Annotated in this window: 54 protein-coding genes, 4 tRNA genes and 1 other RNA gene (2 of these 59 running past the window's edge); 38 read left to right on the forward strand and 21 right to left on the reverse strand. The window is 72.2% G+C overall.

Features of this window, described 5'->3' with window-relative positions:
• A protein-coding gene (locus ACIF8S_RS16785; protein WP_399999853.1) for a DNA polymerase III subunit gamma and tau crosses the window boundary here: on the reverse strand, positions 1-832 show its 5' end (the start). It extends 1,400 nt beyond the left edge of the window; 832 of the gene's 2,232 nt are visible here — the first part of the coding sequence; its start codon is at positions 830-832; its stop codon lies beyond the left edge, outside the window.
• Between the two features lie 48 nt (positions 833-880).
• Positions 881-979: signal recognition particle sRNA small type (gene ffs / locus ACIF8S_RS16790), an RNA gene on the reverse strand.
• Between the two features lie 72 nt (positions 980-1,051).
• On the opposite strand from ffs, the gene ACIF8S_RS16795 reads away from it, so the two are divergent.
• The 3 genes from ACIF8S_RS16795 (at position 1,052) to ACIF8S_RS16805 (ending at position 2,291) form a co-directional block, all read left to right on the forward strand.
• Positions 1,052-1,139: transfer RNA gene (locus ACIF8S_RS16795), tRNA-Ser, on the forward strand.
• 148 nt (positions 1,140-1,287) lie between these two features.
• A complete protein-coding gene (locus ACIF8S_RS16800; protein ID WP_399999854.1) occupies positions 1,288-1,509 on the forward strand; it encodes a hypothetical protein in 222 nt (73 codons plus the stop codon).
• A 182-nt stretch (positions 1,510-1,691) separates the two neighbouring features.
• Positions 1,692-2,291: an ALF repeat-containing protein gene (locus tag ACIF8S_RS16805; RefSeq protein ID WP_399999855.1), complete on the forward strand. Its 600-nt coding sequence runs from the start codon at positions 1,692-1,694 to the stop codon at positions 2,289-2,291.
• Between the two features lie 78 nt (positions 2,292-2,369).
• Here ACIF8S_RS16805 and ACIF8S_RS16810 read toward each other — a convergent pair whose 3' ends face one another.
• From ACIF8S_RS16810 to ACIF8S_RS16830, 5 genes are all read right to left on the reverse strand, one after another.
• Entirely contained in the window at positions 2,370-4,118 is a 1,749-nt protein-coding gene (locus ACIF8S_RS16810) for a copper resistance CopC/CopD family protein (protein WP_400000058.1), read from the reverse strand.
• 149 nt (positions 4,119-4,267) lie between these two features.
• Entirely contained in the window at positions 4,268-5,038 is a 771-nt protein-coding gene (locus ACIF8S_RS16815; RefSeq protein ID WP_399999856.1) for an SDR family NAD(P)-dependent oxidoreductase, read from the reverse strand.
• Positions 5,035-5,514, reverse strand: a complete 480-nt coding sequence (locus ACIF8S_RS16820) for a cupin domain-containing protein (RefSeq protein ID WP_349795820.1) — start codon at positions 5,512-5,514, stop codon at positions 5,035-5,037. Before ACIF8S_RS16820 ends, ACIF8S_RS16815 begins: the two co-directional genes overlap by 4 nt.
• Positions 5,511-6,119: a GNAT family N-acetyltransferase gene (locus ACIF8S_RS16825; RefSeq protein WP_399999857.1), complete on the reverse strand. Its 609-nt coding sequence runs from the start codon at positions 6,117-6,119 to the stop codon at positions 5,511-5,513. The genes ACIF8S_RS16820 and ACIF8S_RS16825 overlap by 4 nt, the downstream gene beginning before the upstream one ends.
• Complete coding sequence (locus ACIF8S_RS16830; protein ID WP_399999858.1) at positions 6,112-8,205, reverse strand: penicillin acylase family protein; 2,094 nt, start codon at positions 8,203-8,205, stop codon at positions 6,112-6,114. Before ACIF8S_RS16830 ends, ACIF8S_RS16825 begins: the two co-directional genes overlap by 8 nt.
• A gap of 81 nt (positions 8,206-8,286) precedes the next feature.
• Between ACIF8S_RS16830 and ACIF8S_RS16835 the strand changes: the two genes are divergently transcribed.
• The 4 genes from ACIF8S_RS16835 (at position 8,287) to ACIF8S_RS16850 (ending at position 10,908) form a co-directional block, all read left to right on the forward strand.
• On the forward strand, positions 8,287-9,009 hold the full coding sequence (locus ACIF8S_RS16835) for a siderophore-interacting protein (RefSeq protein WP_400000059.1): 723 nt from the start codon (positions 8,287-8,289) through the stop codon (positions 9,007-9,009).
• A gap of 44 nt (positions 9,010-9,053) precedes the next feature.
• Positions 9,054-9,656 carry an HhH-GPD-type base excision DNA repair protein gene (locus tag ACIF8S_RS16840; protein WP_399999859.1) on the forward strand — a complete coding sequence of 201 codons (603 nt, stop codon included), beginning with the start codon at positions 9,054-9,056 and terminating at the stop codon, positions 9,654-9,656.
• Positions 9,657-9,858: 202 nt separating this feature from the next.
• Positions 9,859-10,155, forward strand: a complete 297-nt coding sequence (locus tag ACIF8S_RS16845; protein WP_004943146.1) for a type II toxin-antitoxin system VapB family antitoxin — start codon at positions 9,859-9,861, stop codon at positions 10,153-10,155.
• A gap of 132 nt (positions 10,156-10,287) precedes the next feature.
• Complete coding sequence (locus tag ACIF8S_RS16850) at positions 10,288-10,908, forward strand: LytR C-terminal domain-containing protein (RefSeq protein ID WP_400000060.1); 621 nt, start codon at positions 10,288-10,290, stop codon at positions 10,906-10,908.
• 87 nt (positions 10,909-10,995) lie between these two features.
• Here the strand turns inward: ACIF8S_RS16850 and upp are convergent, their stop codons facing one another.
• Positions 10,996-11,631 (reverse strand): uracil phosphoribosyltransferase, encoded by a 636-nt coding sequence (gene upp, locus ACIF8S_RS16855; RefSeq protein WP_024886154.1) that lies wholly within the window; start codon positions 11,629-11,631, stop codon positions 10,996-10,998.
• A gap of 1,219 nt (positions 11,632-12,850) precedes the next feature.
• On the opposite strand from upp, the gene ACIF8S_RS16860 reads away from it, so the two are divergent.
• The 7 genes from ACIF8S_RS16860 (at position 12,851) to ACIF8S_RS16890 (ending at position 16,753) form a co-directional block, all read left to right on the forward strand.
• Positions 12,851-13,390 (forward strand): hypothetical protein, encoded by a 540-nt coding sequence (locus ACIF8S_RS16860; RefSeq protein ID WP_349795943.1) that lies wholly within the window; start codon positions 12,851-12,853, stop codon positions 13,388-13,390.
• Positions 13,391-13,455: 65 nt separating this feature from the next.
• Positions 13,456-13,887, forward strand: coding sequence for a tRNA adenosine(34) deaminase TadA (gene tadA, locus ACIF8S_RS16865; protein WP_037723131.1), 432 nt, complete (start codon positions 13,456-13,458; stop codon positions 13,885-13,887).
• Between the two features lie 45 nt (positions 13,888-13,932).
• Positions 13,933-14,017: transfer RNA gene (locus ACIF8S_RS16870), tRNA-Ser, on the forward strand.
• Between the two features lie 92 nt (positions 14,018-14,109).
• On the forward strand, positions 14,110-14,286 hold the full coding sequence (locus ACIF8S_RS16875; protein WP_190004497.1) for a hypothetical protein: 177 nt from the start codon (positions 14,110-14,112) through the stop codon (positions 14,284-14,286).
• Complete coding sequence (locus ACIF8S_RS16880) at positions 14,286-14,579, forward strand: Dabb family protein (protein WP_399999860.1); 294 nt, start codon at positions 14,286-14,288, stop codon at positions 14,577-14,579. Before ACIF8S_RS16875 ends, ACIF8S_RS16880 begins: the two co-directional genes overlap by 1 nt.
• Before the next feature lie 188 nt (positions 14,580-14,767).
• Positions 14,768-15,604: an RNA polymerase sigma factor SigF gene (locus tag ACIF8S_RS16885; protein ID WP_400000061.1), complete on the forward strand. Its 837-nt coding sequence runs from the start codon at positions 14,768-14,770 to the stop codon at positions 15,602-15,604.
• A 246-nt stretch (positions 15,605-15,850) separates the two neighbouring features.
• The gene (locus tag ACIF8S_RS16890; RefSeq protein ID WP_024886160.1) at positions 15,851-16,753 is read left to right on the forward strand and encodes an RNA polymerase sigma factor SigF; all 903 of its coding nucleotides are present in this window, start codon (positions 15,851-15,853) and stop codon (positions 16,751-16,753) included.
• A gap of 1,134 nt (positions 16,754-17,887) precedes the next feature.
• Here the strand turns inward: ACIF8S_RS16890 and ACIF8S_RS16895 are convergent.
• Positions 17,888-18,085 carry a hypothetical protein gene (locus tag ACIF8S_RS16895; protein ID WP_399999861.1) on the reverse strand — a complete coding sequence of 66 codons (198 nt, stop codon included), beginning with the start codon at positions 18,083-18,085 and terminating at the stop codon, positions 17,888-17,890.
• Positions 18,086-18,312: 227 nt separating this feature from the next.
• Here ACIF8S_RS16895 and ACIF8S_RS16900 point away from each other — a divergent pair, with 227 nt between their 5' ends.
• The 3 genes from ACIF8S_RS16900 (at position 18,313) to ACIF8S_RS16910 (ending at position 22,288) form a co-directional block, all read left to right on the forward strand.
• On the forward strand, positions 18,313-18,804 hold the full coding sequence (locus ACIF8S_RS16900; protein WP_399999862.1) for a MarR family winged helix-turn-helix transcriptional regulator: 492 nt from the start codon (positions 18,313-18,315) through the stop codon (positions 18,802-18,804).
• 13 nt (positions 18,805-18,817) lie between these two features.
• Complete coding sequence (locus ACIF8S_RS16905; protein ID WP_399999863.1) at positions 18,818-21,358, forward strand: MFS transporter; 2,541 nt, start codon at positions 18,818-18,820, stop codon at positions 21,356-21,358.
• Positions 21,359-21,466: 108 nt separating this feature from the next.
• Entirely contained in the window at positions 21,467-22,288 is an 822-nt protein-coding gene (locus tag ACIF8S_RS16910) for a YceI family protein (RefSeq protein ID WP_399999864.1), read from the forward strand.
• Between the two features lie 223 nt (positions 22,289-22,511).
• On the opposite strand, the gene ACIF8S_RS16915 is transcribed toward ACIF8S_RS16910, so the two are convergent.
• A complete protein-coding gene (locus ACIF8S_RS16915; RefSeq protein WP_400000062.1) occupies positions 22,512-23,276 on the reverse strand; it encodes an ANTAR domain-containing protein in 765 nt (254 codons plus the stop codon).
• 163 nt (positions 23,277-23,439) lie between these two features.
• Here ACIF8S_RS16915 and ACIF8S_RS16920 point away from each other — a divergent pair, with 163 nt between their 5' ends.
• Together ACIF8S_RS16920 and ACIF8S_RS16925 are read left to right on the forward strand one after the other, a co-directional pair.
• The gene (locus tag ACIF8S_RS16920; RefSeq protein WP_051490027.1) at positions 23,440-23,745 is read left to right on the forward strand and encodes an STAS domain-containing protein; all 306 of its coding nucleotides are present in this window, start codon (positions 23,440-23,442) and stop codon (positions 23,743-23,745) included.
• A 9-nt stretch (positions 23,746-23,754) separates the two neighbouring features.
• Entirely contained in the window at positions 23,755-24,225 is a 471-nt protein-coding gene (locus tag ACIF8S_RS16925; protein WP_399999865.1) for a PPOX class F420-dependent oxidoreductase, read from the forward strand.
• A gap of 13 nt (positions 24,226-24,238) precedes the next feature.
• Here ACIF8S_RS16925 and ACIF8S_RS16930 read toward each other — a convergent pair whose 3' ends face one another.
• The 6 genes from ACIF8S_RS16930 to ACIF8S_RS16955 form a co-directional block, all read right to left on the reverse strand.
• Positions 24,239-25,012, reverse strand: coding sequence for a TetR/AcrR family transcriptional regulator (locus ACIF8S_RS16930; RefSeq protein ID WP_399999866.1), 774 nt, complete (start codon positions 25,010-25,012; stop codon positions 24,239-24,241).
• A gap of 36 nt (positions 25,013-25,048) precedes the next feature.
• Positions 25,049-26,611, reverse strand: a complete 1,563-nt coding sequence (locus ACIF8S_RS16935) for an MFS transporter (RefSeq protein WP_399999867.1) — start codon at positions 26,609-26,611, stop codon at positions 25,049-25,051.
• A 172-nt stretch (positions 26,612-26,783) separates the two neighbouring features.
• The gene (locus ACIF8S_RS16940) at positions 26,784-27,524 is read right to left on the reverse strand and encodes a response regulator transcription factor (protein ID WP_399999868.1); all 741 of its coding nucleotides are present in this window, start codon (positions 27,522-27,524) and stop codon (positions 26,784-26,786) included.
• Between the two features lie 98 nt (positions 27,525-27,622).
• Positions 27,623-28,570, reverse strand: a complete 948-nt coding sequence (locus tag ACIF8S_RS16945) for an amidohydrolase family protein (RefSeq protein ID WP_399999869.1) — start codon at positions 28,568-28,570, stop codon at positions 27,623-27,625.
• 256 nt (positions 28,571-28,826) lie between these two features.
• Positions 28,827-29,699, reverse strand: coding sequence for a DUF2797 domain-containing protein (locus ACIF8S_RS16950; protein WP_399999870.1), 873 nt, complete (start codon positions 29,697-29,699; stop codon positions 28,827-28,829).
• Positions 29,700-29,829: 130 nt separating this feature from the next.
• Positions 29,830-30,261 (reverse strand): HGxxPAAW family protein, encoded by a 432-nt coding sequence (locus tag ACIF8S_RS16955; protein ID WP_399999871.1) that lies wholly within the window; start codon positions 30,259-30,261, stop codon positions 29,830-29,832.
• 107 nt (positions 30,262-30,368) lie between these two features.
• Here ACIF8S_RS16955 and ACIF8S_RS16960 point away from each other — a divergent pair, with 107 nt between their 5' ends.
• The 6 genes from ACIF8S_RS16960 (at position 30,369) to ACIF8S_RS16985 (ending at position 36,490) form a co-directional block, all read left to right on the forward strand.
• Positions 30,369-30,845 carry a MarR family transcriptional regulator gene (locus tag ACIF8S_RS16960; protein WP_399999872.1) on the forward strand — a complete coding sequence of 159 codons (477 nt, stop codon included), beginning with the start codon at positions 30,369-30,371 and terminating at the stop codon, positions 30,843-30,845.
• A 104-nt stretch (positions 30,846-30,949) separates the two neighbouring features.
• A complete protein-coding gene (locus ACIF8S_RS16965; RefSeq protein WP_399999873.1) occupies positions 30,950-31,381 on the forward strand; it encodes a hypothetical protein in 432 nt (143 codons plus the stop codon).
• Positions 31,382-31,446: 65 nt separating this feature from the next.
• A complete protein-coding gene (locus ACIF8S_RS16970; RefSeq protein ID WP_400000063.1) occupies positions 31,447-31,908 on the forward strand; it encodes a potassium channel family protein in 462 nt (153 codons plus the stop codon).
• Between the two features lie 261 nt (positions 31,909-32,169).
• Positions 32,170-33,558: an FAD-binding oxidoreductase gene (locus ACIF8S_RS16975; protein WP_400000064.1), complete on the forward strand. Its 1,389-nt coding sequence runs from the start codon at positions 32,170-32,172 to the stop codon at positions 33,556-33,558.
• A gap of 108 nt (positions 33,559-33,666) precedes the next feature.
• Positions 33,667-34,803 (forward strand): PP2C family protein-serine/threonine phosphatase, encoded by a 1,137-nt coding sequence (locus ACIF8S_RS16980; protein ID WP_399999874.1) that lies wholly within the window; start codon positions 33,667-33,669, stop codon positions 34,801-34,803.
• 655 nt (positions 34,804-35,458) lie between these two features.
• The gene (locus ACIF8S_RS16985; protein WP_399999875.1) at positions 35,459-36,490 is read left to right on the forward strand and encodes an LPO_1073/Vpar_1526 family protein; all 1,032 of its coding nucleotides are present in this window, start codon (positions 35,459-35,461) and stop codon (positions 36,488-36,490) included.
• A gap of 39 nt (positions 36,491-36,529) precedes the next feature.
• Here ACIF8S_RS16985 and ACIF8S_RS16990 read toward each other — a convergent pair whose 3' ends face one another.
• Together ACIF8S_RS16990 and ACIF8S_RS16995 are read right to left on the reverse strand one after the other, a co-directional pair.
• Entirely contained in the window at positions 36,530-37,090 is a 561-nt protein-coding gene (locus tag ACIF8S_RS16990) for a GNAT family N-acetyltransferase (protein WP_399999876.1), read from the reverse strand.
• Positions 37,087-37,860, reverse strand: a complete 774-nt coding sequence (locus ACIF8S_RS16995; protein WP_399999877.1) for a GntR family transcriptional regulator — start codon at positions 37,858-37,860, stop codon at positions 37,087-37,089. Before ACIF8S_RS16995 ends, ACIF8S_RS16990 begins: the two co-directional genes overlap by 4 nt.
• A 573-nt stretch (positions 37,861-38,433) precedes the next feature.
• On the opposite strand from ACIF8S_RS16995, the gene ACIF8S_RS17000 reads away from it, so the two are divergent.
• The 11 genes from ACIF8S_RS17000 (at position 38,434) to ACIF8S_RS17050 (ending at position 47,649) form a co-directional block, all read left to right on the forward strand.
• A complete protein-coding gene (locus ACIF8S_RS17000; RefSeq protein WP_399999878.1) occupies positions 38,434-38,703 on the forward strand; it encodes a DUF6284 family protein in 270 nt (89 codons plus the stop codon).
• Positions 38,700-39,605, forward strand: coding sequence for a DUF2637 domain-containing protein (locus ACIF8S_RS17005; RefSeq protein WP_399999879.1), 906 nt, complete (start codon positions 38,700-38,702; stop codon positions 39,603-39,605). The genes ACIF8S_RS17000 and ACIF8S_RS17005 overlap by 4 nt, the downstream gene beginning before the upstream one ends.
• On the forward strand, positions 39,605-39,976 hold the full coding sequence (locus tag ACIF8S_RS17010; protein ID WP_399999880.1) for an RRQRL motif-containing zinc-binding protein: 372 nt from the start codon (positions 39,605-39,607) through the stop codon (positions 39,974-39,976). The genes ACIF8S_RS17005 and ACIF8S_RS17010 overlap by 1 nt, the downstream gene beginning before the upstream one ends.
• The gene (locus ACIF8S_RS17015) at positions 39,946-40,311 is read left to right on the forward strand and encodes a DUF6251 family protein (RefSeq protein ID WP_399999881.1); all 366 of its coding nucleotides are present in this window, start codon (positions 39,946-39,948) and stop codon (positions 40,309-40,311) included. The genes ACIF8S_RS17010 and ACIF8S_RS17015 overlap by 31 nt, the downstream gene beginning before the upstream one ends.
• A gap of 264 nt (positions 40,312-40,575) precedes the next feature.
• A complete protein-coding gene (locus ACIF8S_RS17020) occupies positions 40,576-42,363 on the forward strand; it encodes a MarR family transcriptional regulator (RefSeq protein ID WP_399999882.1) in 1,788 nt (595 codons plus the stop codon).
• Between the two features lie 96 nt (positions 42,364-42,459).
• A complete protein-coding gene (locus tag ACIF8S_RS17025) occupies positions 42,460-43,560 on the forward strand; it encodes a DNA cytosine methyltransferase (protein ID WP_399999883.1) in 1,101 nt (366 codons plus the stop codon).
• On the forward strand, positions 43,557-44,465 hold the full coding sequence (locus ACIF8S_RS17030; RefSeq protein WP_399999884.1) for a bifunctional DNA primase/polymerase: 909 nt from the start codon (positions 43,557-43,559) through the stop codon (positions 44,463-44,465). Before ACIF8S_RS17025 ends, ACIF8S_RS17030 begins: the two co-directional genes overlap by 4 nt.
• Positions 44,466-44,551: 86 nt before the next feature.
• Entirely contained in the window at positions 44,552-44,881 is a 330-nt protein-coding gene (locus ACIF8S_RS17035; protein WP_399999885.1) for a hypothetical protein, read from the forward strand.
• Positions 44,878-46,020, forward strand: a complete 1,143-nt coding sequence (locus ACIF8S_RS17040) for a DUF3631 domain-containing protein (protein WP_399999886.1) — start codon at positions 44,878-44,880, stop codon at positions 46,018-46,020. The genes ACIF8S_RS17035 and ACIF8S_RS17040 overlap by 4 nt, the downstream gene beginning before the upstream one ends.
• A 178-nt stretch (positions 46,021-46,198) precedes the next feature.
• Complete coding sequence (locus tag ACIF8S_RS17045; RefSeq protein ID WP_399999887.1) at positions 46,199-46,396, forward strand: helix-turn-helix domain-containing protein; 198 nt, start codon at positions 46,199-46,201, stop codon at positions 46,394-46,396.
• Positions 46,396-47,649 carry a tyrosine-type recombinase/integrase gene (locus ACIF8S_RS17050; protein ID WP_399999888.1) on the forward strand — a complete coding sequence of 418 codons (1,254 nt, stop codon included), beginning with the start codon at positions 46,396-46,398 and terminating at the stop codon, positions 47,647-47,649. The genes ACIF8S_RS17045 and ACIF8S_RS17050 overlap by 1 nt, the downstream gene beginning before the upstream one ends.
• A 104-nt stretch (positions 47,650-47,753) precedes the next feature.
• Here ACIF8S_RS17050 and ACIF8S_RS17055 read toward each other — a convergent pair.
• Positions 47,754-47,826 (reverse strand) — tRNA-Arg (locus tag ACIF8S_RS17055).
• A 189-nt stretch (positions 47,827-48,015) separates the two neighbouring features.
• A tRNA-Ser gene (locus ACIF8S_RS17060) sits at positions 48,016-48,106 on the reverse strand.
• 178 nt (positions 48,107-48,284) lie between these two features.
• Between ACIF8S_RS17060 and ACIF8S_RS17065 the strand changes: the two genes are divergently transcribed.
• Together ACIF8S_RS17065 and ACIF8S_RS17070 are read left to right on the forward strand one after the other, a co-directional pair.
• Positions 48,285-48,794 carry an SSI family serine proteinase inhibitor gene (locus ACIF8S_RS17065; RefSeq protein WP_399999889.1) on the forward strand — a complete coding sequence of 170 codons (510 nt, stop codon included), beginning with the start codon at positions 48,285-48,287 and terminating at the stop codon, positions 48,792-48,794.
• 286 nt (positions 48,795-49,080) lie between these two features.
• Positions 49,081-53,751, forward strand: coding sequence for a PAS domain-containing protein (locus tag ACIF8S_RS17070; protein ID WP_400000065.1), 4,671 nt, complete (start codon positions 49,081-49,083; stop codon positions 53,749-53,751).
• 551 nt (positions 53,752-54,302) lie between these two features.
• Here the strand turns inward: ACIF8S_RS17070 and ACIF8S_RS17075 are convergent.
• Positions 54,303-55,599, reverse strand: partial view of a long-chain fatty acid--CoA ligase gene (locus ACIF8S_RS17075; RefSeq protein WP_399999890.1) — the 3' portion only. The gene runs 419 nt beyond the window's last position; only the last 1,297 of its 1,716 coding nucleotides appear in the window; the start codon falls outside the window, past its right edge; its stop codon occupies positions 54,303-54,305.

Genomic DNA, 55,599 nt, shown 5'->3' on the forward strand with positions numbered 1-55,599 from the left:
CCCCTTCGATCACCCGGTCGACGACCTCGAAGGCGGCCGCGCCGTCACCGGTGGCGAAGGCCTCGACGACGGAGTCGAGCAGCGAGCCGTCGGTGTAGCCCAGCAGGGAGGTGGCCATGGCGTAGGTCACGCCCTCCTCCCCCGCGCCGGCGAGCAGCTGGTCCATGACGGACATCGAGTCACGCACGGACCCGGCGCCGGCGCGCACCACCAGCGGCAGCACGCCCTCCTCGACGGCCATGCCCTCCTTGTGGCACACCTCACCCAGGTACTCCCGGAGGGTGCCGGGCGGGACGAGCCGGAAGGGGTAGTGGTGCGTCCGGGAGCGGATGGTCCCGATGACCTTCTCGGGCTCGGTGGTCGCGAAGATGAACTTCAGGTGTTCCGGCGGCTCCTCGACGACCTTGAGCAGCGCGTTGAAACCGGCCGACGTGACCATGTGGGCCTCGTCGATGATGTAGATCTTGTAGCGGCTGGACGCGGGCCCGAAGAACGCCTTCTCCCGTAGGTCACGGGCGTCGTCCACACCACCGTGCGAAGCGGCGTCGATCTCGATGACGTCGATCGAACCGGGGCCGTTGCGCGCGAGGTCCTGACACGACTGGCACTGACCGCACGGCGTGGGCGTGGGGCCCTGCTCGCAGTTCAGACAGCGGGCGAGGATCCGGGCGCTGGTCGTCTTGCCGCAGCCGCGGGGCCCGCTGAACAGGTACGCGTGATTGACCCGGTTGTTCCGCAGCGCCTGCTGCAACGGGTCGGTGACATGCTCCTGCCCGATGACCTCGGCGAACGACTCCGGGCGATAGCGGCGGTACAGCGCGAGAGACGACACGCTTACGAGGTTATAGGCGCCCACCGACAACCGGACCGGCCGCTCGGGAACGCAAGCGCCCCCCACGCACCCGCCAGAGCCAACCTACCCTTGCTGCCTTCCGGCCCTGGGGGAGTTCAGTCAGATAGCGCCGCGTGAGGGGCTACGCAGAGGCTACCCCATGTCCCGGGCCCGGAACGAGTTCGCGAGCACTCCTCTCGGTCATGTAATGTTCCTGGCGGAGGATTCGCCTAGAGGCCTAGGGCGCACGCTTGGAAAGCGTGTTGGGGGCAACCCCTCACGAGTTCGAATCTCGTATCCTCCGCCAGTGCCTCACCGGGCACGAAGTCGAAGGGCCCCACTGTTCGCAGTGGGGCCCTTCGACGTTGTCCGCCTCTGTTCCCGTGGAACATGACCAGCGTCACAAGTACGGAGCGAGCCACAGTCGTGCTCGGTACGGAGGCGCATACTGAGACATGACCAAGTCAGCGGCGTCGAAACGCCATCTGCCCACCAGCCCCTTCAAGGCCCCGGTCGCACCGGCTGCCAAGCACTTCGCCCTGGGCGACCAGGTCACCCATGACGTGTACGGCCTCGGCCGGGTGGTCGACGTCGAGGACGGAGTCGCGGTGCTCGTGGATTTCGGCTCGGCGCCCATGCGGATCCTGAGCCCGTACGCCAAGATGACCAAGCTCTAGGGGCGCCGTACCCGGCCACCTCATGGCCGGCAGGCGTGATGCCGGACACATGGCGGCCCACCTGCCGGTCGGGGCGGGGGCGGCAAGCAACGTGCCCGGATAGTTACCCGAATACGGCGGTGTGTTCGAGCAGTGCGGGCGGTGATGATCACGGTGTCCACCTCACCACAGGAGGCACATTCGTGAGACAGCACCGCGCAGGCCTGCTCGTCGCGGCCACGGCCCTGGCCCCGGCTCTCCTCCTCTCCACCCCGGCCTTCGCCGGCCCGTCGGTCGCACCCGCCACCGTGACGTCCGCGACGGTCTCGTCCGAGACGCCGGTGGACGTAATGACGGAGGACGAGCTGCGCGCCGCGATCACCGCGATCCTGGAGGCCGAGACCACCGGCCGGGCCGTCACCGAGGCAGCCACCCAGGCCCTCAACGGCACCGTCGACGACATGCGCACGTTCCTGAAGACCGGCCACCGGTTCGCCCAGGCCCACGGCGACAGGTTCGCGCTCCTCGTCATCCTCGGCAGGGCCCGGGAGAACGGCGACAGGCGGGTCATCCAGGAGATCAACGACCTCCTCGACCGCGACATCCCCGAGGAGTACCGCGAGTGGCTCGAGACCGGCTACCCGCTCGCGCAGGCCGAGGACGACCGGTTCGCGCTCTTCGTCGTCCTCGGCAAGGCCCAGAAGGCCGGCGACACCAAGCTGGTGCAGGAGATCAACGGCCTCCTGGACCGCATGGACGCGGAAGAGGTACACACCTGGCTGGCGACCTACAGGGCCGCCTGACCCCATGGAAGTGCAGGACCGGCCCACACGAGTGGGCCGGTCCGTCGCGTCCCTGCTCGCCCGGTGGGAGGGCGCCGGTCAGCGGGTGATGTCGACCTGGCGGGATTCGGTGATCTGGTCGATGTCCGAGACGCGGACCGTCAGTTTCATCGTCCAGGTGCCCTCCAGGGGGAGGGTGAGGTCGCTGGTGGCCCAGTAGCCGCCGCGGTCGGTGAGTTTCGCGTCGATGGGGCCCACGTCCTTCGACGGGAGGGTGAAGGAGACGCGGACCTCCGGGACGAAGGTCAGGGCGCCCTGGGGGCCGAAGACCACCGCCTGGAGGCCGTTCTCGCCGACCCGGCCCGGGTCCATCTGGAGCTGGACCGTGCCGCTGCCGCCGGGGGTGCCCGTGTCGTAGGGGACCGTGAACGCCTCCGCGCCGGGCAGGCCCGCCACCTGCGGCTCCGGGGCCTTGGCCGCCTCCGCCTCCGCGCGGGACGGCAGGGTGCCGGTCAGCACCGTGGTGACCAGCAGGACGGCCACCGCCACGACGACCTCCGCCAGCACGGAGCGGCGCAGGGCGCGGCGGTGGAGGGCCTCCGGTTCGGCGGTCGCGGTCGTCACGGTCGTGGTCCTCGGTTCGGGGGGCGGGCCCGCCGAACCGACCAGCGCAGGTACGCGTTCCTCGGCCGGCGCCGGGCGGGCCGGCAGGGCCGTCCAGCGGCGGGACAGGGCCGCCGCGAGCAGCAGGAAGACGGTCGCGGCCAGCTTCACGGTCAGGGTCCGGCCGTACGTCGTCCCCGTGAGGGCGGACCAGGAGCCGAGGCCGCGCCAGGACTGGTAGGCGCCGGTGACGACGAGAACCGTCACCGAGGCGAAGGCCAGGCGGGAGAAGCGCGCCACCGTCGGGTACGGGGGCGGGGTCTTCGCGCGGTGGAGGGTGAGCAGGAGGGCGGTGAGGCCGCCGAGCCAGGCCGCCATCGCCAGCAGGTGCAGCACCGACGACGTCATGGCGACCGGTACCTGGATGCCGGCCGAGGCGTGTTCGGCCGACGCCCACGTCAGGGCCAGGCCGAGGGACAGGGCCACGCCCGCCGTCAGACGGGTGCTCGGGGAGCGGCGACGGAGGAGGGGGACGAGCAGGGCGGCCGTCAGCAGGAGGGCGAGGCGGGTGAGGAGGGCGAGGCCGGGGCGGCCGGTCAGGGTGCCGGGGAACGACGAGAGGTCCAGCGCCGTCGCCGGGGACGTCCCCCTCTCGTACGGGGCGCGCAGGACCAGCAGCGCGGCCGTCGTCACCAGCAGGGTCCACCAGCCGAACAGCAGCGGCGCCCGCAGCGGCGCCGTGTCCGGCGGGCGGCACAGCGCCGCGAACGCCGCCGTGCCGATGAGCAGCGCCGCGGCGATGTAGGCGAGGTAGCGGCCGGTGTCGTAGAGGCTCTTGGTGACAGGGTGTTCGGCGTGGTCGGCGGGGGCCGCGGGCGGGGTCGGTGACGGCTTGCCGACGGAGAAGGTGAACGCGCCGGACACCGGGTGGCTGTCCGCCGAGACCACCCGCCAGGCCACGGTGTACGTGCCCTCGCCGAGGTCCCGCGGGAGTTCGGCGCGCGCGGTGTCGGCGGCGCCGGCCGCGTGCGCGGGCTCCTCCATGTGCACGCGGCGGTTGTCGGGGCCGTAGACCCGGAAGGAGTCCTCGAGCAGGCCCACGGACTCGGTGAACGTCAGGGTGATGTGCGTGGGCGCCGCCTTGACGACGCTCCCCTCCTCGGGGTCGCTGGCGCGCAGGGCCGCGTGGGCGCTCGCCGGGACCGCGCCGCCGAGCAGCAGGATCAGCAGGGTGCCCAGCAGCACCAGGGCCCGGAGCCGCCGGGACCCGCCTCCGCCACGATCGCCCGCCGCCTCACCGCGCCGTCGCTCCACGTCGTACCCGCCTCCCGGCCGTTCGCCTCCCAGGGAGTACGGACGGAGGGCGCCGCCCGCTCAACGGGACGGGCGCGGGATCACCAGGTCGGGCGGGACGTCACCCCTCCGTCCACCACCAGGTCGTGCCCGGTCACCCAGGACGCCAGCGGCGAGGCCAGGAACACGCAGGCGTCGCCCACGTCCTCCGGGCGGCCGAGGCGGCCCACGGCGGACGCCTCCCGCCAGCGGCGTACGCCGTCCGGCCAGGCGTCCGCCAGGCCCTCCCGGTCGATCAGGCCGGGCGAGACCGTGTTGACGCGCACGCCCCAGGGGCCGTACTCCAGGGCCGCCGAGCGGGCGTGCATCACCACCGCGGCCTTGGACGCGCCGTAGTGCGCGTGGCCGGGGGCGGGGAAGCGGGCCTCCACGGAGGCGACGTGGGTGACGGAGCCGCCGCCCTGGTCGCGCATCAGCGTCGCCGCCGCCTGGGTGCAGGCGAACACCGCGGTGAGGTTGGTGTCCACGACCGACCGCCACTGGGCGGCCGTCATCCCGGCGAGTTCCTGGACGGGCTGGACCCCGGCGTTGTTGACCAGTGCGGTGAGCCGGCCGCCGAACCGTTCGGCCGTCTCGGCGACCAGGCGGTGGCAGGCGTCCTCGTCGGTGAGGTCGGCCCGCAGGACGACGGCCCTGCCGCCCGCGTCCCGGATGGCGGCGGCGGTCTCCCGCGCGGACGCGACCGAGGTGCGGCAGTGCAACGCGACGGCCGCGCCCTCCTCGGCGAACCGCCGGGCGATGCCCCCGCCGATACCGCCCCCCGCGCCGGTGACCAGGGCGACCTGGCCGTGCAGCAGTCCCCGCTGCCTCATGGCCGGCCGAACTCCGCGACGAGGGCCGCCCGGTCCGGGTGACGGGCCGCCAGTTCGGCCGGGTCGCCGTGCTCGTAGCCCTCGTAGGTGAAGCCGGGGGCCATCGTGCAGCCGAACAGCGTCCAGGAGCCGCCCGCCGCCACCCGGGCGCCCATCCAGGTGCCGGCCGGGACGGTGAGCTGGACGTGCTGGCCGCCGAGCACGTCGGGACCGAGGACCGGGGTGCTGCTGCTGCCGTCGGGGGCGAGCAGCAGCATCCGCAGCGGGTCACCGAGGTAGTGGTGCCAGGTCTCGTCCGCGGGCAGGCGGTGCAGGGCGGAGAAGTCGCCGGGCGCGTCGGTGAGCAGGGCGACGATGGCGGTGCCCTCGGGGCGGCCGTCGGGGCGGACGGGACCGGCCCAGGTCTGCCGGAACCGGCCTCCCTCACGGGGGATCGGCTCCAGTCCGTAGTGGGCGACGAGGTCGTCGGGGGTCACCCGCCGAAGGCTACCTCGCGGGTGAGGAACGCGAGTTGCGCCTTCTTCTCCGGGAGGTACACGTCCGGCAGGTCGACCTCGGGCAGCACGACCTCAGGGCCGGTGGTGAAGCCCTGCCGGACGAAGCGGGCGACCGCCTTCTCGTTGGCGACGTCCGGGTCGACGACGATCCGCCGGCGGTCCAGCACCCCCAGCACGTAGGTGACGACGGCGACCGCCAGACCGGCGGTCCAGCCCGGGCGGGTCTCGCCCGGTCCGGCGGGCGCGAGCAGCAGGTGGACCCCGATGTCGCCCGGCTCGACGGGGTAGCACGCGCCGACCCGGTCGGCCTCCGGCTCGTACGTCTGGAGCAGCGCGGCCGGGTCACCGTCCCTGACGACGAGGTACGCGTGGTGGGTGTCGAGGGTGTCCATGTGCGCGTAGATCTCGGCGACCCGCTCCACGGTGAGACCGTTCATGCCCCAGAACACGGCGCGTTCCTCGCTCACCCAGCGGTGCAGCAGGGGCGCGTCGGCGGCCGGGTCCAGCGGCAGGACGCGCACGGTGCCGAAGCCGTCGACCGTCTGCTCGTGGACGGCCGGTCGGGAGGCGTACGGGTCAGACATCGGTCTCCTTCGTCAGCTGCGCCCAGTCGGTGACGACCGGGGCCAGGTCGCCGGCGAGCCACAGGGGCTGCTGGTCTCGGTGGTGGGGTGATCCGGGCCGGCCGGAGGCGCCGTGCGGCACCACCCAGCGGCTGTCCTCGCGCCGGGCCAGGTCCCAGACGTAGCGGGCGGCGGGCCCGCGGACGGCGAGGTCGGTGATGCCGGGCACGGCGGAGGTGCACAGCACGCAGTCGTGGTCGCCGGACAGGGCGGGCTCCTCCCGCGGCACCTCGGGCGGCAGCGCCCGCCAGGGCGCGAGGCGGTGGGTGTCGCCCCAGACGCCGGCGGGCGGCGCGGCGGCCACCTCCTCCAGCGCCGTGCGGACGACGGCCGGACGGTCGATGCCGAACAGGTCCTCGGCGGCCAGCAGGTGTTCGAGGGCGAACCCGATGCGCGGGACCAGCGCGAGCCAGGGCCGGAACACCTCCGGGTACGGCGGCGGGGCCGCGGCCGCCGCGAAGGCGGGCTCGGCGGCGAGCCGGCGGACGACCGCTCCGCGCAGGGCCGCGAAGGCGGCCGCGTCGGCGCTGCCGGCGTCCATGTGCCGGTCCCAGGCGAGCAGGCGCTCGCGCAGGGCGACGGCGGGTCCGGTGAGGGCCGAGGTGTCGAGCGCGGCCAGGTGGTCCAGGAGCGGGGCGGCGGAGGCGAGGTGGGTGTCGGTGTGGATCGCGGCCATGCCGGCGGCGGACCAGCGGTGCTGCCGCGCGAGCAGCGCGGCGATGCGGTCGGCGCGGTGCGGCGGGGCGAACTCCACACCGAGGGGGGCGGCGGGCCCGCGCTGGTTGGCCATCACGGCGACGCCGTCGTCGAGTCCGGCGCGGGGTGTCCCGTGCCGGCCCCGCCACTCGTGGCCGGGCTCCCACGCGGGCACCACCCGGCTGCCGTTGGCCTCGGCGCGTACGGGGACGTGGCCGGCCACCCGGTGCAGGGTGCCGCCCTCGGTGTCGGCGGCCAGGACGACGTTGACGGGCTCGGCCCACAGGTCAAGGGCGCGGTCGACGTCGGCGACGCGACGGGCGCGCAGCAGGGGCAGCAGCGCGCCGAAGCCGAGGTCGCCGGTGACGCGGGGCGGGTACCGCAGGGCGACGGCGAGCGGCGGTTCGCCGGACTCGGGCACCCCGCCGTCGAGGCCCTCGGGGCCGCCGATGACGACGGGGCCGCGCTCGGTCTCGACGACCTCCACCTCGACGGGCTCCTCGCCCGCCACCTCGACCGTCTCGGTGTGCCGGGCGGCCCGACGCCAGGTGCCGTCCGGGCCGAGCGCCTCGACGCCGGCGCCGGTGCGCCGCAGCCGCTCGCGGTAGAGGTCCTGGTAGTCGGCCATGGCGTTGGTGATGGCCCAGGCGACCGTGCCGGTGTGGCCGAAGTGGGCGATGCCGGGGACGCCCGGCACGGCGAGGCCGACGACGTCGAACTCCGGGCAGGACAGACGTATCTGCTGGTAGACACCGGGGTCCTCGATGAACCGGTGCGGGTCGCCGGCGATCACCGCCTGCCCGGTGACCGTGCGCTCCCCCGCGAGCAGCCAGCCGTTGCTGCCGGAGGTGCCGGGGCCGTCGGTGGCGAACAGGCCCACGGCGTCCGGCCCGAGGCGCCCGGCGACGTGGTCGCGCCACAGCTTGGCGGGGAACCCGGCGAAGAGCAGGTGCGTGGAGAGCCACACCGCCAGCGGGGTCCACGGCTCCCAGCGGCCGGGGACGATGCCGGCGCGGGTGAACTCCGGGGCGTCGAGCCCGTCCAGTCCCTGGTTGACGCCGGTGACGTAGGCCCGGATCCAGTCGGCGGTCTCCGGGTCGTACTCCTCCAGGCGGGCGAAGCAGCGGCGGGCCGTGTCGGTCACCCGGGCGCGCCGGACCAGCACGTCCCAGGACAGCTCACCGGCGCCGAGGAAGGAGGCCGAGGCGCCCTGGGCGCGGTGCCGCTCCACCTCGATCTGCCAGCCGCGGTCGAGTGCGGTCACCAGCCCCTGGACGCGCGCGAGTTCACACGCGTCGTCCGCCCGCAGATGGGGAATCCCCCAGGCGTCCCGGAAGATCGCACCGGACACTGTGCCCTCATTTCACTTTAGGTTAGGCTCCCCTAAGTCAACCGTGACGTGGCGGAATCGTACGCGAAGGGTGAGGACGCGATGGGGCAGGGGCGGGGTTGGGAGGGCGCGGTCCTCAGACTGCTGCGCGCGAAGGACTTCGAGTTCACCGTGACGGGCACCCACGACGTCACCGCGGACTACCGGCGGGTGACCTTCACCGACGGCGGGATGCTGGCGACGACCGGCGTGCACCCCACGATGTGGGTGCGGCTGTGGTTCGACAACGCGGGCAAGCCGCACCAGCGCGCGTACACCCTGGTCGACCCGGACCCGGAGGCCGGCACCTTCGCCCTGGAGTTCGCGCTGCACGAGGGCTGCGCCAGCGACTGGGCCCGGGCCGCGAAGCCCGGCGACACCGTCGAGGCGACCGTGCAGGGCACGGGCTTCGAGCAGCCCGGCCCCGCCCCGTCCCACGTCTGCGTGGTCGGCGACGCGGCCTCGCTGCCCGCCATCAACTCCCTGCTCGGCGCCCTGGGTGACGCCCCGGCCACCATCTGGTTCGAGGGTTCCCTGGAAGGGCTGCCCTGCGTCGCCGACCCCGCGCGCCACGAGGTACGCGAGGTGCCGCGGCGGGACGCGGGCGCCGCGCTGGTCGAGCGGGTGCGCGCCGAACTGCCCGACGTGCTGCGCTCCGGCCCCGACCCGTACGTGTGGATCGCCTGCGACACCGCGACCACCCGCACGCTGGGCGCGTTCGTCCGCAAGGAGCTGGCCCTCCCCAAGCAGCGGGTGCAGGCGCTCGGGTACTGGCGCCCCAGCTGACCCGCGACGCGCGATCAACGGGGCGACGCGCGATCATCGGGGGCATGGACGTCACACTGCACCTCGCCCAGGACCCCGACGCCGACCGGCTGCTGGGCCGCAGCCCGCTCGCCGCGCTGACCGGGATGCTGCTGGACCAGCAGATCCCCATGGAGTGGGCGTTCAAGGGCCCGGCGACGATCGCGCGGCGCCTCGGCTCGGAGGACCTCGACGCGCACGGGATCGCGGCGTACGACCCCGAGGCGTTCGCCGCGCTGCTCTCCGAGAAGCCCGCCGTGCACCGCTACCCGGGCTCGATGGCCGGGCGCATCCAGCAGCTGTGCCGGTACCTCGTCGAGCACTACGACGGTGACGCCGAGGCCGTCTGGCGGGGCGTCGAGGACGGCCGGGAGCTGCTGAAGCGGCTGCAGGACCTGCCCGGGTTCGGCAAGCAGAAGGCGCAGATCTTCCTCGCCCTGCTGGGCAAGCAGCTCGGGGTCCGCCCCGCCGGCTGGCGGGAGGCGGCCGGCGCCTACGGCGAGGAGGAGTCCTTCCGGTCCGTCGCGGACATCACGGGCCCGGAGTCCCTGGTGAAGGTGCGGGCGCACAAGCAGGAGATGAAGGCGGCGGCGAAGGCGGCCAAGGCCGCGAAGAAGCCGGGGGCGTGAGCGGTCGTCCGCAGGTCCGCCCCGGGGGCGTACCCGGGGCGACCGGGGGCGGGTATCTGAGCCGTGGGTGGCGTACGGGGTGGGCCGTGAGGGCGCGCGACGGGCGCGCGGCCCGTTTTCCGACGGTTTCCGGCATCTTTTACGGCGGCGTACTGCGTCGCCATGGCTGCGCCCGGAACGTCTCGACCGGTAGGCTTTCCGTGTGATCTTCAAGCGCATCGGAAACGGCCGGCCGTACCCCGACCACGGCCGGGAAAGCACCCGGCAGTGGGCGGACGTGGCGCCGCGCCCGGTCCGCCTCGATCAGCTCGTGACGACCAAGCAGCAGCTCGACCTCGAGACGCTCCTCGCCGAGGACTCGACCTTCTACGGCGACCTCTTCGCGCATGTCGTGAAGTGGCAGGGCGACCTGTACCTGGAGGACGGACTGCACCGCGCGGTGCGCGCCGCGCTCCAGCAGCGCCAGGTGCTGCACGCGCGCGTTCTCGAACTCGACTGAGGCCTGTCGAACCCTCTCACGGGCCGGTTTGGCCCTTTCGGGTCGGACTGCACCCAGTCGAATGATCATCTAGTAGGCATTGCAGCCCGGGCGCACTACGCTGCGCTCATGAGCATGCTCACTCCACCCGGCATGGGCGGCCAGTACCGCATCACGGGTGACAAGTACCCGCGGATGCGCCGGCCTCGGCGGCGCGGAAAGCTCGTCGTGCTGACCGTCGCGTCCGTCGCCGTGCTCGGCGTGGGCGGCTGGGGCACGCTGCAGCTCATCGACGTGTTCACCGGCGGCGGGGACTCCGCCTCCGCGGCCGGCACCAAGGCGTGCTCCGCCGTGGCGAGCCCCGCGGCCAGCCCGGCGGCGGCCGGCAAGGCACTCCCCCGCCCCGGCACGATCACGGTCAACGTGCTGAACGCCACCACCCGCGGCGGGCTCGCCCAGAAGACGGCGGACGAGCTGAAGAAGCGCGGCTTCCGGATCGGCGAGGTGGCCAACGCGCCCGCGGCCTACGACAAGAAGGTCAAGGGCACCGGCGTGCTGCTCGGCCCGGCCGCCGCGCTGGACACGGCGCTGCCGGTGCTCGGCACGCAGCTGGCCGGCGCCGAACGCCGTACCGACCCTGCCCGCAAGGGCGTGGAGCTCGACCTCATCATCGGCGACGGCTTCCGGGGGCTGACGGCGAAGGCGGACGCCGACCTGGCGCTGACCTCACTGGCCGACCCGAAGCCGACGCCCGCCTCCAAGAAGAACTGCTGAGCGGTTCGACGGTTCGGCAGTTCACCGGTCCCGCGCTCCTGCTGAAGGGCGCGGGGACGATGAACCGGGGGACGGTGACGCGCGGAGTTACTCCGCGGCCCCGTACATCCGGTCGCCCGCGTCGCCGAGGCCCGGCACGATGTAGCCCTGCTCGTTGAGGCGCTCGTCGACGGACGCGGTCACGACCGTCACCGGCGTGCCGGCCAGCTCACGCTCCATCACCTCGACGCCCTCGGGCGCGGCCAGCAGCACCACGGCGGTCACGTCGTCCGCGCCGCGCTTGATCAGCTCCTGGATGGCCGCGACGAGCGTGCCGCCGGTCGCCAGCATCGGGTCCAGGACGTAGACCTGGCGGCCGGAGAGGTCGTCCGGCATGCGCGTGGCGTAGGTGGAGGCCTGGAGCGTCTCCTCGTTGCGCACCATGCCCAGGAAGCCCACCTCGGCGGTCGGCAGCAGCCGGACCATGCCGTCCAGCATGCCGAGGCCGGCCCGGAGGATCGGCACCACCAGGGGGCGGGGGTGGGAGAGCTTGACGCCGGTGGTCGCCTCTACGGGCGTCCGGATGTCGACCTGTTCGGTGCGCACGTCACGCGTGGCCTCGTAGGCGAGCAGGGTGACCAGCTCGTCGGCGAGGCGGCGGAAGGTCGCGGAGTCGGTGCGCTGGTCGCGCAGCGTGGTGAGCTTGTGGGCGACCAGGGGGTGGTCGACGACGTGGAGACGCATGACCTCAACACTAACCGGCACCTGAGGGGTCGGCGTCCCCGCGCGTGGCAAGCGTCTCGGTCGTCCGTCACTCCTTCGCTGGCGTCAAACCGCCCGTGCGAGGGAAGGTGGGAGGGACGGATTGGGGTGGTGAGGCAATGCCTGAGCAGGACGATCGCGACGATCCGTCGGCGCTGGAGGAGCCCGGGCGGGCCGGGCGGAAGAGGCCGGCCGGACGGGCCGGACAGGGCGGACGGGCCGCGCAGGGCGGACGGACGGGGCAGGGCGGACGGACGGCACAGGCCGGGCGGGCCGGGCGTGGTGGCCGGGCCGGGTCGGCGGGGCCGGGCGGGCCTGGTGGAGCGGTCGGTCCCGGCGGTCCGGGTGGCCCGGGCGGAGCGGCCGGGGCCTCCGGGGCGGAGGTCGACTGGGAGGCCGACCGCCGGCGGCGGCGGGCGCGGTTCCTGCGGGAGCTGGCGGAGGCGCGTGCGCTGCGGGACCGGGTGCAGCCTCGGCGGGCGAAGGCGGCGCGGTTGCGGCATGCGATGCGGATGCGGACGTTTCGCTGGTAGCGGTTTCGCTGCGGCGGGCTTCCGCTGTGACGCGGTGCGGGTCGGGGCCGGGGCGTCAGTGACCCGGTGCGGGTGTGCGCCGGGGAGGGCTGTTCGCACAGCCCGGCGCTTGCGGGGTGCCGCCGTGCCCACCCTCCCCCCTCTCGGCTCCGTTCGAGCGGGAGGTGTCCCCATTGCCCCATCGCCCCATCGCCCCGGCGGCGCGACTGCCCGCGGACCGCGGGGGCGGCCGGGTCTGTGCGCGGCCTGGGGGCGGCCGGGTCTGTGGCTGCGGAGGCGAGGGGCCGGGTGCCGCCTGGTGGGTGGTGGGTGCGACACGCCACGGGGGTGGGCCGGTCGTGTGGGGTGGGGGCCGGTTGTTGCCGGGGAGTGAGGGCGCCGGGGGGCGCCCCCGGCGGGACGGCGGCGAGTGCCGCACGGGGGCGGCGGGCAAAGCCGCGTACGATCCCGACGTGGCGGCAACAAGTGCGCTGGTGAGTCCTTCCGGGGCGCACTCGGCGCACTGCGATCGAAACTGCCGGACACAGGGAGCGGAAGACGTCCCCTGAGGGCCATGTTTCTGCCACGATTCCCAGTGGGCGGGGTCTCGGAGCACCGGAACACCCGCCCGCACACCTCCGCCGGGGGGACCCCCAACCGGCACGCCTATGACCAGTGGGAGAGTCACGGTGTACTTCGCCGCACTGCTCGCGCGCACCGAAGACGGGTGGGAAGCGAGCGACACAGAGCTCGACGATGTGGAAACCCTGTCGGATCTGGCCGACCTCGCCCGGGAAGCCTCCCCCGACGAGGACACGGTGCTCGTGCTGATCGAGCAGGAGGACGGCTGGTTCGGCGTCGTCCGCGTGGACGGTGAGGAGGATCCCCGGATCTACGTCTCCGACGCCGCCGCGGCGGCCCGCAGCAGCTACGGCGAGATCCTGCTCACCGACGAACTGCTCGGCCGGGAGCCCGGGGACGACGGCCCCGACCTGGACGCCCTCGACCTCGACGGCACGGAGGACGGTGAGCCGGACGACGAGGACGCCGACGGCGCCCCCGGACCCACCGTTTCCGGGGAGTCCGTGCCGCACGGCCCGGTCGGGGACGCGCAGGTCCTGGATGACCTGGGCGTCACCGAGAAGGAGCTGCGGTCGATGACCGCGGACGCCGTCTCGGAGATCGCCGAGGCCCTGGGCGCCTCCGAGGTCCTGGAGACCGTCCGCTGACCGTGCCGACGACCACCCCCGCACCGGGTCTCCCGGACCCGGTGCGTGACCGCTGGCGTGAGCCGATGCGCCTCGCCCTGGACGAGGCCCGCCGGGCCGTCCCGGGCGGGGACGTCCCCGTGGGCGCCGTCGTCCTGGCCGCGGACGGAACCACCGTGCTGTCCTCCGCGCACAACGAGCGTGAGGCGGGCGGTGATCCCACCGCGCACGCGGAGGTGCTGGCCCTGCGGCGGGCCGCCGAGCGGCTCGGGGAGTGGCGGCTGGCCGGCTGCACCCTGGTCGTCACCCTGGAGCCCTGCACGATGTGCGCGGGAGCGGTCCAGCAGTCCCGGGTGGACCGGGTCGTCTACGGCGCCCGGGACGAGAAGGCCGGCGCGGTGGGATCCCAGTGGGATCTCGTACGGGACCGCCGCCTCAACCACCGCCCCGAAGTGATCGAGGGCGTGCTCGCCGAGGACTGCGCGCGGCTGCTCACGGAGTTCTTCCGCGGCCGGTGAATACCGATTTCTAACCACGCGCCACCGTGCTGTAAGGTCTCCCTCGGTAGCGTGTCCGAGCGGCCGAAGGAGCTCGCCTCGAAAGCGAGTGTGGCGCAAGTCACCGAGGGTTCAAATCCCTCCGCTACCGCTTCTGAAGGGCCCCGTCGTCAGACGGGGCCCTTCGTGCGATCATGGGCCCGCTCGATGCACGCGTGACAGCAGTGACAGGGGAGGGCCGCGATGGCGGTGAACGCGAAGAAGGCCGCCGTCTATCTGGTGGTGGTCTTCGTGCTGTACGTGATCATCACGGATCCCGAGACCGCCGGCGACTACGTCACCATCGGGTTCCAGGGCGTCTCGGACGCCGCCAAGGCGGTCGGCGACTTCATGACCTGGCTGGCCGCGGGAGGCAAGTGATGATCCGGCACCTGGTGCTCTTCAAGCTCGACGAGGGCGTCCGCCGCGACGACCCGAAGGTCGTCGAAGGAGTGGACGCCTTCCGCGCACTGGAGGGAAAGATCGGAGAGATCCGCTTCTGGGAGTGCGCCTGGAACATCAGCGACCGCCCCATCGCCTACGACTTCGCCATCAACTCGGCGTTCGACGACGCCGAGGCGCTGCGCCGGTACGTGGAACACCCCGACCACCAGGCGGGCGTGGGCCTGTGGCGCGAGTTCGCCACGTGGGTGATCGCCGACTACGAGTTCTGACGCCCCGTCCGCTCCCCGTGCACCGAGGCCCCCTGCCGCTGCGGCAGGGGGCTTTCGCGCGTCCGACGGCTCCCGTTCGCCCTCAACACGGAATATGCGGTGCTTGCACACAGTGAGTCAGTCTTGTGATGCTATGACCGCTTTTGACGGATGAGTTGACGGACGATGTGAGCGATGAAGAGGTGGCGTTGACCGTGCCGGCCAGTTCCGCGCCGCCCCAGGACGAGGTGTCCCCCGACGCGGTCCAGACCCCCGCCAAGCGCCGCGGGGCGGACACCCGGGCCCTCACCCAGGTGTTGTTCGGTCAGCTCAAGAACCTGGAGCCCGGCACGCCGGAGCACACCCGCGTACGAGCGGCGCTCATCGAGGCGAACCTCCCGCTCGTGCGCTACGCGGCCGCCCGTTTCCGCTCCCGCAACGAGCCGATGGAGGACGTCGTCCAGGTCGGCACCATCGGGCTCATCAACGCCATCGACCGCTTCGACCCGGAGCGCGGCGTGCAGTTCCCGACGTTCGCGATGCCCACCGTGGTCGGCGAGATCAAGCGGTACTTCCGCGACAACGTCCGCACCGTCCACGTACCGCGCCGGCTGCACGAGCTGTGGGTGCAGGTCAACAGCGCGACCGAGGACCTCACCACCGCCTTCGGGCGCACCCCGACGACCGCCGAGATCGCCGAGCGGCTGCGCATCTCCGAGGAGGAGGTGCTGTCCTGCATCGAGGCCGGCCGGTCGTACCACGCCACCTCGCTGGAGGCCGCGCAGGAGGGCGACGGCATGCCCGGCCTGCTGGACCGGCTCGGCTACGAGGACCCGGCCCTCGACGGGGTCGAGCACCGTGACCTGGTCCGGCACCTGCTCGTGCAACTGCCGGAGCGCGAGCAGCGCATCCTCCTGCTCCGCTACTACAGCAATCTGACGCAGTCCCAGATCAGTGCGGAACTTGGCGTCTCGCAGATGCACGTGTCCCGGCTCCTGGCCCGGAGCTTCCAGCGACTGCGGTCCGCAAACAGGATCGACGCGTAGCCGTAAAGAGCGAATCGCCTTCGAGCGCGCTTCTGTGGTTTTTCTGCCCGATACCCCGTCAGACCCCTTGTTTCCAGGGCTGATTCGCGTCTCGCATGTCGACATGTCACTACAGCGCGTTGCCGACATGTGACATTCTGCCGGAAGCGCGTTTGCCGGAGCCTCGGCGCCGGTATTCAGGTGAAGGCTGCGTTCCTCGGATCGGGAGCGTTCGCCGCGACCGTCCCGCGACCCAAAGGGGGTGGCATGTCCGCAGAACAGGGCAGCTCGAAGGTGCTCACGCTCGCGGAGAGCGAGTCAGCTCCCCATGCTCTCGACGCACTCGGCCCCATCGACGAGGGCCCGGCCCTCGCCGCAACACCCGCTCCGGACCTCCCGGACACGGCGGCCCTCGACACCCGCACCCTGTCCCGTTCCCTGTTCCTGCGGCTCGCCGTGCTCGACGAGGACAGCCCGGAGCGTGCCTACGTCCGGGACACGCTGATCGAACTCAACCTCCCGCTCGTGCGGTACGCGGCGGCACGCTTCCGCTCGCGCAACGAGCCGATGGAGGACATCGTCCAGGTCGGCACCATCGGCCTGATCAAGGCGATCGACCGCTTCGACTGCGAACGGGGCGTGGAGTTCCCGACGTTCGCGATGCCGACGGTGGTCGGGGAGATCAAGCGGTTCTTCCGTGACACGTCCTGGTCGGTGCGGGTGCCGCGCCGGCTGCAGGAGTTGCGGCTGGCGCTGACCAAGGCCAGCGACGAGCTCTCCCAGAAGCTGGACCGCTCGCCGACGGTGAGCGAACTCGCCGTCGTGCTGGGCGTGTCCGAGGAGGACGTCGTCGACGGCCTCGCGGTGGGGAACGCGTACACGGCGTCCTCGCTGGACTCCCCCGCCCCGGAGGACGACGGCGGCGAGGGCTCGCTGGCGGACCGCCTCGGCTACGAGGACACGGCGCTGGAGGGCGTGGAGTACCGGGAGTCCCTGAAGCCGCTGCTGGCGAAGCTGCCGCCGCGTGAGCGGCGGATCATCATGCTGCGGTTCTTCGCGAACATGACGCAGTCGCAGATCGGCGAGGAGGTCGGCATCTCGCAGATGCACGTCTCGCGTCTGCTCACGCGGACGCTCTCGCAACTGCGGGAAGGGCTCATCTCGGACTGACGGACGCGGCGACATCCGCTACGGAGGTGTCCCGGTCCCCTGGGGTCCGGGACACCTCCGCGCCTGCCGGACGACGCGGGCGGACCCGCGTCCGAGGGCACCGGCAGTCCACACCGCTGGCGTTTCGCGGCTCGCGGGAGCTGAGCGCCCGCATGGTTCCCGGGGTCCGGGCTTACGAGGCCCCGGTCAGGACGCCCCACCGGCTCACGCCGGGCCCTGAGGGCGTGCGGCGCCGCAGGTGGGACGCCCCACCGGCTCACGTCCGCGACCCGGGCGGTCCGCTCCGGGCCACGATCTCCGCGGCGACGGCCGCGGATTTCGGCTCGTACAGTCCGCCGCACCGCGTACGGGCGTCCCGCTGCACTGCCCGCGCGGCGACCCGGGTGCCCTGCGCCACAGGCAGCACCCGCAGGCCGGCACCGAACCGCCGCCTCTCCCGCCGCCCACTCGGCGCTTCGCGGCCGGAACCGCCCATACGCACGGCAGCCCAGCGCGGTTCCGCGGTCCGCATGTTCCGCTCACCCATGACCGTGGGGCCCTGCCCCTGGAATCGAGAAGGTTATCCACAGCTGTGGACAACGGTTCCGCATCGCTCGCGGACGCAAAGAGCGTGGGTGGACGCCGCGGAGCGAAGGGCGTCGCAGCCCGGAAGGGCGGGCGTGGCCGGCATGCGGGTGGCGGGGTGCGCCACAGCGCGAGACATGAGCGGGCACGGCGTGCGCAGCCACGGAGCCTGCCCGCGAAGACAGCGAGGTGCACCGCAGCACGAAGAGGAACGAGCCGCGCCGCAACCAGGACGCTCGCGACGCGACAGCGCACGCGCCGCGCCGGCGGCAGGGCGTTGAACGACGCCCCAGCGCACGCGCCGCGTCGGCCGTCGGCGGCAAGGCGCTCGCGGCGCTGGACGTGAAGCGTGCCGCGTCGGCGGCGGCAACGCGCTCCGCCGTGCGGGCACGCGAACGCGCCCGCGTAGGGGGCAAGGCGCGTGCCCGCCACGGTGCGGGAGGGAGAGCACCGTGCCGGCGACGGCAGGGCACTCCTTCACGCGGACACGCGAGCGCCCCCGCGTGAAGGGAAAGGCGCGCGGCCGCCGTAGCGCCCCGGAGGGGGTGCGCGTCGGCGGCCGGAGCGTTCTTACTTCAGTGCGAGCCAGGCCACCGCGGCGACGACCGCCACGGCGACGACGATGCCGACGATGAGGCCGATCCGCGGCCCCCCGCCCGTGGACGCCGTCGCCTGCTGCCCCTGGGGGGCCTCGTCGACGAACGCGCGGAACATCTGGGTGCTGCCGGCGGGGTCGTGATTGCCCTGCGGGCCCTGGGTGTTAGCCATGTCACGAGACCCTAGCGAATCACCGTCCGGCGCCCCAAGCGGGGCGGGGACGGGCGGCCGCACCCGCCACGGGAGACCGTCGCCGACCCGGCACAACCCCTACGACCTGCGGGTTTACTGCCGCGATTACTTGCCTTTGCCAAGTTTTTGGTCCGGTGGACCCGTTTTTATTTGCCTTCAGCAACCATCGAAACCTACGGTTGCTTTAAGCAACGAATGGAGGTGCCATGGCCGAGTCGGCACAGTACGAGGAACTGGTCCGACAGTTCAGCGCCTTCGGCGCCGTCAAACGGGAGATGAACCGGATCATGCCGGCCGACTGCCCGAGCGGCTCCGCGGCCGTGCTGACCCTGCTGGGCGGCCACGGCGACATGCGCATGAGCCGTCTCGCGGAGCTGTTGTCCGTGGACATGTCCGTCACCAGCCGCCACGTCGCCCATCTGGCCGAGCGCGGCTGGATCGAACGCTCCCCCGACCCCGCCGACAAACGGTCCCGCATCCTGCGCCTCACCCCGGCCGGCCAGACCCGGCTCGACGAGATGTTCCGGCTCACGACCCGTCTCCTCGCCGAACGGCTGAGCGACTGGTCGGACGAGGAGGTCGGCAGCCTCACCCAGCTGATGGCCCGGCTCCGGGACAGCTTCGGCGACCCGCGCACCGTGCCCCGGCAGGCACCTCCCGCGCTCGAGAAGACCCCCCGTACACCCGCAAGCACATAAGAGAAGGAAGTCCATGGCAACGACCACACCACACGGTGTGCGGGCTCATGCCAAGCACGGAGGAGGCCCCTCCCAGGACGCTCCGATGACCCATCGGCAGATCATGGAGGCGCTGTCCGGGCTGCTGCTCGGCATGTTCTGCGCCATCCTGTCGTCGACCATCGTCACCAACGCCCTGCCCGAGATCGTCTCCGACCTCGGCGGCGGACAGAGCGCCTACACCTGGGTCGTCACGGCCTCGCTGCTGACGATGACCGCCTCCACCCCGCTGTGGGGCAAGCTCGCCGACCTCATCAGCAAGAAGGCCCTGGTCCAGACGGCCCTGGTGGTCTTCGTCATCGGCTCGATCGTGGCCGGTACGGCGCAGAACCCGGGCATGCTGATCATCGCCCGCGCCATCCAGGGTCTCGGCGGTGGCGGTCTGGCCGCACTGGCGCAGATCATCATGGCCGCGATGATCTCCCCGCGTGAGCGCGGCCGGTACTCCGGCTACCTGGGTGCGACCTTCGCCGTCGCGACCGTCGGCGGTCCGTTGCTCGGCGGTGTCATCACCGACACCAGCTGGCTCGGCTGGCGCTGGTGCCTTTACGTCGGCGTCCCGTTCGCGATCATCGCGCTGATCGTGCTGCAGAAGACGCTGAACCTGCCCCTGGTGAAGCGGGAGGTCAAGGTCGACTGGGCCGGTGCCTTCTTCGTCACCGCGGCCGTCAGCCTGCTGCTCGTCTGGGTCACCTTCGCGGACGACAAGTACGCCTGGATGTCCTGGCAGACCGGTCTGATGGTCGGCGGGGCGATCCTGCTGACGCTGGTCTTCCTGTTCGTCGAGTCCAAGGCCAGCGAGCCGATCATCCCGCTGCGCCTGTTCCGCAACCGCACCATCACGCTGGCCTCGCTGGCCTCGTTGTTCGTCGGTATCGCGATGTTCGCGGGCACCGTCTACTTCAGCCAGTACTTCCAGCTGGCCCGGGGCAAGTCCCCGACCATGTCGGGCGTCATGACCATCCCGATGATCGGCGGTCTGTTCATATCGTCGACCGTCTCCGGCATCGTCATCACCAAGACCGGCCGCTGGAAGGCCTGGCTGCTGGCGGGCGGCGTACTGCTCACGGCGGGCCTCGGCCTGCTGAGCACCATGCGCTACGACACCCCGTACTGGCACATCGGCATCTTCATGGCGCTGATGGGTCTCGGCGTCGGCATGATGATGCAGAACCTGGTGCTCTGCACGCAGAACCAGGTGGCCCCGAGCGACCTGGGCGCGGCCTCCTCCGTGGTGACCTTCTTCCGCTCGCTCGGCGGTGCGGTGGGCGTCTCCGTGCTCGGCTCGGTGATGTCCTCCCGGATCAGCCACTACGCGGCGGACAGCATCGGTTCGCTCAGCCCGCAGGAGCAGGCGGCGGCCGCCAAGGCCTCCGGCAGCGGCACCCTCCCCGACATGGACCTGCTGCCCCCGGGCATCCGCACCTGGCTGGAGAGCGCCTACGGGCACGGCATCGCCGACATCTTCCTGTACGTCGCGCCGGTCGCCCTGCTCGGCTTCCTGGTGACCCTGTTCATCAAGGAGGTCCCGCTGCGGACCACGGGCGCGCTGGCCCAGGCCGCCCAGGAGCAGGCGGGCGTCACCGGCGACCCGGCCGTCCCGGCCGTCGCCGAGGCCGCGGCCACCGTCCCGGCCGGGGGCGCCGCCCCCGCGGGCTCCGTGACCTCGGAGACCGAGCGGGCCGGCGAGGACACCTTCGCCCAGCCCGTGTCCGCCGTCGCCACCGCGGCCCGTCCCGAGGAGCCCGCCTCCGGCGGCATCCCGGTGCGCGGCTTCGTCCGGGGCGCGGACAGCACCCCGGTGCCGCGGGCCGCGGTCACGCTGATCTCCCTGGGCGGACGTCAGCTGGGCCGCTCGGTGGCCCAGGACGACGGCTCCTACGCGGTGGACGCCCCCTCGGCGGGGTCGTACGTCCTGATCGCCGCCGCCGACGGCCACCAGCCGCAGGCATCCACGGTCGTGGTGAACGGCGAGCCGGTCGCCTACGACATCCTGCTCAGCGGCACCAGCGGCATGACCGGTGTGGTCCGCGCGGCGGACACCGGTCAGCCGGTGAAGGACGCGATGGTGATCGTCACCGACGTGCGCGGGGACCTGCTGGCCACCGGGACCACCGGTGAGCAGGGCGAGTTCTCGTTCGCCGAGCTGGTGCCCGGCGCGGTGACCGTGGCGGTGAACGCCGCGGGGTACCGGCCGCGCGCCCTGCCGGTCGAGATCGGCGCCACGGGCGTCACCCGGGTCGAGGCCGACCTGGAGACCGGCGCCCACGTCCGGGGCGTGGTCCGCGCCCCGCACGGTCCGCTGGCCGACGCCAGGGTCACCCTGGTCGACGCGGCGGGCAACGTGGTCGGCACGGCGACCACCGGGGCGGACGGGGCGTACGCCTTCGCCGACCTGGACGGCGGCGAGTACACCGTCATCGCCACGGGTTACCCGCCGGTGGCGAGCGCGCTGACGGTCGCCGGCACCGGTGCCGACGACCACGACATCGAGCTCGCCCACCCGGGCGAGTAGCACCGGCCCCGGCCCGTGGCGGGCCCGCGCGTCCTGTAGCGGAGACGCGCCCCGCCGCGGGCCGGTCGTATCACGACCTTTTATGAGCTTTTTCAGGGAGAAGACCGGATGCCACTGACCGCGAGGATCCGTACCCGGGACGGATGGGCCGTGTCGCACGCGGTCGTCACGCTCACCGACGGGACCGGCAGCCAGGTGCTGCGCGCCGAGGCGGACGCCGAGGGCGCCGTCCGGGACGCCACCGAGCTGACGCCGGGGGCGTACACCGTCGTCGTGACCGCGGTCGGCTACGCGCCCGCCGCCGCGAGCGCCCTCGTCACCGCGAGCGGGCGTGCCGAGGTCGGGACCGTGACGCTGGCCCGCACCGGGGGCACGGAGCTGCCGCCGCCCGGGCCGTGGACCGTCGACCCGGCGCACTCCGGTGTGGCGGCGGTCGCCCAGCACCTGGGCATCTCCAGCGTGCGGGGGCGGTTCACCGACTTCTCGGCCACGGTGGAGATCGCCCCGGACGACGTGACCAAGTCCCGTGTCGAGGCGGTCATCCAGGCCGCGTCCATCGACACCGGCAACGGGATGCGCGACACCCATCTGCGGTCGCCCGACTTCCTGGACGTCGCGCGGCACCCGGAGATCACCTACCGGTCCACGGGGCTGACCCAGGCGGGCACCGACCGCTGGACCGTCCACGGCGAGCTGACCATGCGAGGGGTGGTCCGCCCGGTCGACCTGGACCTCGCCTACCTCGGTACCGGCGCCGACCCGTGGGGCGGCACCCGCGCGGCCTTCCGCGCGACGACCGAGCTGCACCGCGAGGACTTCGCGATGAACTACAACCAGGTCGTCCAGGCGGGCATCGCCGCCATCGGCACCACCCTGCGCGTGGAACTGGACATCCAGGCGGTCCAGGGCGAGACCCTGCCGGCAGTCTGAGCACCGGGTCGGGGCGGGACCCGCTCTCTCCACGGGGCCCGCCCGTGGGACCCGCTCTCTGCACGGGGGCCCGCCCATGGGACGCCCTCGAAAGCGGTGGCCCGCACCCCGGCAGGCGACCGATTGCGGGCCGGAGGCCGGCGTGCCGGGGGGCTTCTGGGCGTGGCATGAAGCCCCGGTGGGCGGCCCGGGCCCCGGGTGGGGCCGCGGGCTTGCCGGTACGTCAGGGCTTCTCGTGGGTGGCGACGATGCGGAGGGCCAGGTCGCGGAGTTTGACGTTCTCGCGCTGGGAGGCCCGGACCATGCTGTCGAAGGCACCGGCCGCGTCGATGTCCATGCGTTCCATGAGGATGCCGGTGGCCTGGCCGATCAGGTCCCGGGTGCGCATGGCCTCGGTGAGCTGCTCCCGCACGGTGGCCGAGTCGAGGGCGATGCCGACGTGCGTGGTGAACAGCCGCCCGACCCGCAGCGCCGCCTCGTCGAAGGCGCGCGGCTTGCGGGCGTACGCGGTGAGGACGGTCAGCCGCCGCCGGTCGGCGCGCAGCCGCAGCGACAGCACCGAGCGCAGTCCCAGCCCGGACAGCGTGTCCTCGCCCTCGTCACCCTCGCTGTCCGCGACCTCGGCCACCGGCGCGTTCCACAGCCGCTGCCAGTACGGCTGACGCCCGGCCGGGGGCCCGCCGTCCTCGGCGGCGCGGACGACCTCGTCGGTCCAGGCGAGCGGGCGGCGCCGGTTGTCGCGCTCTATGACGGAGATGGCCGCGTGCTCCGCGCCGGGCAGCAGATCCACCGTGAGACGCACCGCGGCGTCCAGCGTGCTGTCGGCCGACGCCGTTTCGTGCAGCCGGCGGGCCGCCGCCGTCAAGGCCTCCGCCAGGTCCACACCTTGGGGGAAGCCGCACGCGTCAGAAAACTGGGAGGAGACCACCACGAACCTCTTCGGCGAGCACGACCGGACGGCCGTGCGCAGGAGAGCTCCGCAGCACATTCCCGACTGCGAGCACAGGACGTACAAACTTTAGCCGCTTCCGGTCACACACCCGGACGTGGTGCAATGGACGGAGGGTCAGGAAGCGGCCTTTTTCCGAATCCGGACAATCGACCGTCAGGTGTGTGCCGTGACCCTCTCCCCGTATTCCTCCGAGCGCGTGATGCTCCCGCTGCCGTCGGAGATCGACTTCTGCAACGCGGACGGCCTGCTGCCGCTGATCATGTATCAGGCCCGCTCCGGCTCCGAAGGACCCGCCCAGGTGATGGTCCTCGACCTGTCCGCGACCCGGTTCATGGACTCCCAGGGCGTACGGCTGATCAACGACGCCCGAAGACTTCTGCTGCCCGACACCCGGGTGCACCTGGTGGCCCTCCCGGAGAGCGTGGCCGGCCGGGTGCTGGAACTGACCGGCCTGCGCCGTGACGTGCCCGTGTACGACAACCTCCCGGAGGCGATGGCGGCCTAGGCTGACGCCATGGCACCGAACATCGCGACCAACACCAGCGTCTCCCTCGACGAGTTGCTCGACTTCGTACGGCCCCGGCACCGGGCGGTCCTGCTGACCCGGCGGGCCGACGGCAGCCCCCAGGGCTCCCCGCTGACCTGCGGTGTCGACGACTCGGGGCGGATCGTGGTGTCCACGTATCCCGAGCGCGCCAAGACGCGCAACGCCAAGCGGGACCCCCGGGTCAGCCTGATCGTGCTGAGCGACGAGTGGAACGGACCGTGGGTGCAGATCGACGGCACCGCCGAGGTCCTGGACATGCCCGAGGCGGTGGAGCCGCTGGTGGAGTACTACCGCAACATTGCCGGGGAGCACCCCGACTGGGACGAGTACCGGGCGGCGATGGCCAAGCAGGGCAAGTCGCTGATCCGGGTCACCCCGCAGCGCTGGGGGCCGGTCGCCACCGGCGGCTTCCCCGCGCGGCTGGCGGAGGGCGAATAGGCGCCGTCCACGCTCACCCGCGGCCGCGGGCCACCATCGTCTCGATGCCCGCCACGAGCAGGTCCAGGGCGAAGGTGAAGTCCCGCTCCAGCATCTCCTCGACGGTGTCGCCGCCGCGGGCCTCCATGATCCGGGCCGACCGTCCGATCACGTCGGAGGCGTCCGGGTCCCGCGTGACCTCGTTCATGGCGCGGCGGTGGTACTCGTCCGGGGTCAGGCCCGTGGCGGCCACCCGGTCGTGGAAATGGCCCTCGATGGTGCCGTAGCCGTAGACGAACTGGAACACGGCGGAGATCGCCCCGGTGACCCCGTGCTCGGGCAGACCGCTGCGGCCGAGGATCCGCTGGATCACCCCGGAGAAGCGCAGCGCGTTAGGCCCGATGTTGAGGAAGCGGCCGGCCAGCACCGACAGCCAGGGGTGGCGCACCAGCAGCGCACGGTACCCGCGGGCCAGCGCGCGCAGGTCGTCACGCCAGTCCTCGCCGGACTCCGGGTCGGGGAGGGCGAGTTCGCCGAAGGCACGGTCCAGGGCCAGTTCGAGGAGGTCGTCCTTGGTGTCGACGTACCAGTAGACGGACATCGCGGTCACGTCGAGCTCGGCGGCGAGGCGGCGCATGGAGAACGTCGCCAGACCCTCGGCGTCCAGCAGCCGCACGGTGGCGTCGGTGATCCTCTCCCGGTCGAGTCCGGACGGCTGGCGCCCGCCGCGCCCGCCGCCCCGGGCCCTGCCCTCCAGCCAGACACTGGGCCGCGGCGCCTTCCCGGACCGCTGGGCTGCCCTCACCATGGCGCACCTTCCTCGACTCGCCGACGCCGGTTCATGCTAGGCGCCCGTCCCGCCGTCCGCGGCCCGCGCGTCGGCGCGGTCGGCCCGGCGCAGCAGCCCCGCCGCGATGAGTCCGCCGAGCAGCACCGCCACCGCGCCCACCAGCAGGCTGGTCTCCAGGCCGGAGGAGAACGCCCCGGTGATCTCGGCGCGTTCACCGTCGGACCCGGCCGCGGCCAGCGCCACCGGCAGCGAGGTCGCCGCCACCGGCACCAGCGCCGCGAACCGGGCGTTGAGCACCGCGCCCAGGACGGCCACCCCGAGCCCGTTGCCGAACTCGGCAAGGGTGCCGTTGATGCCCGCGCCGACGCCGGCCTTCTCCCGGGGCACGGAGCTCATCACGGCGTGCGCCATCACCGGGCTGCCGATCGCCGTGCCCGCGCCGATCAGCACCAGGCCCAGCAGGGTCCCGCCGTAACCGTGCTCGGTGAGGGTCGCTGTCGACACCAGGCCGGCCGCCATCAGCCCCGTGCCGAGCGCGATGGACAGCGGAGTGCCCAGCTTCGCCGACCACCTGGTGCCCACGCCGGTGAAGTTGAGGGCCACCACGGTCAGCGCCATCGGCGCGGTGCGCAGTCCCGCCTCCAGCGGGCCGTATCCGAGGACGAACTGCAGGTACTGGGTGAGCAGGAAGAGCGCGCCGCCCATGCCGAAGGTGATCAGCACCAGCCCGCCGACCGCGCCCGTGAAGCGCCGGTTGCGGAAGAAGTGCGGGTCGAGCATCGGGTACGGGATCCGGCTCTCCCAGTACGCGAAGGCGCCGAGGACCAGGACCGCCGTCGCCGCTGTGGCGAGCACCAGGCCCGACGTCCAGCCGTGCTCGGGGCCGGAGATGATCGCGTAGACCAGGGCGGTCATGCCGATGGTGGAGAGCACCGCGCCGGCCAGGTCGGGCCGGTCGCCCTGCCGGTTGCGGGACTCGGGGACGTACGCCGCGACGGCGGCCAGCGCCAGGACCACGACCGGCAGGTTGACCAGGAAGATCGCGCCCCACCAGAAGTGGTTCAGCACGAACCCGCCGACCAGCGGACCGGCCGCGAAGCCCAGGGAGTTGACGGCGCTCCAGATGCCGATCGCGCGGGGCTGCTCCTCGGGCGTGAAGATCTGCATGACCACGGCGAGGGTGGTCGTGAGCAGCAGCGCCCCGCCGACGCCCATGCCGGCCCGCGCCGCGATCAGCTGACCCGACGACTGGGCCAGCCCCGCCACCAGCGACCCCGCGCCGAACAGCGCCAGACCCACGTTCAGCATTTTCTTGCGGCCGTAGCGGTCGGCGGCGTTCCCCGCGCTGAGCAGCAGGCCCGACTGCACCAGGGAGTACGCGTTGATCATCCACTGGATGTCGGCGGTCGAGGCGTCCATCTCCCGCGTGAGGGAGGGAATCGCCACGTTCAGCACGGTGTTGTCCAGCAGCACCGTGAGCTGGGCGAGGCAGATGACTCCGAGGATCAGCCAGCGCCGGGCGTGACCGGACGGCACCTGGTGCGCTTGGGCCGCCCGGTCGTTCTGAGGAACCGGGCCGGGGGACGCGGCGGAGGGCTCCCGCGAGGACGTCGTCATGCTGTACACCGTAGAACAGCGCTCTTACGGCGTACAACGTGACTCCGTACGGCGGTCGGTCCCCGCGTGCCGCGTGCCGGGCGGGTGAGGCCGTGGCACCGCCGCGATCAGCCTCACGGACGCGACGACAACCGCGTCCGCGGCGTGCGGGGACCCGGCCGCCCGCGCCCGTTCACGACACCGCGGGCTTGAGCAGGTAGCCGGCGCCGCGCCGGGTGTGGATCATCGGCTCCCGGCCCGCGTCGATCTTCCGCCGCAGGTAGGAGATGTACAGCTCGACGACGTTCGCCTGCCCGCCGAAGTCGTACGACCAGACCCGGTCGAGGATCTGGGCCTTGCTGAGCACGCGCCGCGGGTTGCGCATGAGGAAGCGCAGCAGCTCGAACTCGGTGGCGGTGAGGTGGATGCTGCGGCCGCCGCGCGTCACCTCGTGGCTGTCCTCGTCCAGGGTGAGGTCGCCGACCACCAGGACGGCGTCGGAGCGGCGGTCGCTCGCGCCGGAACGGCGGATCAGCCCGCGCAGCCGTGCGACGACCTCCTCCAGGCCGAACGGCTTGGTCACGTAGTCGTCCCCGCCCGCGGTCAGCCCGGCGATACGGTCCTCGACGGCCTCCTTGGCGGTCAGGAACAGCACGGGCACGTCCGGCAGCTCGTGGCGCAGCCGGCCGAGGACGGCCAGTCCGTCCATGTCGGGCAGCATCAGGTCCAGGACGACGACGTCGGGGCGGAACTCGCGGGCGGCGCGCACGGCGCCCTGGCCGTCGGTGGCGCTGCGGATCTGCCAGCCCTCGTAGCGCAGGGCCATGGAGAGCAGTTCGGTGATCGACTGCTCGTCGTCCACCACCAGCACCCGGACGGAGCTTTCGTCCGGCCGGAGCAGTGCGGAGCGCCCCTGGGGCGAGATCGTGGTCATACCGGACACGATGCGGGGCTCCTCTGAGAGCGCCCTTTCGTCTTTCTGTGTTTTCGCTGAGAAACCCACGGGCGTCTCTCGAACGGGGCGCCCGGCTCTCAGACGGGGGGCGCCCCCGGTGTGTCCGGCAGGCCGAACAGCCGGGCCGCGTTGTCGTGGCAGACCGCCCGCAGCCAGTCCTCCCCGAGCCCCAGTCCCGCCAGGGCGTCGAGCTGATGGGCGTACGGGTAGGGGATGTTGGGGAAGTCGGAGCCGAGCAGGACGCGGTCGCCGAGATCCGCGAGCCGGGGCAGCGTCCGCCCGGGGAACGGAGCCATCCGCTCGCTGAAATCGGTGAACGCCATCGTGGTGTCCAGGCGCACCTCCGCGTACCGCTCGGCCAGGTCCAGGAAGTCCTCGTACTCCGGCATGCCGAGGTGGGCCACCACCAGCCGCAGCCGGGGGTGCCGGGCGAGCACGCGGGCGATCGGCCCGGGCCCGGTGTGCTTGCCGGGCGCGGGGCCCGACCCGCAGTGCACGACGACCGGGACGCCCGCCTCGGCGAGCAGCCCCCAGCAGGCGTCGAGCGCCTCGTCGGCCGGGTCGTAACCGCCCACCTGCACATGCGCCTTGAAGACGCGCGTGCCGTCCTCGACGGCCTCGCGCACGTAGTCCGCGGCACCGGGCTCGGGAAAGAACGTGGAGGTGTGCAGGCAGTCGGGGGTGCGGCGGGCGAAGCCGGCCGCCCAGTCGTTCAGCCAGCGGGCCATGCCCGGCTTGTGCGGGTAGAGCATCGACGTGAAGGCGCGCACGCCGAACGCGCGCAGCAGCGCCGCCCGTTCGGCCTCCTCCGCGCGGTAGGTGATCGGCCACTCGATCCCGCCGGTCAGCGGGCCTAGACCGTCGAAGTACGCCCACACCTTGCGGAGCACCCGCTCGGGCATGAAGTGCGTGTGCACGTCGACGAGGCCGGGCAGCCCGAGCTCCTGCCAGAAGTGCCGTACGCCGGCGATCTCGTCGCGGGGGTGGGGGGCGGGGTCGGAGGGGCTGTCCGGCGGAACGCTCATGCCCGACACGATCACCCGCACCCACCCCGGCGGTCCAGCCCTCGGTCGGCCCTGGGGGTGCGGGCCTTTCGCCAGACCCGGGGGTCCGGCCCTTCCCCCGAGCCTGGGGGTCCCGCCCCTCCGCCGGACCCGGGATCCGGCCCTTCCGTCAGACCCGGGGCGCGGCCCCGGCCTCTCCGTCGAACCCGGCGTCCCAGCCCTCCAGTCAGCCCCGGCAGCCCAGCCCCGCCCTCAGGCCCGGCGCCCAGCCTGTCCCTCAGAACAGCCCGTCCTGGGCGCCCGGCCGTTCCTTCAGTGGCCTGACCGGCACCGCGACCCCCTGCCCGGCGGCGGGGACGAGCTCCCAGCCGGGCAGCAGCCGGGTGTCGAGCACAAGGACGCCGCGGTCCCCCGCCAGGTGCAGGTCGGGTCCGGCGGCGGCCACCAGCTCACCGCTCACCGCGCCGCCCTCGACCAGCTCGCCGACCTCGCCCACCGGAGCGGGCGCCCGGTCCAGGGCGAACACCGCCACATGGTCGACGGGGGCGAAGGGGGCGGGATCGAGCGACTCCGGCCAGCCACTCAGGGCGAGGGCCCGCGCGTGCAACTCGGCCAGGTCAACCGCCCGTTCCTCAGCGGTCGCCGGGAGCGCCGACCGCGCCGCCCGTTTGGCGGCGTAGGGGATCCGGTCGGGTACCCGCAGCGCGGCGCGGAGCAGCTCCTCGGTGCGCCGCGCCGCCATCAGCGGTCCGGTGCCCAGCCAGCTGAAGCAGACCGCACCCTGCTCCAGCAGCCGGGCGGGACCGCGCCGCTCGGCGGTGATGCCGACCTTGGTCATCCCGGGCCCGAACCACGCCAGGTACACGCGGTACGGCCGGGGATCGTCCGCGAGCGTGTCGGCGGCCACCGAGTGCGCGCGGTCCAGCCGGGCGCACTCCTCGCAGCGCGCCCCGGTGCTCCGCGCGGGCACCGGGGCCTCGAGCGGGCAGGCGTTCCCCCGCGCTCCGACGCAGCGGCGCACTCCCCCTTCCGCGACCCCGAAGGCCACCGTCTTCCCCCAGGTCAGCGCCGAGCGCCGGCCCCCGTCCCAGATCAGCACGGGGCCGTCCGCCGTCCAGCTCAGCCCCGCACACCGCCATGCCTGTGCCATCCCCGCCGAGCGTAGGGGGGACCACTGACAACGGGGCGCCGTCGTGGGCGACGGCCCTTCGTACGGACGCTCCGGCTCGCGCGTCCTCGCGGCCGGGAGCGACGGCTCCGCTCCTCGGCGCCCGGCCGGATCAGCTCCCGGCACCCACCGAGTCCGCGCCGGCCGGCACAGGCACGGACGCGGACACCGGCGCCGACACCGGCGCCGACGCGGGCGCGGTCACATGCGCGGGTTCCCGCACGCCCGCGTCAGGAACGGCCACCCGGCCCCGCCCCGCCAGCCGGCACCCCAGACACTCCGGGTGCCCGGCGCGGGCGCCGGTGTCGCGCACCCGCCAGTCCCACTGCTCCCTCGGGCGCGGCCCCGACGGCTTGCCCCATCCGGCGAGATGGAGGGCCCAGGTGACCAGCAGGGCGACCACCACGACCACCGCCCCGGCGACGAGCAGCGGCCCGGAGCCGGTGCAGATGCCCGCGCCCAGCACCGCCGTACCGGCGACGGCGATCCCGCAACCGGTCCATCCGGCGACCGTGTGCCCGTGGTCATATGGGTGCGCGCTCATGTCTGCCCCTTCGTGCAGTCGGCGTGCCTCCGGACGAGATGTCTCACGTCCTAAGGGATTAACACCAGAAATATCTCACGACCTAAGGGAAAAGGGGAAGCCCCGTCATGCACGTCACTCCGCGCCCGCCCGCCACCCAGCAGGAGGCGATGTGGGCGATGGACCGGCTGATCGCGACCCACCTGGTCGGCCAGCAGGAGATGGCCCAGCTCATGGGCCTGAACGTCACCGACGTGACCTGCTTCGGCTTCGTCATCGCGGCGGGGGAGGACCTCCTCACGGCCGGTGAGCTGGCGGAACGCGTCCACGTCACCACCGGCGCGATGACCGGCGTGCTCAATCGCCTGGAACGGGCCGGCTTCATCACCCGCCGTCCCGACCCCGCCGACCGCCGCCGGGTGCGCGTGGCCGCCCAGCCGGACGCGGTGGCCCTGGCGACCCGGCTGTACGAGCCCTACTACACGCGCCTCGCCGAGCTGTTCGCCGACTACTCCGCCGAGGAGCTCGCCGTCCTGAACGACTGGTTCACGCGCGCGACCGCGCTGGCGGAAGGCTTCCGCGAGGAACGCCGCCGCGAGGGCTGACGACGTCCCGCCCGGTGGTACCGGGCACCGAGGTGCCGGGTGCCGCCCGGGGTGCCACTCTGAATGAGATCGAACCGCTCGGGGACATCCGAAAGGTCGAGAACATGGCCAGCAATGTCAGCGGCACGCGTCGTCACGGGGCCGGCTTCGAGGCGCGCAGCCCCTGGGCGGCGAGCTGGACGGCCGCCGCGTCCTTCCTGATGATCTTCGGTGGCATCATGGCGATCTTCGAGGGCATCGCCGCCATCGCCCAGGACGACGTCTTCGTCGCCACCCGCAACTTCACCTACGAGTTCAGCCTGACCGGCTGGGGCTGGGTGCACCTGATCCTCGGCGCGCTGGTGGCCGCCGCGGGCATGGCGTTGTTCACGGGCGCCGCCTGGGCCCGCGCGGTGGGTGTCGCGCTGGCCGGGCTGAGCATGATCGCCAACTTCGTGTGGCTGCCCTACCAGCCGGTGTGGTCGATCGTCCTCATCGTCATCGACGGCTTCATCATCTGGGCCCTGTGCGCACCCCGTCGCGAGTCCCGGGCGTAGAGGGGACGTCCGCCGTCCGGAGCGGCGTGTGGCCCTGGGTGGCGCAGGTGGCCGGGGTGACCGCGATGGTCACCGCGTACTTCCTGCTGCCGCTGAACGGGCTGGGGCCACGCCGCCCGGTACTCAGCTGGCTGCTCTTCGGCCTGGCCCTGGCCCTGATCGCCGTCCTGCTGCTGGTGCAGGTCGCGCGGGTGCTGCTGGCCGTCCCGGGCGTCCGTCCGGGACTGGTCATCCCCCCGCTGATGTGTCTGTCCGTGCTGGTCTTCGCGACCGCCTACCAGGGCCTGGCCCAGCGCCCCGGCGAACTGGACGGCATCGCGACCCGCCTGGACGCGCTCTACTTCACCCTGGTCACGCTGGCCACCGTCGGCTACGGCGACATCACCCCCCGCGGACAGTCCGCCCGCCTGGTGGCCATCCTGCAGATCCTCTACAGCTTCATCTTCCTCACGGCCGCGGCCACCGCCCTGACCAACCACCTGCGCAACGCGCTGCGCCACCACGGGAACCCGGGCCGTCCGCCCTGAGCTCCTGACCCCGCCGCCCCACATCGCGCGGGACTGTGACCGGCGTCACACTAAAAAGAGCGGGGACCGCGCTCCCCGAACGACCGGGGACCCGCTCTCCCCCGGACCCCCGGACGGACACCGGCCGGCCACCAACGCCCGGCACCTCGACCTCCCGCCCGCCGATCCCCCGATCCGCGACCTCCCGTCCCGCCGGTTCCGTCCGACGCGGCCCGTTTCCGGTTCCGCACTGCTCCCAAGGGGTGTCCGCTCATGAGCGGCATGGACGCAACTGCTCTCGACAATCTGCGCGAGGCCCTGCGAGGACCTGTCGTCACACCGCAGGACGCCGGGTACGACGAGACCCGCAGCATCTACAACGCCATGATCGACCGCCGTCCCGCCGCCATCGCCCGCTGCACGGGAACGGCGGACGTACGGGCCACGATCGCCTTCGCCCGGCAGACGGGCGTCGACCTCGCCGTGCGCGGCGGCGGGCACAGCGGCCCCGGCCTGTGCCTGGTCGACGGCGGACTCACGCTCGACCTGTCCCCGATGCGCTGGGTCAGGGTCGACCCGGAGAACGGGACGGCCCAGGTCGGCGGCGGCAGCCAGCTGGGCGACCTGGACCACGAGACCCACGCCTTCGGGCTCGGCGTGCCGGCCGGCATCAATTCGACCACCGGCGTCGGCGGTCTCACGCTGGGCGGCGGCCACGGCCACCTCACCCGCAAGTACGGCCTGACCGTCGACAGCCTGATCGGCGCGGACGTGGTCCTGGCCGACGGCAGCGTCGTCACCGCCACGGAGAAGGAACACCCTGACCTGCTGTGGGCGCTGCGGGGCGGCGGCGGCAACTTCGGCGTCGTCACCTCGTTCACCTTCAAGCTGCACCCGGTGGACACGGTCGGCGTGGCGGTCACCGTGTGGCCGGTCGAGCGGACGACGGAGGTGCTGCGCTGGTACCGGGAGTTCCTGCCCGCCGCGCCGGAGGACCTCAACGGCTTCTTCGCCGTGATGTCCGTCCCGCCCGGCCCGCCCTTCCCGGAACCGCTGCACGGGCAGAAGATGTGCGCCGTCATCTGGTGCTACACCGGCGCCCTGGACGGCGGACGCCTGGAGGACGTGCTCTCCGTGGTCGACGAGCCGGCCCCGCCCGCCTTCCACTTCGCCACGCCGATGCCGTATCCCGCCCTGCAGACGATGTTCGACGAACTGGTCCCCAAGGGCCTGCAGTGGTACTGGCGGGGCGACTTCTTCGACGCGATCTCCGACGAGGCGGTCGCGGTGCACGAGCGGTACGGCCGGGCGCTGCCCACAGCCCTGTCGACCATGCACCTGTACCCCGTGGACGGTGCGGCCCACGACGTCGCCCCGGGCGAGACGGCCTGGGCGTACCGGGACGCCGTCTGGTCGGGCGTCGTCGCCGGCATCGACCCGGATCCGGCCAACGCCGACCTGGTCCGCCAGTGGTGCGTCGACTACTGGACCGACCTCCACCCGCACTCCATGGGCGGCTCCTACGTCAACTTCATCGGCGAGGCCGAGGGACCGGAGCGCGTCCGCTCCACCTACCGCGACAACTACGCCCGCCTCACCGAGGTCAAGCGCGCCTACGACCCCGACAACCTCTTCCACGCCAACCAGAACATCCCCCCGTCGACCACGTGAGCGTCCCCGTCCCGGACGGGCCGCGAACGGACGCTCCCGGTGGTCGCGGGGGAGGGCGTGGCGGAGACTGGGGCGCGGGACGGGACGGAACGACCGAGGGCCGCGCGGATGGAGCGATACCAGCACAAGGGCGGCTCCCGGAAACTGCCGTGGGCGCGTTGCCTGCCCGCCGCCGTACTGCTCGTCGCGGTCGTCGTCGACCTCGCCTGGCTCCCGTTCAACACCTTCCCCCTGCTCGCGACCGTCTCCGTGATCGCGGCGCCGATGTTCTCCCTGACCTGGACGGTCGCCAGTGGCGCCGTCGCCTGCCTGGTCGGCTGGCTGCTGTCGCTCCGGGAGAGCCAGGAGGTGCTCACCAGGGCGAACGTCATCGGCTTCACGACCCTCATCACCCTCACCGTCGTCGCGGGGTTCCTCAACCGGGTGTTCGCCCGTGAACGGGAGCAGCTGAGGACCTCCCGACAGGTGGCGGAGGCGGTCCAGCGCGCGGTGCTGCCGACGATGCCCGACCGGGTCCGCGGACTGGCCGTCGCCACCCGGTACCAGGCCGCGCAGGAGGAGGCCCTGATCGGCGGCGACCTGTACGCGGTGCACGACACCCCCCACGGTCTGCGCATGGTGATCGGTGACGTGCGCGGCAAGGGCACGCAGGCGGTCACCCTGGTCAACACGCTGCTGGGCACCTTCCACGCGGTGGCCCTCCAGCTGCCGGACCTGCCCGCCGTCGTCCAGGCCGTGGAGGTGCAGGTGCAGGACGTCAAGGCGCGCCAGGACGACGCCCCCTACGAGGACTTCGTCACCGCCGTCTTCGTCGAGATCCTCCCCGACCGTTCCGCGTTCCGCATGGCGAACCGTGGGCATCCCGCGCCGCTGCTGGTCCACGAGGGCGAGGTGACCGTGCTGGAACCGGAGGAGCCGGCGCTGCCCCTGGGGCTGGGTGACCTCGCCGGGCCCGTCGTCCCGGTGGACCGGTGCGAACTGCCTCCCGGTGCCACGCTGGTGATGTTCACCGACGGCATCATCGAGGCCCGCGACCGCGACGGTGTCTTCTTCGACCCGGTCCCGCCGCTCACCGGCCCGTTGCCCGCGAACCCCGGTGCCGTCCTGGACACCATGCTCACCGCCCTGTTCCGGCACACCGAGGACCTCGAGGACGACGCGGCGACCCTCGCCGTCACCCGCCTGCCGGACGACGACGCCGCCGCGAACGGGAACAGCCCGGCGCCGCCACGGGCGGCGGGCTGACCTGACCGCCGCACCTCACCGCCGTCCGACCCGAAACGGGTCGACCCGGAACCGGCCGACCCGAAAACGCCGAAGGCCCCGGATCTCTCCGGGGCCTTCGGTCTGTGTGCACTCGGCAGGATTCGAACCTGCAACCTTCTGATCCGTAGGCGGGTGCGCTCCTGTCAGCCACGCAGTGCCCATGGCGGCTGCATGGCAGCCGCCATGGGCAGACGCTGCCGTGAGGGACCTCAATGTCCGCTGCTGTGCACCGACGTTGATGTCACCGGCTGATGTCAGTCAGCCCGGGTTAGCCGTTCTACCCCTGTCTGTCACTGGCATGGTCTACCGTCCGTCGCAACACATACATCGCTCGCTCTACCAAGGTCATCCCAGCACCCGACCCACAAGTCCACCTGCCGCGGTGAGGGCGGAGTGCAGCAGATGTGTCACCCCAGGAAACCGATGACGAAGAGGAGTCACCAATGAGCTGGGTCACGTGGGCTTTCGGGGGAGTAGGCGTAGCGGTCCCTATCGCATTGATCGGCTGGTTTTACTTTGACCGGAAGAAGAATCAGGATCGCCAGGTTCAGAAATCTGGAAATGATTCGATCAACTATCAAGCGGGAGGGAACATGAGAGTGGACGGAAACAGCGAAATTCGACGGCAGGAACCATGAGTCAGCGCCAAACAAGTGGAGATAACTCCACCAATTATCAGGTCGCTGGGGACCTACACACTGGGCTTTCCTATCGCGATGTTAAGGAAATCGCAGACGACGTCTTTCATCAGAATTTCACGCGCCTCGCTACCGAAGCGGCAAGCACCGCCGAAGAACGAGCCAGAGCTATTTGTGACAAGTTCCTGGAGAAACTCAGCAACGAGTCACCCGAGTCGTTGAATAATGCACGGAACCCCGATTTTCAGCGGGCCCTTTTTAGAGTCCAAGAGGAGTTTGCTACTACCGGCGACGAAGACCTGGGCGATCTGCTCGTAGACATGCTTGTCGATCGATCTAAGCAAGCTGGAGGATCGTTCAGACAGGTAGTGCTGAATGAAGCGCTCAAAACAGCACCCCGCCTCACCAGCGCGCAGGTCACGGTGCTGGGTGCGATATTTATGGCTCGCTATGTAAACGTGAACGCCAACAGCATTCCGCTACTACATGCAACGCTCCGCAAGTTTTGGCTTCCCCTAGTCAAGGGCCTCTCCCAGCCATCAGATGCAAATATGGGACACCTCGCGTACGCGGGATGCGGGTCCATCAGCCTAGGCGTGGTGACATTTACGCAACTTTTCCTCGAAAGGTACCCCGGCCTCCTCACGTTGGGATTCGAAGAGGATCAGTATCCATGGATCTCCGAGTTCAAGGACAAAGGGATCGTGATGCGCTGCTTGCGCGACCCTGCAAAGCTTCAAATCGCTGCGGTGAGCCAGGCCGACCTTGAGAACAAACTGTCCACCATAGACGTCGGAGAGCACGCCAATGAGCTTCAGCAGCTCCTCAAAGCAAATCCCATCTCCGGCGAAGCGATTCACGCGGAAATCGAATCCCTCGACCCGGAATTCAAAAATTTCGCCGAGACCTGGGAGAACTCAGCAATGAAAAGTTTCGACCTGACCAGCGTCGGCATCGCGATCGCTCACGCTCATTGTCGGAGGGTCCTTGGGTCGGCCATGCCATCCGTCGACATTTGGTTGAGCTGATAGATTTTTAGACGACGCCTGATCGTGTACCACGTGGTATCAGGCCACTCGCTCCGGAGCAGCCGTTTCGTCTGTAAATCCATGAGCCGCAAGCTTTGTTGCACGCTGTGCGAGCCACCCGGAGACCCTTGGGCCGCCGTTCACAGCGTCACCCTGGTGAACCGTCCGGACATGCCGGAAGCCGTGGCCCAAGTAGTACGCCTGCAAACCGATGTTCGTCGTCCAGGCGTCCAGACGAAGCCACTCAGCGCCCGCACGATGGCCACGGTCTCCGGCCCAATCGAGCAGCCGACCGCCAAGGTTGTGGCCGGCGTGCGTCCGCGCCACGGTCAGCTTGTTGATGAACAGGGAAGGTTCTCGTAGCTCATCTGTGGTCCACAGCCCCTCTTCAGCATCCGAGGTCAACGTGATCGTGGCCGCCGTGACGTCACCGTCGCGCACCATGAAGACTTCCCCCGCCTCAATGGTGGCGAGCAGCTTGTCAGCCGGATACGGACGCTGCCACTGGTCGGTGCCGAGGCGAGACAGCCAAGCTGCCGCCTCCTGCCGGAAGGCGAGCAGCTTGGCCAGGTCGTGAGGTGTTGCCGAGCAGATTCTCACTGAGCCTCGTTCTCTTCCCGGCCGGACAGGGTCCCGATCTCGTAGTTCATCTGATTCAGGTCGCCCCGGAAGGTGGTGACCGTGCAACGGATCGGCCGATCCTCCGAGTAGCCGGTGCGTGTCCAGAGCAGCACGGGCACCCCGGCACCCATCTCCAAGAGGCGTGCCTCTTCGGGAGTCGGCATGCGCGCCGCGATCTCGTCGAAGTAGCCCACCTGCTCGATCCCATGCGACGCGAGATACCGCGTGGTCCCCTCTTCGATATCGCCCGGCTCAGCGAGCCGCGGAGACCGCTCCACAAGCCACCCCGGGTACCAGGTGGCCTGCGTGGACCACGGCACGTCATCGACGTACCGGTGGCAGAACCGTAGAACCGTGGTGGAACCCACGTCGACCTTCAGCCGCTCCGCGACATCCGCAGAAGCCGGGGTCATCTCGACACGGAATGTCTGATGCGGTCGACGGCCGGCGTTCATCACGTCCGTGCGGTACGCGTCGCCGTTCTGTGGGAAGTCCAGGTTCTCGAATCGAGAGGCGTTGAGCTTGAACACCTCGTGCGATCGAACCTCGTAGCCCAACCCTTGGCTAGACGAGACGAGACCCTGACTGACCAGGAGACTTAGCCCGTTTCGCACGGTGTTCCTCGACGCGTCAAAGCGCTTCATCAGGTCGCTCTCCGACGGTAGCCGCGCGCCCGGCGCGTACGTGCCGCTGTCGATCTCTCGGCGTAGGGCATCGGCCACCTGCCGGTACTTCGGCTGCTTGCTCATGCCCCCATCATGACTCACTCGCTCAACTTGTTGGTACATGTGGGCTCCAATCTCTTGACGACTCACTGTCCGTGGGTGCAGCATCACTGCATCAGCTTGTACCAACAAGCTGAGCAAGCGGTGCAACTCCTTTGAGTTGCACCGGCCTGCGCTGATGCATGGGGCGGGGACGCTGCAATCCCGCTAAAGGCCAGGTTGAACAGGGTTTCGGCCCGTACTGGCGAGGTGGCCCGGTGACCGCGAGCAACGGCCGGAGAGTGGGGACATGGTCCCCCTTGCAGTGCTTCATCCCTGTCGTTCTGGCTTGAGAGGAACCCTCGGTGCAACGACGAAGACTTCGGGCGCCGCCGTTAGGGACCGGCGGTGGCGCCAGCGTTAGTTCGGACCCGTCCTGGTTCGCAGCGTCGATGCTGCGGCCGGCTGCCTCTCCCGCCCGTCCGTCCCGCGCGCTGCGTGAGGACGTACGGACGGGGGCGCGGGGAGCCGGAACTGACTCCAACGGCGAGCGGCTCCCGGGGTGCCACCCGGGAGCCGCGTTCGGGCCGTTCCATCCTGTGAGAGGAACACGACCCAATGGACCACATCGTCACTGTTCAGGACGCTGTTACCGCGTTCGCCGACTTCATGGAGCCGACGGACGCCGAGCTGGACGCGATCGAGCAGGAGATGCCCGTTATCCTGGCGGGCGTCGACCTGCTCGACGCGCAGATCATCACGCTGGACCGCACGCCGACCGAGCTGGACACCCGTCGCATCCGCCGGGCTCGCCGCCGTGCACTCGCCGCCCGGGTCGCGCTGCTCAACGCTGCGGCCGGCGCGAGCCTGCCGGGTGGTGCGGCATGAGCCTTCACCGCAAGGGCCGCACGGCCCTCGTGCTCGCCCTGGTCGCCGTGGTCGGCATGGCCTTCCGCGTCTCCTGGAACGCACTGCGGGACATCGCCGGCGCGGTCGGCGCGGACGCCACGGCGGCGACGCTGTACCCGTTCGTGGTCGACGGATTGATGGCTCTCGCCCTGGTCGCCACCCTCGTGCTCGCCGACGACGCCCGCCGCTTCGCCCTGCGGGTGCTCGGGGCATACACGATCGCCTCACTTGTGCTCAACTACGTGCACGGGTTGGTCCCGGAGCTGCACGGCCGCTCGGTCGACTGGTCGCGGCTGGCGGAGTGGGACCCGGCGAACTGGGCGCTCGTGCTGCTGGCCACGTCGCTGCCGGTCGGGTCGATCTACTTCGGTTCCGATCTGGTTGCCAAGGTGCTCCACCACCGACCCGTCCCGATCCCGGCCACGGTCGCGAATGCGGAGGAATCGACCGAGACCGATACGAAACGGTCTACGGCTGACCTCCCGGTATCGACCCCGGCGCCGATCACTCCGAACGCAACTGCGCTGCCTCGGCCGGTGGCCGTCGGCTTCCTGAAGTCGACCCTCCCCACCAAGCCGGTTCCCTCGATCGACCCGGCCCCCGTCGCGCCGGTCAAGCCGATCGAGCGGCGCGCGGTGGCGGCCGAGTCGACCCGACCGCGCCGCGCCACCGGCCGTGTCCCGGAGGTGGCGAAGTCTCCCCGGTCCAAGCGCACCCCGGACGAGCTGCTCGCCGAGGCACGCAAGGTGACGGCCGACTGGCCCGACGCAAAGGTGACCGCCGAGGGCATCCGCCGCGAGGTTCGCACCTCGCCCGCGAACGCGCGGACGCTGCGGGACACGATCCTCGCCGAACGCGCCGCCCTGGCTGAGGCCGTGTGATGGGGGCGCTGCCGGTGTTCCTGTGGCACCTGGCCCCGGACGGCTACGCCACCCGCCGTCAACTCCGCGCCCGCGGGCTGCGGCCCGGCGGTCAGGACGTGGCCGCACAGCTCGAACGGCCACGCCGCCGACGTGAACCGCTGATCGCCTACCTCTACCGCGTCGATCTGGCCAAGCCCGTCCGGCCGATGACCCCGGCCCGATGGGCGGCACTGGACGCCGCGAACCGGGCCCGCCGCATCTGCCCCGAGTGCCGCCGCGATGCGGGATACGTCATCCCGCCGTCGCTCGGCATGTGCTCTGCCTGCGCTTTCCCCGACAACGCCCCGGAGGGTGCGTCATGGAACAGCTCCCCGCTCATCGCCCGTTGACCGTCGTGCAGCTCCCCGACGGCAGTCACGTCTACGCCGACCCCGCCGCCCTTCCCGTCCAGCAGCCGACCGGGCCGCAGGTGGTGCACATCCACCAGGCGCCGCCGGACCGCACGGTGCAGCGCGTCGCGCTCGGCTCCGGGGTCGGTGCCGGGGCGGTCGCGGCCGGCGTCTACTTCGGCCCGCTGCTCGTCGGCGTCCTGACCGCCATCGCCGCGAACCTGGCGATGCTCGCGTTCATCGCGCTCGTGCTCGGCTGGGCCGTCGTCACCGTGGTCCGCTCCGTCACCGACGGCGGCAAGCGCACCGGCCGGCGCGGCCGGAAGAGCCGCTGAAACACCCCGAGGCCGTAGGCGGCCCGTAGGGCGCCCGAGGGGCCTTCCGGGTGGGGTTTGACCCCCGGAGGCCTGTTCGGCCGCCACAGGCCCCGTAGCGACGCAGGGTGACGGAAGTTTCCGTCCTCGCGCGCACGCGCGTAGGGGCCCCTCGGAAACCAGGAAACCGGAAACCTGCTCACTCCGCGTAACACACGTGCGTGGTGACGGGCCGTCGCAGGGCCCGTCACCACCAACCCACCGAACCCCTGAGAAGAGGACACCGTGAGTCAGTCCAAAGTCTGGCGCACGCACCGCCAGTACGCCGCCACCGCCGCCCGCTGGACCGCCGACCGGTGGCGCAAGGAATCCGAGCGCCGCTCCGCTCTGCGGGCCGAACGCAAGCCGCTCGTCCGGGACGCCCGCCGGGCGCTGGCCACCGCGCGCGCCGTCGACCCCGAGGGCGTCACCCCCCTGCGCCACCGCGCCGAGCGCGAATTGCGCACGGCCAAGCGGCGCGTCCCGGACCCGATGTGGCTGTTCGCCACCAAGACCGCCGCCGCCCTCGGCGCCGCCGGCTACGTGTGGCTGCCCGAGGTGTCCGTGCGTGTGTGGGTGTGGTCGGCCGTCGCCGTGGTCGCCGCCGTCACCGCCTTGTCGGTGTGGATCGCGGTGCGTGAGCGCGACACCACCGGCCTGAAGCCCACCGCTGAAGAGTCGGCACTGCTGAAGCGGCTTCAGCCGCAGCACTGGAAGGAGCACGCCGAACAGCGCGGCCTCGCCGGCACACTGACCGGCCGGCCCAAGCTGACCGAGGCGGGCATCGTGTGCGCGGTCCGGCTCGACGGCACGTGGACCGCGACCAAGCTCCGCAGCGCTGAAGACCACATTCGCGCCCTGCTCGGGGCCCGCACGAGCCTGCGCATGCAGATCAAGGCAGGCAAGCAAGGCGGCTGGGCCGAACTGATCCTGCGCACCCGCTCGGCCGCCGACGGCGACGACCTGACGTGGACGCCCGAGCGGCGCTCGCTCGGCATCGACACCGTGACCGGCGAGCAGGTCACCGTGCCGCTCGGGGAACGGCTGCTCATCGCCGGCCGCTCCGGGGCGGGCAAGAGCGTGGCGTCCCGGCCACTGCTGTACGACGCGTCCGAGGGCGCCACGAACGCGCTCGTCATCATCGACCTCAAGCGCGTGGAAGGCCGCCTGTGGGACCACCGGGCCCGCGTCGCCTCCACCCCGCACGAGGTCATCGACGTGACCGACGAGCTGGAGACGGAGATGCTGGACCGGCTCTCCATCCTGCCCAAGGGACAGGACACCTGGACCCCGACGGCGGACCGACCCCGCATCACGGTCGTGGTCGACGAGGGCGCGGAGGTCATGACGGCCGCCGACGGCGTCCCCTACGAGGTTGAGGCCGGTGAGGGGAAGACGCGTACCGTCAAGCGGTCCGCGCTGCCCGCGCTGGAGTCCATCGCCCGGATGGGGCGAGCAGCGTGCATCGACCTGTGGTGGATGACCCAGAAGCCCACCATCGGCGACGGCATCCCCAAGCAGATCGCCCCGCAGATCGGCGTCTCCATCTGCCTCGCCGTCCGCACGCCGGCCGAAGCCCGCGTCGTACTCGGTGAAGATGCGCAGGCCAAGGGATGGAACGCCGACGAGCTGCCCGTGCCCGGTGTGGCGCTCGTGCGGGACGGCAAGCGCAAGCCCGACCCCGTCAAGGTCCGCTACATGGACAAGTCCGTGGTCATCGCCCTGCCCGACCGCACCCCGTGGTCCCGCAGCACCGCTCCCACGGTGGAAGCCGCGGGCGCCCCAACGCTCACGCTCGTGAAAGACACCCCGCCCGAGACGGCACCCGCCACGGACGGCGCCGCCGCCCGCGTGCTCAAGGCCATCGAGACCGCCGACACCCCGGTCCGCCAGAAGGACCTCGTGACGCTCACGGGCCTGTCCAAGGGCGCCGTCTCCAAGGCCATCAAGGCGCTCACCGCGAGCGGCGCCGTCGTCCGCACCCCGGACGGCGCCCTGATTGTCACGCGCGGCGACGAGTCCGCCGCCGCCTGACCACCCGCACAACGACGACGGCGGCCCCCATCCGACCAAGAACCGGGGCCGCCGCCTTCCACCTGCCATCCAACGGACCTGTGGAGGTCTCCCAGCATGACGCAACCCATCAGCATCCGGCGAGTGCCCGGCTCGCCGCCGACGATCATCGGCCTGTGCGCCGGCTACGGCGGTCTGGAAGCTGCGATCCGTGCCCGCATCGGCGGCCAGGTCGCCGCGTTCGCCGAGAACGACCCGCACGCCGCGACCGTGTTCGCCCACCGGCACCCCGGCGTGCCCAACCTCGGGGACATCCGCCACGTCGACTGGGACCGCGTCCGGGACGTGTTCCGGCCGGACGTGGTCGGCGCCGGTTTCCCCTGCCGCAACACCTCCAACGCTGGACGAAGGGACGGGATCAATGGGCAGTGGTCGCGAGTCTGGAAAAACGTCGCTGAGGCTGTGGGCCACCTTCGACCGCGCCTCGTCTTCCTGGAAAACGTGGCGGCGCTCCGCTCGCGGGGGCTGGACGTCGTCGCCGCAGACCTGGCCGCGCTCCGGTATGACCTGCGGTGGACATGCGTACGCGCTGGTGACCCCGAAACCGGCGCCCCGCACGAGCGCGACCGCTGGTTCGCAGTTGCCCATCCCGCTGATGCCGACCCCCACCAGCTCGGACGGCACTGGCGGCCCCGGCACCTCGCCGAAGCGCAAGGGCGGCATGAACCTGCGCACCGCCGTGACGAAACTCCCGCCACCGGAGGCGTGAGCCTGCTGCCCACGCCGGCGGCCCGCGACTGGAAGTCCGGCGCGTCGAACCTCCTGCAGCGCAACGCCCGCCCGCTGAACGAGGTGGCCGTGAACCTGCTCGCCGGCGTCGACACCACACCGTCCGGGCCGGTCCCGCTCGACGAGCGGTGGGTGGCGAGCGACGGCACCGACTTCGGGCCCGCGATCCGCCGTTGGGAGCGCATCACCGGCAGGGCGGCGCCGTGCCCGACCGAACCGGGCATGCGCGGCAACCGGCGCCTGTCCCCGTTGTTCACCGAGTGGATGATGGGCCTGCCCGAAGGCTGGGTCACCGGCGTGCCCGGCATCCCCCGCAAGGAACAACTGAAGATTCTCGGCAACGGCGTCGTGCCTCGCCAGGCCCACCACGCCTACGGCTGGCTGCTCGGTGCCACCACGGCCAGGCCCGCGTTGGAGGTGGCGGCATGACCAGCGTCGCCACGATGGATCTGGCGTGCCTGCCGCTGCTCGCGTCCGCGCTCACGGCGGCCGAACGCGGCTGGCCCGTCATCCCCCTGCACCCCGGCAGCAAGCGCCCGGCCGGACACGCCGAACGGGCCTGCCCCCGCACCAACCGGTGCACGGGCGGGCACCGCACCCCCGAAGAGCGAGCGACCACCGACCCGAACCTAATCCACGCCGCGTGGGCGCACCGGCCCTACAACGTGGGGATCGCGACGGGCCCGGCGGGGCTGCTCGTCATCGACCTGGACCCGATCAAGGCGGAAGAGCCGAAAGGAGCGCCTGACGGCGCCACTGCGTTGCAAGCGCTCTGCGAGCGCGCCGGACAGGTGCTCCCCGACACCTACCGGGTGCGGACCGCGCGCGGTGAACACCTCTACTTCACCGCCCCCGCTGGGGTGCGGTTGAAGTGCAGCGTTGACCGTCTCGGACCGCACATCGACACCCGGGCATGGGGTGGCTACGTCGTCGCCCCCGGCAGCACCACCCCGGACGGCGCGTACGAGGTTGCCCACGACGCGCCTGTCGCGGAACTGCCGGGCTGGCTCGCCGCGCTGCTCACGGAGCCGGACCGGCCCGCCCCGGTGCCCGTCCGGGTCCATGACGGCACGCGCGCCGCGCGGGTGGCGCTGGAACGCGAATGCGCGGTCATCGCCACCGCGACCGACGGCGGGCGCAACAGCACCCTGCACCAGAGCGCCTGCAAGGTCGCCCGGTTCGTCGCGTGGGGCGACCTGCCGCGCGATGTGGCGGAGCAGGCAATCCAGGGGGCGGGGGAGGCGACCGGCCTGCCGTCGGCCGAGTGCCGCACGACCATCCGTAGCGCACTGGATTGGGTCATCGCCCATGCCACCCCAAGGGAGGCGGCATGACGGCCCCCACTCCCCCCGCCCTGGATTGCCCCACCCCGACCACGAGCGACCCGAACGCCGCTCCACAGCCTGTGGACGCGACGGGCGTGGGCGAGCCGAAAGGCGCCGCCCGTAAGGGCGTCGTAACTGCTCTTCTCTCGAACCGATCCCAGGTCCGGCCCGGGGGCGACCCGACCCCGGACGCGTCCGGTATCCGGATCTTCGCCCCGCCGGTCTACCGGCACCACCACGACGGCGCCCGCTGGTCGACGCGCCCCGGCGCCCTGCCCACCGCCGCCTACGCCTGCGTCTGCGGGGTGACCGGCAGCGCCACCGGCCCGGCCGCCGTCGCCGACCTGGTCGCCGAGTACGACGCCCACCGCTCCGCCTGCACCGGGGCGCCCGTCCCGCCGTGTGAAGGGAGGCACGCCGCATGACCGCCATCGACGGCGCCGCGCTGCTTAACGAGGTGGAAGCCTTCCACCGCCGCTTCAACGTCTTTCCCACCGAGGCCGCGTTCGTCGCGGTCGCGTTGTGGGACGCGCACGCGCACCTGCTCGACTGCTTCGACTCCACGCCCCGTATCGCCTTCCTGTCCCCCGAACCGGGGTCCGGGAAGACGCGGGCACTGGAGATCGTGGAAACGCTCGTGCCGCAGCCCATGACCGCCGTCAACGCGTCCGCCGCCGCGCTGTTCCGCTCGGTCTCGGCGGGCAACGGCAAGCCCACCATCCTGTTCGACGAGATCGACACGGTCTTCGGGCCGAAGGCGGGGGACAACGAGGAACTGCGCGGTTTTCTCAACGCCGGCCACCGCCGTACCGGGGTCACCTACCGGTGCATCGGGGACGGCGGGCAGCAGACGGTGCAGGCGTTCCCCTCGTACTGCGCGGTCGCGGTCGCCGGTCTCGGCTCCCTGCCCGACACGATCATGAGCCGGGCCGTCGTCATCCGCATGCGCCGCCGGGCCCGCAACGAGAAGGTGGAACCCTTCCGGGCCCGCGTCCACGAGGCCGAGGGACACAAGCTTCGTGACCGGCTCGCCACCTGGGCAGAGCAGGCCCGCGCATCCGTCGTGGGAGCGTGGCCCGAGATGCCGGAAGGGGTCACCGACCGGCCGGCGGACGTGTGGGAACCGCTGCTCGCGATCGCGGACGCCGCCGGCGGCCACTGGCCCGACCGGGCCCGCGAAGCCTGCGTCGCCCTGGTCACCGCGTCCAAGGTCAACGACAAGGGCAGTCTCGGCGTCCGGCTGCTCACCGACCTGCGCGACCACGTCATGGTCGGCATCGACCGGCTTCCTACGGTCGCAATTCTGGACCGGCTGAACGCTCTGGACGACGCTCCGTGGGCGGACCTGCACGGCAAGCCGCTGGACAACCGGCGCCTGGGGCGGATGCTCGCGGAGTACATGACGGCGGACAACGAGCCGATCGCCTCCCGCAACATCAAGACCGCCGGGAGCGTCCTCAAGGGCTACTACGCCGCCGATCTGTGGGACGCGTGGGCTCGCTACTGCCCCCCACCCCCGGAAAGTCCGCTACCTCCGCTACCGGGCACCGAAAACGTGGCCTGACCAGCACCAACGCGGTAGCGGCAACCGGCCCCGGTTGCCGCTACCGCGCCGCTACCCATCCGCTACCGCTACCCCTTCCCGCTACCCCGATCAGGCCCCTGACCTGCGAGGTAGCGGAGGTAGCGGAAGTAGCGGCCCTCAGAGGGACCCCCGATGACAGTCCTAGAGGAGCCACCGCATGACCACCGCCACGCCCGCCAGCCACGAAGCACTCAAGGTTCCCGAAGTCATGGCAGCGCTTCGTCTCAGCCGCAGCAAGGTCTACGACCTCATCCGCTCCAAGCAGCTCCCTAGCTTCACCGCCGGCCGGGCACGCCGCATCCCGGTCGACGCCGTCCGTGAGTACATGCGCAACCAGTTGGAGGAGGCCGCCTGATGGCAAAGCGACGCGCCAACGGCGAAGGAACGATCACCAAGCGCACCGACGGCCGTTACCACGCTGCCGCCTACGTCTACCGTCCGGATGGGACGCGAACGCGGAAGTTCGTCTACGGCAAGACCCGCGAGGAAGTGGCAGACAAGCTCACGGAATTGCAGGAGAAGACCCGCCAGGGCATCCCGGCCGCGTCCTCAACGATGGCGTTCGGCGACTACCTGACCTACTGGCTCGCCACCATCGCCCCGGAACGGCTCAAGCCCGCCACGCTCAACAGCTACGAGGGGTTGACCCGGCTCTACATCCGGCCGGCACTCGGCAAGAAGCGACTCAACCGCCTTTCGCCGGCGGACGTACGCCGCTTCCTGACCGAGTTTAAGGGCTCCTGTCTCTGCTGCCTGCGCGGCGCTGACCACGAGCGCCCCGAGGAAAAGCGCGGATGCTGCGCGGTCGGCAAGTGCTGCAAGCGGCTTCCGTCCACTCGGACCGTCCAGTACGTACACGCGGTGCTCCGGTCCGCCCTACAGCAAGCAATGCGCGAAGAGCTGATCGCTCGAAACGTCGCACGCATCGTCGAGACCCCGACCGTCACCCCCAAGGAGGTGCGCCCCTTGGACAGTGCGGAAGCTCGCATCCTGCTCAAGACCGCCCGCGCCCACCGGCTGTACGCCCTGTGGCTGCTGCTCGTGTCGACCGGGCTACGGCGAGGGGAAGCGCTCGCGCTCACGTGGTCGGACATCGACCTCATGAACCGACAGCTCCGGGTGCGCCGGAACGTGCAGCGCATCCGGCGGGAACTCCTCTTCGGGACGCCGAAGACCACACGGTCCGTCCGTACGGTGTCCGTGCCGCGGCACCTCGTGCGAGCGCTCACCCAGCACCGCGAGCAGCAGGAGCGCGAACGCAAGGTCGCAGGCAAGAAGTGGCAGCCGGCACCGGGGCAGCCGGACGGACTGATCTTCACCACACAGACAGGGCGGGTCATCGACCCTCGCAGTCTCAACAGGATGCTGACGATCCTGTGCAGGGACGCGAACGTGCGGCGGGTCAGGGTCCACGATCTACGGCACACGTGCGCCTCCCTCCTGCTCTCACGAGGGGTGGACGCTCGCACGATCATGGAGACACTCGGCCACAGCACCATCACGATGACGCTCGACACCTATGCGCACGTAATGGATACGACGTTGCGCGCGGCTGCCGATCGGATGGACGACGCACTCGGGCCTGACGACAACGATGAGGTTTTGTAGTCGGACGCTTTGATGACGTCGCCCGCTCGGCCGATCTAGGCGTTGATGTCACCCGCTGATGTCAAAGGCCCCGCCGGGCGAACCGGCGGGGCCTTTGACCTGTGTGCACTCGGCAGGATTCGAACCTGCAACCTTCTGATCCGTAGTCAGATGCTCTATCCGTTAAGCTACGAGTGCTTGTCTCTTCAGTTTTACCGCCGCTTCCCGGCCCTTTCGGCCCGCTCGCGGCGACAGGAAGAACATTACATGACTGCCGCCGCCATGTGAAATCCGTTAGCCCTACCCCTTGTGACCTGCGGAAACGCGGACTGTCGGGGCGGCAACGACGAAACCCCGGCCGCTGGGGCCGGGGCTTCGTCATCGGGGCGGAGGCGGAGGGATTTGAACCCTCGATGGGCTTTAAGACCCAAACCGCATTAGCAGTGCGGCGCCATAGACCGGACTAGGCGACGCCTCCATGCACAACCTGCCGCGCGTGGGCGCGAGTGGGTGGTGCGTGCCGATGATGACACAACCGCTTGGGGTGTCACCAATCGCCCCCCACGGTACTAGGCGGGAAGCCCGCAGGGCAAAGCCCTTCCGACCGGCACGTCGTCGTGGCGCAACGTCCCGCGCGCCGGCGCGTTGATCACGGCATGTCTCCCTTCACAGAGCACGCCATGTCCCCGGCCCGGATCCCGGGCGCCCTCCGGTCGCCGAAGCGCCGGCTCACCGCCGCCGGCGCCGCCCTCGTCGCGGTCGTCGCCTCGCTCGCCGCCGCGCCTTCCCCGGCGCAGGCCCGGCCGTCGGATCCGCCCGGCGACCGTCTCACCGTGACCGTGCGCGACGCGGGCGACGGGGCGGACGGGACGTACGAGGTGCGGTGCCGGCCCAGCGGAGGCAGCCACCCCGACCCCGACGGGGCCTGCGCGGCCGTCCGACGGCAGACGCGGTGGGGGGAGGAGGCCTTCGCGCCGCAGCCGCGGGACGCCGTGTGCACCATGCAGTACGGCGGGCCCGCCACCGCCCGGATCACCGGCACCTGGGCCGGCCGCCCCGTCGACGCGACGTACGACCGTACGAACGGGTGCGCGATCGCCCGCTGGGACCGGCTGGTGCCGCTGCTGCCCGAGACGGGACGGACAGTCGGTGCACAGAGGGCGTAAAGGTCCCGCGAAGGTTCGCGGGGCGTCGGCGCAGGCAGTCGCGGGTGCCGGGCGCACCGGGCGTCACATCACCGTCACCTCACGGTGCGACGTCCGTCCCATCCGGCGTCGCGGGCGCAACCCCAGCCCTTAGACTCCCTCGCGTGACACGTTGCGGGCAGGTTGGCAAGATGGCCCGAGCGGTCGGCACGTCGCGGTAACAGGGAGGAAGCGTCTCGTGAGCAGCAGGCCATCCCGAGGCGCTGCTCGCCTCGCAGCCATACTGGACGCGCTTCCCGACGCCCTGGTGCTGGTCAACGCCAACGGGACCGTCGTCAACGCCAACACCATCGCGCTGGAGGCCTTCGAGGCGCCGGGCACCGCTCTGGTGGGGCGGGGCCTGCTGGACCTGCTGCCGGAGTTCGACAGCAAACTCATCCCCGGCTCCATGCGGCGGCCCGACCACATCGACCCCCGCGGACGCACCAAGCCGACCCGGATGATCGCCCGGCGGACCGACGGGACCGAGTTCCCGGTCGAGGTCACCAGTGCGAATCTGGAGAACACCCAGCACACGTACGACAGTTACGGCTACAGCGGCGACGAGCTGCTGATGCTGGTCGTCCGCGACCTCTCCGGCACCGTCGACACCGAGGCCGAGCTGGCCCGTTCGCAGCGGCAGACGGAGATGATCCTGCGGGCCGCCTCCGAGGGCGTCGTCGGCACCGACACCGACGGGCGGATCGTCCTGGTCAACCCGGCCGCCGCCCAGATCCTCGGTTACCGGGCCGGTGAACTCGGCGGACGCGAGCTGCACACGCTCGTCCTGCACTCACGCGCCGACGGCTCCCCCTTCCCGTACTCCGAGTCCCCGCTCGCCGACACCCTGCGCTCCGGGCGCAAGCACCGGGTGCGCGGCCAGGTCCTCTACGCCAAGAACGGCGACAAGCTGCCGGTCGACCTGACCACCGCGCCGGTGCGCGACGGAGACCAGCTCGTCGGCGCGGTCATGACCTTCCTCGACCGCCGCCCCTACGACGCGCTGCTCCAGGAGAAGGAGGACGCCGAGCGGGCGCACGCCGAGGAGCTGGAGCGGCTCGCCGAGGAGCACGGCTCCGAGCTGACCGCCCTGCGGCAGAGCCATGTCACCGAGGTGGAGGAGCTCCACGAGAAGCACGCGGAGGAACTCGCCGCGTACGAGGAGCGGTACGCCGCCCTCGGCGAGCGCGAGAAGGACCGCTACGAGGCCCTCGCCGCCCGGCACGACCAGCTGCTCACCCTCCTCGGCGGGTCCCTGCGCGGCCCGCTGGACGAACTGCGCCGCGAACTGGCCGCGCTGGCCGCCGACGACGCGGGGCAGCTGTGGCCCGAGGCCAACCAGGTCCTCCACCACCTCTCGGCCGGCTACGCCCGGATCACCACCCTCATCGACAACGTCCTCGGCTACCAGCGGCTGGACGCCGGCGCCGAGCAGATCGCCCGGACCAAGGTGATGCTCGACGCCGTCGTCGCGGCCGGTGTCGACGGGGCCGTGGAGCTGATCGGCCCCGGCCGGGTGCAGTTCGCCGTCCACGCCCCGCCCATCGAGGCCGAGGTGGACCCGCGTCTGCTCGCGACCGCCCTCGCCCATCTGGTCGCCGACGTCGCCGGCGTCGACGCGACCGGCAACACGCCCCTGTCGGCGGGCGGTTACCTGGACAACACGGTCGTCGTCGCGGCGGCCCAGCGCGGCGAGGTCGTCCGCATCGAGGTACGCGGCCCGTACAGCGGCGGCGACCCGGTGCACGAGCCGGTCGTGCGCGGCATCGTCCGGGCGCACGGCGGTGTGCTGCAGACGCACGAGGTGCCGGGGATGAGCGGCAGCGCGTTCGTGCTCGAGGTGCCGATCGGCGGCGGGGCGGGTGTGGTGCCGGCCCCGCAGCAGGACGCGACGGTGCCCGCCGACGACAGCGCCGGTCCGGCGCCGAGCGGCGGACGGCGCCGGGCGCGGCGTGCGTCCGTCGACGCCTTCCTGGAGAGCGACACCCCGGGCGGTGACGACGCCCCCGCCACGGAGGCCGCGCAGCCCACCGGCCGGCGCAGGCGCCGGGCGGCCGCCGCGGAACCCGCGCAGGCACAGCTTCCGGCCCAGGCGTCCGGCGAGGGCGCGGGCGGGTCCGGCGGCACCGGGCGGCGGCGGGGCAGGCCCGCCGAGACAGCGCCGGCCGCGGCGGGCGCCGAGGTCGAACTCGCCGGAGCGGGAGGGGCGGGGGTGTCCGAGGGCGCCGTCGTCACCGCCGCCGAGCATGCCGCGGGCGCCGCGGCGTCCAACACGGGACTGGGCGGGACCGTACCGCCGCAGGGAGTGCCCGCACCGTCTGGGCGGCGGGCCCGGCGCGCGGACGGTGACCAGCCCGCGCTGGCACCGGCGCTGCCCGCGGCCGCCGAGACCGACGGCGCACCGCAGGCAGGGGTCGCGGTGCACGTCCCGGCGCAGGGCTCCGGTCCCGGCCAGCAGCAGTCACAGCCGACGGGACGGCGCCGGCGGGCGCTGGCCGCCGCGAACGAGCGGGCGGCGGCCCAGGAGGCGGCCCCGCGCACGGTGTTCGCGCTGCCGCCGGCCGGGGCGGACCAGGACGAGCAGACCGCACCGGCCGGACAGGCCGAGGTGGTCGGACAGGTACCGCAGGCCGGGGTTGCTGGCCAGCAGGGTGCCGGGCCGGTTCCGCAGGCGACGGTTCCGGCGCAGGGGGCGGGCGCTGCGGCGCAGGCTGCGGGGGGCCCGCAGGGTGCCGTGGCGCCGGGTGAGGTCGCGGGGGGCCCGCAGGTTCCCGTGGCGCCGGGTGAGGTCGCGGGCGTGCAGGACGTTCAGGGGGTTCGGGCGGGCGGGCCGGTGGCGCCGGGTGCCGTGCCGGACGGGCAGACGGCCCCTCAGGCGCCACACGCTTCGCAGCTGCCTCAAGCCCCGCGGATCCCCCAGGTTCCGCACGTTCCTCAGCCTCCGCACGTTCCTCAGGCTCCGCAGCCCGTCGCTTCGGCGGCGCAGCCTGTGCCGCCCCATGCGCGGGTTCTCGGGCCCGAGGCCCAGCCCGTCGCACCGCATCTTCAGCCCGTCGCTGCGAACCCGCAGGCTCCGCAGCCCGTTCCGCCGGCCTCGCAGCAGGCCGCGGCCGCACAGGTGCCGCAGGCCGTCGGGCAGCCGCCGCAGACCGCCGCCTCGGCGCAGCAGGACGTGGGGCAGCCCGCGCAGCCCGTTGCCGCAGGGACCCCCGCGCCCGCCGCCGGGCCGGCCGACGCCGGGCGTCATGACGCCGTGCCGCACGACCAGGCCGAGGACCACACCCCGCCGCAGCCGCACCCCACCAGCGCGCCGACGGGCCGCCGCCGGCGCGCGGTCGCCCCTCCCGCCGACGCGGGGCAGGCACCCGGCGTCCCCGCTCCCGGTACCCCCGGACAGTGGGGGGCGGCGCCCCCGCAGGGTGCGCCCGCCCCGGCCGACGCCGCGGCCCAGGCACCGGCGCAGAACCCCGCCGCGGCGGGAGCCCCGCTCCCGCCGGCCCAGCCGCTGCCCGCCGAGGCCCCGCCCGCCCAGGGCACCCCGTCCGCCGGCACACCGGCCCCGCAGCAGTGGCCCGCCGCCGGTGACACCTCCGGCGCCGGAACGCCCGTACCGAACGCCGCGCAGCCCACGCCGTCCGGCGGTACGCCGCTGCCGCCCGAGGGCGCTCCGGCGCCGGACCGGCGGCCCGCCGCCCAGCCGCTGCCCGCCGAGGCCGCCGCGCCGGTGGACCCCAACTCGACGCAGGGCCGGGCGATCAGCGTGCGGACGCTGGGGCAGGGCGTGCCGTTCAACCGGCAGGCCACCCAGGTCCAGCAGCCGCTGGCGTCGGCCACGCCTCCCCCGCACCAGCCGGGCGGCTCCGGACGCCGCCGCAAGCTCGGCACGCGTCCCGACGCGGCTGCCGCCACGAACGGCCAGACGCCCGCCGGTCCGCAGACTCCCGGCACCCAGGGCGCCCGCCCGCACCCGACGGCCGAGCCCGGGCAGCCCGACCACGCACCGGCCACCGCCGTCGCCCAGTCCCCGGCACAGCCGCAGCCGACGCCGGCCGGTCAGTCCCGGCTCGCGCCGTCCGCCGAGGGCACCGGGCGCTCGTACGCGATAGGGGCGCCCGACGCGGACGCCGCCGAGGGACCCGAGCCGCTGGACGGTCCGGGCGGCGCCGTGGAGGTGGCGGACCCGCCGCGTCCGCAGCCGATGGACGACGAACTGCCGCCGGAGCCGCTGGACAACCCGCGCCGGCTGCTGGTGTGGCCCGCACCGGACGTGTCGACGCAGCAGGCGCTGAGCGACCGCGGCTACCGGCCGGTGATCGTGCACTCGCGCGAGGAGGTCGACGCACAGATCGCGGCCTTCCCGGCGGCCCTGTTCGTCGACCCGCTGACCGGGCCGATCACGCGGACCGCACTGCAGTCGCTGCGTCAGGCGGCGGTGGCGGCCGAGGTGCCGGTGCTCGTCACGGCCGGACTCGGGCAGGCCTCCCGCGACGCCGCGTACGGGGCCGACCCCGCCGTGCTGCTGAAGGCGCTCGCCCCGCGGGACAGCGAGCAGCACCCGCCGCGCGTGCTGCTGGTCGAGGAGCACGCGGAGATCGCACTGGCCCTGACCGGCACTCTGGAACGGCGTGGCATGCAGGTCGCGCGGGCCGCGAGCGACGCCGACGCGGTGGCGCTGGCGGGTCAGTTCCGGCCCAACCTGGTCGTGATGGACCTGATGCAGGTGCACCGGCAGGCCGGCCAGGCCGGGATCATCGACTGGCTGCGGGCGAACGGGCAGCTCACCCGCACCCCGCTGGTGGTCTACACGGCCGCCGTCGACGCGGCGGACCTGCCCCGGCTGGCCTCCGGCGAGACGGTGCTGTTCCTCGCGGAGCGGTCCACCAGCGACGAGGTGCAGGACCGCATCGTCGATCTGCTCTCCCGCATCGGCACGAACTGACGTCCGCCGGGGCGCGGGGGTCCGGTACTCCGGGACCCCGGGACCGACCGCCGTCCGCTGGACGCTGAACGCTGTGAGCAACTGGCCGTACGCCGGTGCCGGCACCGGCAGTCGTCCGTCCGCCGGACGCCGAGCACGTGGTCCCGCGTGAGCACCGGGACCGACTGACCGTTCGCCGAGGCGCGTAGCGGTACCGAACGTCCGCAGGACCGGGACCGCCGGCACGGTCCCGCCGCGCACCGGGACGAATGAGGTCCGCCGGGCAGGACGACGATGCGCCGTTCACCTGGGGCGTCCGCATCGGGCACGGGAACCGCCGGCACCGCCCCGCCTGGCACCGCGCTCCGCGCCGAGTTCCGGGCGCCGAGTTCCGGGCGCCGGGCCCGGAACCTCTGGCGCCGGCCGCCGGGCACCCGCAACCACCTGGCCGGCCGCCGGTCACCCGCGCCGGCCGGCCGCTCCCGGGCGCAGGCCCCGACAGAACCGCGCCGGGCGGTGGGCGCTTCCCGCGCTCACCGCCCGGCGCACATCCGGTCCCTCAGCCGCTCCGGTCAGATCTGCGTGACGTCCAGCGTCCCCTCCGCGTACTGCCGGCGCAGCACCTTTTTGTCGAACTTGCCCACGCTGGTCTTCGGCACCGCCTCGATCACCGTCCAGCGCTCCGGCAGCTGCCACTTGGCGACCCGGCGCTCCTCCTGGAGGAAGGCGCGCAGGGTGGTGAAGTCGGCGGTGGCGCCCTCCTTGAGGACGACGGTGGCCAGCGGGCGCTCGCCCCACTTGTCGTCGGGGACGGCGACCACGGCGGCCTCGGCGACGTCCGGGTGCGCCATCAGCGCGTTCTCCAGCTCCACCGACGAGATCCACTCACCGCCCGACTTGATGACGTCCTTGGCGCGGTCGGTCAGCGTGAGGAAGCCGTCCGCGCTGATGGTGCCGACGTCACCGGTCTTGAGCCAGCCGTCCTCGCTGAACTTGTCCGCCGGGCGGAGGGGTTCGGCGTCGGGGCCGTTGTAGTAGGCGCCCGCGATCCACGGGCCGCGGACCTCCAGCTCACCCGCGGACTCGCCGTCCCAGGGGAGGCGTTCGCCACCGGGGCCGGTGAGGCGGGCCTCGACGCCGGCCGGGAATCGGCCCTGGGTCAGCCGGTAGGCCCACTCCTCGTCGGTGCCCACGGCGTGGGCCGGCGGGCGGGCGACGGTGCCGAGCGGGGAGGTCTCCGTCATGCCCCAGGCGTGGCAGACCCGCATGCCCAGGTTGTCGAACGCCTCCATCAGGGAGGGCGGACAGGCGGAGCCGCCGATGGTCACCTGGGTGAGGGCGGAGACGTCACGCGGGCGTGCGGTGAGCTCGGCGAGCAGGCCCTGCCAGATGGTGGGGACGGCGGCGGCGTGGGTCGGCTTCTCGCTCTCGATCATCTCGGCGAGCGGGGCGGGCTGCAGGAAGCGGTCCGGCATCAGCATGTTGACGCCGGACATGAACGTGGCGTGCGGCAGGCCCCAGGCGTTCACGTGGAACTGCGGGACGACGACCAGGGAGGTGTCCTGGTCGGTCAGCCCCATCGACTGGGTCATGTTCACCTGCATCGAGTGCAGGTAGATCGAACGGTGGCTGTAGACCACGCCCTTGGGGTCGCCGGTCGTACCGGAGGTGTAGCACATGGCGGCGGCGGCCCGCTCGTCCAGCTCCGGCCAGTCGTAGGCGACGGGCCGGCCGGCGAGCAGGTCCTCGTACTCGTGCACCTGGACGTCGGCGGCGGCCAGGGCGGAGCGGTCGCCGGGGCCGGAGACGACCACGTGCTCCAAGGTCTTGAGGTGCGGGAGCAGCGGGGCGATCAGGGGGATCAGCGAG

This window comes from Streptomyces sp. NPDC085937 (assembly GCF_044540535.1).
Taxonomy (GTDB): domain Bacteria; phylum Actinomycetota; class Actinomycetes; order Streptomycetales; family Streptomycetaceae; genus Streptomyces.

Coding starts and splice junctions, on each gene's coding strand:
- ACIF8S_RS16800 (WP_399999854.1), top strand. CDS start 1,288: ATGACCAAGTCAGCGGCGTCGAAACGCCATCTGCCCACCAGCCCCTTC.
- ACIF8S_RS16815 (WP_399999856.1), bottom strand. CDS start 5,038: ATGAGGCAGCGGGGACTGCTGCACGGCCAGGTCGCCCTGGTCACCGGC.
- ACIF8S_RS16825 (WP_399999857.1), bottom strand. CDS start 6,119: ATGTCTGACCCGTACGCCTCCCGACCGGCCGTCCACGAGCAGACGGTC.
- ACIF8S_RS16835 (WP_400000059.1), top strand. CDS start 8,287: ATGGGGCAGGGGCGGGGTTGGGAGGGCGCGGTCCTCAGACTGCTGCGC.
- ACIF8S_RS16840 (WP_399999859.1), top strand. CDS start 9,054: ATGGACGTCACACTGCACCTCGCCCAGGACCCCGACGCCGACCGGCTG.
- ACIF8S_RS16850 (WP_400000060.1), top strand. CDS start 10,288: ATGGGCGGCCAGTACCGCATCACGGGTGACAAGTACCCGCGGATGCGC.
- upp (WP_024886154.1), bottom strand. CDS start 11,631: ATGCGTCTCCACGTCGTCGACCACCCCCTGGTCGCCCACAAGCTCACC.
- tadA (WP_037723131.1), top strand. CDS start 13,456: ATGCGCCTCGCCCTGGACGAGGCCCGCCGGGCCGTCCCGGGCGGGGAC.
- ACIF8S_RS16875 (WP_190004497.1), top strand. CDS start 14,110: ATGGCGGTGAACGCGAAGAAGGCCGCCGTCTATCTGGTGGTGGTCTTC.
- ACIF8S_RS16880 (WP_399999860.1), top strand. CDS start 14,286: ATGATCCGGCACCTGGTGCTCTTCAAGCTCGACGAGGGCGTCCGCCGC.
- ACIF8S_RS16890 (WP_024886160.1), top strand. CDS start 15,851: ATGTCCGCAGAACAGGGCAGCTCGAAGGTGCTCACGCTCGCGGAGAGC.
- ACIF8S_RS16895 (WP_399999861.1), bottom strand. CDS start 18,085: ATGGCTAACACCCAGGGCCCGCAGGGCAATCACGACCCCGCCGGCAGC.
- ACIF8S_RS16900 (WP_399999862.1), top strand. CDS start 18,313: ATGGCCGAGTCGGCACAGTACGAGGAACTGGTCCGACAGTTCAGCGCC.
- ACIF8S_RS16905 (WP_399999863.1), top strand. CDS start 18,818: ATGGCAACGACCACACCACACGGTGTGCGGGCTCATGCCAAGCACGGA.
- ACIF8S_RS16910 (WP_399999864.1), top strand. CDS start 21,467: ATGCCACTGACCGCGAGGATCCGTACCCGGGACGGATGGGCCGTGTCG.
- ACIF8S_RS16915 (WP_400000062.1), bottom strand. CDS start 23,276: ATGTGCTGCGGAGCTCTCCTGCGCACGGCCGTCCGGTCGTGCTCGCCG.
- ACIF8S_RS16920 (WP_051490027.1), top strand. CDS start 23,440: ATGCTCCCGCTGCCGTCGGAGATCGACTTCTGCAACGCGGACGGCCTG.
- ACIF8S_RS16925 (WP_399999865.1), top strand. CDS start 23,755: ATGGCACCGAACATCGCGACCAACACCAGCGTCTCCCTCGACGAGTTG.
- ACIF8S_RS16930 (WP_399999866.1), bottom strand. CDS start 25,012: ATGGTGAGGGCAGCCCAGCGGTCCGGGAAGGCGCCGCGGCCCAGTGTC.
- ACIF8S_RS16935 (WP_399999867.1), bottom strand. CDS start 26,611: ATGACGACGTCCTCGCGGGAGCCCTCCGCCGCGTCCCCCGGCCCGGTT.
- ACIF8S_RS16940 (WP_399999868.1), bottom strand. CDS start 27,524: ATGACCACGATCTCGCCCCAGGGGCGCTCCGCACTGCTCCGGCCGGAC.
- ACIF8S_RS16945 (WP_399999869.1), bottom strand. CDS start 28,570: ATGAGCGTTCCGCCGGACAGCCCCTCCGACCCCGCCCCCCACCCCCGC.
- ACIF8S_RS16950 (WP_399999870.1), bottom strand. CDS start 29,699: ATGGCACAGGCATGGCGGTGTGCGGGGCTGAGCTGGACGGCGGACGGC.
- ACIF8S_RS16955 (WP_399999871.1), bottom strand. CDS start 30,261: ATGAGCGCGCACCCATATGACCACGGGCACACGGTCGCCGGATGGACC.
- ACIF8S_RS16960 (WP_399999872.1), top strand. CDS start 30,369: ATGCACGTCACTCCGCGCCCGCCCGCCACCCAGCAGGAGGCGATGTGG.
- ACIF8S_RS16965 (WP_399999873.1), top strand. CDS start 30,950: ATGGCCAGCAATGTCAGCGGCACGCGTCGTCACGGGGCCGGCTTCGAG.
- ACIF8S_RS16970 (WP_400000063.1), top strand. CDS start 31,447: ATGGTCACCGCGTACTTCCTGCTGCCGCTGAACGGGCTGGGGCCACGC.
- ACIF8S_RS16975 (WP_400000064.1), top strand. CDS start 32,170: ATGGACGCAACTGCTCTCGACAATCTGCGCGAGGCCCTGCGAGGACCT.
- ACIF8S_RS16980 (WP_399999874.1), top strand. CDS start 33,667: ATGGAGCGATACCAGCACAAGGGCGGCTCCCGGAAACTGCCGTGGGCG.
- ACIF8S_RS16985 (WP_399999875.1), top strand. CDS start 35,459: ATGAGTCAGCGCCAAACAAGTGGAGATAACTCCACCAATTATCAGGTC.
- ACIF8S_RS16995 (WP_399999877.1), bottom strand. CDS start 37,860: ATGAGCAAGCAGCCGAAGTACCGGCAGGTGGCCGATGCCCTACGCCGA.
- ACIF8S_RS17000 (WP_399999878.1), top strand. CDS start 38,434: ATGGACCACATCGTCACTGTTCAGGACGCTGTTACCGCGTTCGCCGAC.
- ACIF8S_RS17005 (WP_399999879.1), top strand. CDS start 38,700: ATGAGCCTTCACCGCAAGGGCCGCACGGCCCTCGTGCTCGCCCTGGTC.
- ACIF8S_RS17010 (WP_399999880.1), top strand. CDS start 39,605: ATGGGGGCGCTGCCGGTGTTCCTGTGGCACCTGGCCCCGGACGGCTAC.
- ACIF8S_RS17015 (WP_399999881.1), top strand. CDS start 39,946: ATGGAACAGCTCCCCGCTCATCGCCCGTTGACCGTCGTGCAGCTCCCC.
- ACIF8S_RS17025 (WP_399999883.1), top strand. CDS start 42,460: ATGACGCAACCCATCAGCATCCGGCGAGTGCCCGGCTCGCCGCCGACG.
- ACIF8S_RS17030 (WP_399999884.1), top strand. CDS start 43,557: ATGACCAGCGTCGCCACGATGGATCTGGCGTGCCTGCCGCTGCTCGCG.
- ACIF8S_RS17040 (WP_399999886.1), top strand. CDS start 44,878: ATGACCGCCATCGACGGCGCCGCGCTGCTTAACGAGGTGGAAGCCTTC.
- ACIF8S_RS17045 (WP_399999887.1), top strand. CDS start 46,199: ATGACCACCGCCACGCCCGCCAGCCACGAAGCACTCAAGGTTCCCGAA.
- ACIF8S_RS17050 (WP_399999888.1), top strand. CDS start 46,396: ATGGCAAAGCGACGCGCCAACGGCGAAGGAACGATCACCAAGCGCACC.
- ACIF8S_RS17065 (WP_399999889.1), top strand. CDS start 48,285: ATGTCTCCCTTCACAGAGCACGCCATGTCCCCGGCCCGGATCCCGGGC.